49 protein-coding genes and 1 pseudogene (1 of these 50 running past the window's edge) are annotated in these 57,671 nt (G+C 38.8%); 13 read left to right on the top strand and 37 right to left on the bottom strand.

The annotated features are described in order from the left end of the window. Positions 1 to 1,311, bottom strand: partial view of a transporter substrate-binding protein gene (locus tag FB379_RS11210; protein ID WP_144598012.1) — the 5' portion only. 1,023 nt of this gene lie to the left of the window's left edge; the window shows 1,311 of its 2,334 coding nt (coding positions 1-1,311); it begins with the start codon at positions 1,309 to 1,311; the stop codon falls past the left edge of the window. A 272-nt stretch (positions 1,312 to 1,583) separates the two neighbouring features. Between FB379_RS11210 and FB379_RS11205 the strand changes: the two genes are divergently transcribed. The 5 genes and pseudogenes from FB379_RS11205 to FB379_RS11185 all read left to right on the top strand — a co-directional run bounded on the left by FB379_RS11205 (position 1,584) and on the right by FB379_RS11185 (position 6,601). Continuing rightward, positions 1,584 to 2,630, top strand: coding sequence for an aliphatic amidase (locus tag FB379_RS11205; RefSeq protein ID WP_117016960.1), 1,047 nt, complete (start codon positions 1,584 to 1,586; stop codon positions 2,628 to 2,630). A gap of 279 nt (positions 2,631 to 2,909) precedes the next feature. After that, entirely contained in the window at positions 2,910 to 3,815 is a 906-nt protein-coding gene (locus FB379_RS11200; protein ID WP_144598011.1) for an AAA family ATPase, read from the top strand. Between the two features lie 29 nt (positions 3,816 to 3,844). After that, positions 3,845 to 4,333, top strand: a pseudogene (locus FB379_RS11195) (AmiS/UreI family transporter). Between the two features lie 638 nt (positions 4,334 to 4,971). Beyond that, positions 4,972 to 5,412, top strand: coding sequence for a hypothetical protein (locus FB379_RS11190; protein ID WP_158640187.1), 441 nt, complete (start codon positions 4,972 to 4,974; stop codon positions 5,410 to 5,412). 379 nt (positions 5,413 to 5,791) lie between these two features. Next, positions 5,792 to 6,601, top strand: a complete 810-nt coding sequence (locus FB379_RS11185; protein WP_144598010.1) for a hypothetical protein — start codon at positions 5,792 to 5,794, stop codon at positions 6,599 to 6,601. Between the two features lie 312 nt (positions 6,602 to 6,913). On the opposite strand, the gene FB379_RS11180 is transcribed toward FB379_RS11185, so the two are convergent. The 12 genes from FB379_RS11180 to FB379_RS11125 form a co-directional block, all read right to left on the bottom strand. After that, the gene (locus FB379_RS11180) at positions 6,914 to 8,311 is read right to left on the bottom strand and encodes an acetaldehyde dehydrogenase (acetylating) (protein WP_082829333.1); all 1,398 of its coding nucleotides are present in this window, start codon (positions 8,309 to 8,311) and stop codon (positions 6,914 to 6,916) included. Between the two features lie 472 nt (positions 8,312 to 8,783). Then, positions 8,784 to 9,086, bottom strand: coding sequence for an ArsR/SmtB family transcription factor (locus FB379_RS11175; protein WP_063389511.1), 303 nt, complete (start codon positions 9,084 to 9,086; stop codon positions 8,784 to 8,786). A 795-nt stretch (positions 9,087 to 9,881) separates the two neighbouring features. After that, a complete protein-coding gene (locus FB379_RS11170) occupies positions 9,882 to 10,664 on the bottom strand; it encodes a sulfite exporter TauE/SafE family protein (protein ID WP_066246726.1) in 783 nt (260 codons plus the stop codon). 339 nt (positions 10,665 to 11,003) lie between these two features. Next, positions 11,004 to 11,564, bottom strand: a complete 561-nt coding sequence (locus tag FB379_RS11165) for a sulfurtransferase TusA family protein (protein ID WP_144598009.1) — start codon at positions 11,562 to 11,564, stop codon at positions 11,004 to 11,006. 305 nt (positions 11,565 to 11,869) lie between these two features. Next, positions 11,870 to 12,235: a rhodanese-like domain-containing protein gene (locus FB379_RS11160; RefSeq protein ID WP_144598008.1), complete on the bottom strand. Its 366-nt coding sequence runs from the start codon at positions 12,233 to 12,235 to the stop codon at positions 11,870 to 11,872. A gap of 10 nt (positions 12,236 to 12,245) precedes the next feature. After that, the gene (locus tag FB379_RS11155; RefSeq protein WP_066246720.1) at positions 12,246 to 12,728 is read right to left on the bottom strand and encodes a DsrE/DsrF/DrsH-like family protein; all 483 of its coding nucleotides are present in this window, start codon (positions 12,726 to 12,728) and stop codon (positions 12,246 to 12,248) included. A 53-nt stretch (positions 12,729 to 12,781) separates the two neighbouring features. Further along, positions 12,782 to 13,009 carry a sulfurtransferase TusA family protein gene (locus FB379_RS11150; protein ID WP_066246718.1) on the bottom strand — a complete coding sequence of 76 codons (228 nt, stop codon included), beginning with the start codon at positions 13,007 to 13,009 and terminating at the stop codon, positions 12,782 to 12,784. 96 nt (positions 13,010 to 13,105) lie between these two features. Beyond that, positions 13,106 to 13,366: a metal-sensitive transcriptional regulator gene (locus FB379_RS11145; protein WP_063389517.1), complete on the bottom strand. Its 261-nt coding sequence runs from the start codon at positions 13,364 to 13,366 to the stop codon at positions 13,106 to 13,108. Next, complete coding sequence (locus FB379_RS11140) at positions 13,333 to 13,728, bottom strand: rhodanese-like domain-containing protein (protein WP_240326745.1); 396 nt, start codon at positions 13,726 to 13,728, stop codon at positions 13,333 to 13,335. The genes FB379_RS11145 and FB379_RS11140 overlap by 34 nt, the downstream gene beginning before the upstream one ends. Before the next feature lie 225 nt (positions 13,729 to 13,953). Then, positions 13,954 to 15,084, bottom strand: coding sequence for an MBL fold metallo-hydrolase (locus FB379_RS11135; protein ID WP_144598007.1), 1,131 nt, complete (start codon positions 15,082 to 15,084; stop codon positions 13,954 to 13,956). A gap of 238 nt (positions 15,085 to 15,322) precedes the next feature. After that, entirely contained in the window at positions 15,323 to 15,712 is a 390-nt protein-coding gene (locus tag FB379_RS11130) for a DsrE/DsrF/DrsH-like family protein (RefSeq protein ID WP_144598006.1), read from the bottom strand. A gap of 519 nt (positions 15,713 to 16,231) precedes the next feature. Further along, positions 16,232 to 17,149: a LysR family transcriptional regulator gene (locus FB379_RS11125; RefSeq protein ID WP_144598005.1), complete on the bottom strand. Its 918-nt coding sequence runs from the start codon at positions 17,147 to 17,149 to the stop codon at positions 16,232 to 16,234. Positions 17,150 to 17,290: 141 nt separating this feature from the next. On the opposite strand from FB379_RS11125, the gene FB379_RS11120 reads away from it, so the two are divergent. Continuing rightward, on the top strand, positions 17,291 to 18,466 hold the full coding sequence (locus FB379_RS11120) for an MFS transporter (protein ID WP_144598004.1): 1,176 nt from the start codon (positions 17,291 to 17,293) through the stop codon (positions 18,464 to 18,466). Positions 18,467 to 18,821: 355 nt separating this feature from the next. Here FB379_RS11120 and FB379_RS11115 read toward each other — a convergent pair whose 3' ends face one another. From FB379_RS11115 to FB379_RS11080, 7 genes are all read right to left on the bottom strand, one after another. Then, complete coding sequence (locus FB379_RS11115) at positions 18,822 to 19,421, bottom strand: response regulator transcription factor (RefSeq protein WP_144598003.1); 600 nt, start codon at positions 19,419 to 19,421, stop codon at positions 18,822 to 18,824. Next, positions 19,418 to 20,560 carry a sensor histidine kinase gene (locus FB379_RS11110; RefSeq protein ID WP_144598002.1) on the bottom strand — a complete coding sequence of 381 codons (1,143 nt, stop codon included), beginning with the start codon at positions 20,558 to 20,560 and terminating at the stop codon, positions 19,418 to 19,420. Before FB379_RS11110 ends, FB379_RS11115 begins: the two co-directional genes overlap by 4 nt. 95 nt (positions 20,561 to 20,655) lie before the next feature. Continuing rightward, positions 20,656 to 21,687: a Delta(5) desaturase DesA gene (gene desA / locus FB379_RS11105; RefSeq protein WP_144598001.1), complete on the bottom strand. Its 1,032-nt coding sequence runs from the start codon at positions 21,685 to 21,687 to the stop codon at positions 20,656 to 20,658. A gap of 975 nt (positions 21,688 to 22,662) precedes the next feature. Further along, positions 22,663 to 22,827, bottom strand: a complete 165-nt coding sequence (locus FB379_RS11100) for an anti-repressor SinI family protein (RefSeq protein WP_242009324.1) — start codon at positions 22,825 to 22,827, stop codon at positions 22,663 to 22,665. A 124-nt stretch (positions 22,828 to 22,951) separates the two neighbouring features. Then, positions 22,952 to 27,592, bottom strand: coding sequence for a helix-turn-helix transcriptional regulator (locus FB379_RS11095; RefSeq protein ID WP_144598000.1), 4,641 nt, complete (start codon positions 27,590 to 27,592; stop codon positions 22,952 to 22,954). 1,316 nt (positions 27,593 to 28,908) lie between these two features. Further along, positions 28,909 to 30,075: a KamA family radical SAM protein gene (locus tag FB379_RS11085; protein WP_144597999.1), complete on the bottom strand. Its 1,167-nt coding sequence runs from the start codon at positions 30,073 to 30,075 to the stop codon at positions 28,909 to 28,911. Positions 30,076 to 30,498: 423 nt separating this feature from the next. Then, positions 30,499 to 31,305: a Cof-type HAD-IIB family hydrolase gene (locus FB379_RS11080; RefSeq protein ID WP_066246706.1), complete on the bottom strand. Its 807-nt coding sequence runs from the start codon at positions 31,303 to 31,305 to the stop codon at positions 30,499 to 30,501. Positions 31,306 to 31,744: 439 nt separating this feature from the next. On the opposite strand from FB379_RS11080, the gene FB379_RS11075 reads away from it, so the two are divergent. Together FB379_RS11075 and FB379_RS11070 are read left to right on the top strand one after the other, a co-directional pair. Further along, the gene (locus tag FB379_RS11075; protein WP_066246704.1) at positions 31,745 to 32,038 is read left to right on the top strand and encodes a hypothetical protein; all 294 of its coding nucleotides are present in this window, start codon (positions 31,745 to 31,747) and stop codon (positions 32,036 to 32,038) included. Between the two features lie 103 nt (positions 32,039 to 32,141). Continuing rightward, positions 32,142 to 32,708, top strand: a complete 567-nt coding sequence (locus FB379_RS11070) for a spore coat protein (RefSeq protein ID WP_063389527.1) — start codon at positions 32,142 to 32,144, stop codon at positions 32,706 to 32,708. A gap of 64 nt (positions 32,709 to 32,772) precedes the next feature. Here FB379_RS11070 and FB379_RS11065 read toward each other — a convergent pair whose 3' ends face one another. Both FB379_RS11065 and FB379_RS11060 read right to left on the bottom strand, forming a co-directional pair. Further along, positions 32,773 to 34,218 (bottom strand): DHA2 family efflux MFS transporter permease subunit, encoded by a 1,446-nt coding sequence (locus FB379_RS11065; protein WP_066246702.1) that lies wholly within the window; start codon positions 34,216 to 34,218, stop codon positions 32,773 to 32,775. Positions 34,219 to 34,652: 434 nt separating this feature from the next. Continuing rightward, on the bottom strand, positions 34,653 to 35,258 hold the full coding sequence (locus FB379_RS11060; protein WP_395994363.1) for a nitroreductase family protein: 606 nt from the start codon (positions 35,256 to 35,258) through the stop codon (positions 34,653 to 34,655). 161 nt (positions 35,259 to 35,419) lie between these two features. Here FB379_RS11060 and FB379_RS11055 point away from each other — a divergent pair, with 161 nt between their 5' ends. Continuing rightward, positions 35,420 to 36,307: a hypothetical protein gene (locus FB379_RS11055; RefSeq protein WP_144597998.1), complete on the top strand. Its 888-nt coding sequence runs from the start codon at positions 35,420 to 35,422 to the stop codon at positions 36,305 to 36,307. Between the two features lie 110 nt (positions 36,308 to 36,417). Here FB379_RS11055 and FB379_RS11050 read toward each other — a convergent pair whose 3' ends face one another. From FB379_RS11050 to FB379_RS11040, 3 genes are all read right to left on the bottom strand, one after another. Beyond that, complete coding sequence (locus FB379_RS11050; RefSeq protein WP_199757341.1) at positions 36,418 to 36,828, bottom strand: acyl-CoA thioesterase; 411 nt, start codon at positions 36,826 to 36,828, stop codon at positions 36,418 to 36,420. A 109-nt stretch (positions 36,829 to 36,937) separates the two neighbouring features. Further along, positions 36,938 to 37,846 (bottom strand): ketopantoate reductase family protein, encoded by a 909-nt coding sequence (locus FB379_RS11045; protein WP_144597997.1) that lies wholly within the window; start codon positions 37,844 to 37,846, stop codon positions 36,938 to 36,940. A gap of 676 nt (positions 37,847 to 38,522) precedes the next feature. Then, entirely contained in the window at positions 38,523 to 39,563 is a 1,041-nt protein-coding gene (locus FB379_RS11040; protein WP_144597996.1) for a zinc-dependent alcohol dehydrogenase family protein, read from the bottom strand. Positions 39,564 to 40,215: 652 nt separating this feature from the next. Here FB379_RS11040 and FB379_RS11035 point away from each other — a divergent pair. Next, positions 40,216 to 42,309, top strand: a complete 2,094-nt coding sequence (locus tag FB379_RS11035) for a DNA topoisomerase III (protein WP_144597995.1) — start codon at positions 40,216 to 40,218, stop codon at positions 42,307 to 42,309. 459 nt (positions 42,310 to 42,768) lie between these two features. On the opposite strand, the gene cspD is transcribed toward FB379_RS11035, so the two are convergent. Next, positions 42,769 to 42,969, bottom strand: coding sequence for a cold-shock protein CspD (gene cspD / locus FB379_RS11030; protein ID WP_063389535.1), 201 nt, complete (start codon positions 42,967 to 42,969; stop codon positions 42,769 to 42,771). A gap of 268 nt (positions 42,970 to 43,237) precedes the next feature. Continuing rightward, positions 43,238 to 43,678: a DMT family transporter gene (locus FB379_RS11025; protein ID WP_063389536.1), complete on the bottom strand. Its 441-nt coding sequence runs from the start codon at positions 43,676 to 43,678 to the stop codon at positions 43,238 to 43,240. A 497-nt stretch (positions 43,679 to 44,175) separates the two neighbouring features. Here FB379_RS11025 and FB379_RS11020 point away from each other — a divergent pair, with 497 nt between their 5' ends. Beyond that, entirely contained in the window at positions 44,176 to 45,597 is a 1,422-nt protein-coding gene (locus tag FB379_RS11020; protein ID WP_144597994.1) for a glycoside hydrolase family 18 protein, read from the top strand. 70 nt (positions 45,598 to 45,667) lie between these two features. Here the strand turns inward: FB379_RS11020 and FB379_RS11015 are convergent, their stop codons facing one another. The 5 genes from FB379_RS11015 to FB379_RS10995 form a co-directional block, all read right to left on the bottom strand. Next, complete coding sequence (locus FB379_RS11015) at positions 45,668 to 48,793, bottom strand: MMPL family transporter (RefSeq protein WP_144597993.1); 3,126 nt, start codon at positions 48,791 to 48,793, stop codon at positions 45,668 to 45,670. Further along, positions 48,790 to 49,242 carry a MarR family winged helix-turn-helix transcriptional regulator gene (locus FB379_RS11010; protein WP_144597992.1) on the bottom strand — a complete coding sequence of 151 codons (453 nt, stop codon included), beginning with the start codon at positions 49,240 to 49,242 and terminating at the stop codon, positions 48,790 to 48,792. The genes FB379_RS11015 and FB379_RS11010 overlap by 4 nt, the downstream gene beginning before the upstream one ends. A gap of 402 nt (positions 49,243 to 49,644) precedes the next feature. Continuing rightward, positions 49,645 to 49,866 (bottom strand): hypothetical protein, encoded by a 222-nt coding sequence (locus tag FB379_RS11005; RefSeq protein ID WP_094245728.1) that lies wholly within the window; start codon positions 49,864 to 49,866, stop codon positions 49,645 to 49,647. Further along, positions 49,850 to 50,386, bottom strand: a complete 537-nt coding sequence (locus FB379_RS11000; RefSeq protein ID WP_094245727.1) for an RNA polymerase sigma factor — start codon at positions 50,384 to 50,386, stop codon at positions 49,850 to 49,852. Before FB379_RS11000 ends, FB379_RS11005 begins: the two co-directional genes overlap by 17 nt. After that, positions 50,370 to 50,747 (bottom strand): hypothetical protein, encoded by a 378-nt coding sequence (locus tag FB379_RS10995; protein WP_063389541.1) that lies wholly within the window; start codon positions 50,745 to 50,747, stop codon positions 50,370 to 50,372. Before FB379_RS10995 ends, FB379_RS11000 begins: the two co-directional genes overlap by 17 nt. A gap of 387 nt (positions 50,748 to 51,134) precedes the next feature. Between FB379_RS10995 and FB379_RS10990 the strand changes: the two genes are divergently transcribed. Beyond that, positions 51,135 to 51,842, top strand: a complete 708-nt coding sequence (locus FB379_RS10990) for a DsbA family oxidoreductase (RefSeq protein ID WP_144597991.1) — start codon at positions 51,135 to 51,137, stop codon at positions 51,840 to 51,842. 545 nt (positions 51,843 to 52,387) lie between these two features. Here FB379_RS10990 and FB379_RS10985 read toward each other — a convergent pair. After that, positions 52,388 to 53,710, bottom strand: coding sequence for a hypothetical protein (locus tag FB379_RS10985; protein ID WP_144597990.1), 1,323 nt, complete (start codon positions 53,708 to 53,710; stop codon positions 52,388 to 52,390). 105 nt (positions 53,711 to 53,815) lie between these two features. Further along, positions 53,816 to 54,418, bottom strand: a complete 603-nt coding sequence (locus tag FB379_RS10980) for a TetR/AcrR family transcriptional regulator (protein ID WP_063389544.1) — start codon at positions 54,416 to 54,418, stop codon at positions 53,816 to 53,818. A gap of 84 nt (positions 54,419 to 54,502) precedes the next feature. Here FB379_RS10980 and FB379_RS10975 point away from each other — a divergent pair, with 84 nt between their 5' ends. Then, positions 54,503 to 55,054 carry a hypothetical protein gene (locus FB379_RS10975; protein ID WP_144597989.1) on the top strand — a complete coding sequence of 184 codons (552 nt, stop codon included), beginning with the start codon at positions 54,503 to 54,505 and terminating at the stop codon, positions 55,052 to 55,054. A gap of 133 nt (positions 55,055 to 55,187) precedes the next feature. Here the strand turns inward: FB379_RS10975 and FB379_RS10970 are convergent, their stop codons facing one another. From FB379_RS10970 to FB379_RS10960, 3 genes are read right to left on the bottom strand one after another with little or no spacing between them, the layout of a single operon-like run. Next, positions 55,188 to 55,436, bottom strand: a complete 249-nt coding sequence (locus FB379_RS10970) for a hypothetical protein (RefSeq protein ID WP_063389546.1) — start codon at positions 55,434 to 55,436, stop codon at positions 55,188 to 55,190. Next, positions 55,429 to 56,841, bottom strand: a complete 1,413-nt coding sequence (locus FB379_RS10965) for a radical SAM protein (RefSeq protein ID WP_144597988.1) — start codon at positions 56,839 to 56,841, stop codon at positions 55,429 to 55,431. The genes FB379_RS10970 and FB379_RS10965 overlap by 8 nt, the downstream gene beginning before the upstream one ends. After that, positions 56,831 to 57,562, bottom strand: a complete 732-nt coding sequence (locus FB379_RS10960) for a prolipoprotein diacylglyceryl transferase (RefSeq protein ID WP_242009323.1) — start codon at positions 57,560 to 57,562, stop codon at positions 56,831 to 56,833. Before FB379_RS10960 ends, FB379_RS10965 begins: the two co-directional genes overlap by 11 nt. Positions 57,563 to 57,671 lie beyond the last annotated feature (109 nt).

Below are 57,671 nucleotides of genomic sequence, written 5' to 3'. Positions count from 1 at the left end.
GTTGTACGGCATTCTCATTTTCCTTTTCATTACTTCATAACCAATATCCAATAGGTTCGCTTCATCGAAAAGATCACCGGATTTAGCTTTCGTTATTTCAAAAGCATGGGGATTCACGTATAGTATCTTATCACTTTGGTCAACGGCGATAATTCCATCAGATACCTCTTTCCCTATTTCTTCGACTAAACCTTTCCATATATCTTCTTCATCTACAGAATCAAAAAGCGTATTTGTTAAAAGCGGTCTAGCAAAAATTTGTTTTTCCGAGCTCCAAACAATCTCAAACTGTCCATTTTCCTTTGCTTTTCCAATCCTCATTTCTCTTGACACATGATGATTAGATTCTATTTTAATTTTTCCACTCGGTGATGAAAACTCTTTCTCATATAAATATTTTGTGATTTTTTTTCTTTCTGTAGATTGTAAATGACATATCGCGTCTAATACTATTTGAACCCCTATATAAGTACTGCACATAACCGAGGAAATAACAGTATCCAACCCATATTTTTCTTTCATGCCTTTTACAAGTAAATCGTTTTCAGGAATATCTAATGACTGGAAATAACTAAAACAACTGTAATGACCAGCTGCATATTTTGGCTCCATTGCTTGTATCTCCAGCTCTGTTGTAATTGGGCTGATAATAGGCATTTCCTCAGGATTGAATCCTAATTCATAATACATTTTATAAAAAGGTAATATACTTTCCCCGACAAGCGTAGACAATATTGCATTGGAAGAAGAATGTTTAATCTCTTCCAAATAAGTCGAGAACTCTTTATGCCCTAATGGAACATATTTTTCCCCAATCACTTTCCCGTCCAATTCATATAACATCTCTCTAATTTGTTGATTCGTATATCTAGGATAAACATAATCGTTTCCAATTAGGTAAACTTTTTTGCCAAATTGTTCAATCGTAAATTTAAGCAGTGAGGTGATTTGTTGATTGGGAATTTCTCCAACATAGAAAACATTTGGATGAATCTCCTGTCCTTCATAAAGCGCCGGATATATTAAAAGGCAATCGTATTGTTCAAGAACAGGTAAAATAGCTTTCCTGCATGCGGACGTATAGCATCCTACAAAAACTTTTATCCCTGAACGCGCCATATCTAATGCTTGTCTATAGCTTTCAATTGGATCGGAACGAATGTCTCTTGCTTCAAAGGTAAAGGTAATATTTGATTTACTGTTGTCTTTTTGGAATTTTTCAAGAGCATACACAGCTGCTCGATATTGGCCAATTTCTGTCAAGGAAGTGATGCCCGTTAATGAAAATAAAAAACCGATGCAAATATTCATATAAATCCCTCTTTTGTATCAATTTGCGACAATGTATAAAAATTAAACATGCCTATTTCACTTTAATCTTATTATAAAATTCATAACATTTCAAATATTTCATCAACAATAATGTCGCAAAAGTGAAATCCTCCCTTTCCCTCCTATTCTAAAAATAAAGCATTTATAAATTTGGCATATTACTTGCAGTAAATATAAGCGAGAAAGCTGGAAACAAAACAATAGGCTACGTTTCCAGCTTTACATTCAATTATAGAAAGGAGTAATGAAAAATGAGACATGGGGATATCTCAAGCAGCCATGACACAGTTGGTATAGCAGTGGTCAATTACAAAATGCCTCGTCTTCACACAAAGAATGAGGTATTAGATAACTGTCGCAAAATAGCAGACATGATTGTAGGAATCAAAAAGGGACTTCCTGGTATGGACTTAATCGTTTTTCCAGAGTACAGCACTCATGGAATTATGTATGATGAACAAGAAATGTACGATACTGCCTCTTCCATTCCTGGAGAAGAGACTGCAATATTTGCCCAAGCATGTCGTGCTGCTAACACTTGGGGGGTATTTTCTTTAACAGGTGAAAGACATGAAGATCATCCCAATAAAGCTCCTTATAACACCTTGATTTTAATGAACAATAAAGGAGAAATTGTACAAAAATATCGAAAAATTATTCCTTGGTGTCCAATTGAAGCGTGGTATCCAGGAGACACAACATATGTAGTAGAAGGACCAAAAGGAATAAAAATAAGCTTAATTGTCTGCGACGATGGGAACTATCCGGAAATTTGGCGTGATTGCGCCATGAAAGGCGCTGAACTTATTGTGAGATGCCAAGGCTATATGTATCCTTCAAAAGAACAGCAAATCATTATGGCAAAGGCTATGGCATGGGCAAATAATACGTATGTAGCTGTTGCGAATGCATCTGGATTCGACGGCGTCTATTCTTACTTTGGCCATTCAGCTATTGTTGGTTTTGATGGCCGTACATTAGGGGAATGCGGAACAGAAGAAAACGGAATCCAATACGCGGAACTGTCGATTTCGCAAATCCGTGATTTCCGCAAAAATTCGCAATCACAAAACCACTTATTTAAACTGCTTCACCGTGGGTATACCGGTTTAATTCAATCGGGAGATGACAGCCGCGGTTTAGCAGAGTGTCCATTTGATTTTTACCGCACCTGGGTGCTTGATGCAGAGAAGGCTCGTGAAAATGTAGAAAAGATTACACGCTCTACAGTGGGAACTGCGGAATGTCCGATAGAAGGAATCCCTCATGAAGAAATTGAGAAAACAACTGGAAAATGATCTTGATAAGAAGAAGAGGTCAGGTTCTAGGACTTGACCTCCTGATCGCTAATCAGGAGATGATGCTATGACATTTATAACATCTAAATTAAAGGATTTAAATGAGAATCGCCAGCAAAATTCTATATCATCTGATAACCATTCAGAAACTTTTAATTCTTCTTCTCCCTTAGTGACCCGATTTCGTTTTGAAGTCAACGAAGTAATTCAACACATACGTTCAAAAATTTGGGGACAAGATGAAGTGTTAGAAGGTATAGAAGAAATGTTAAATATAATTTGGACGGATATTACAGAAGAAAACCGCCCTTTGTATGTAGCCTTACTTCTTGGGCCTACAGGGTTGGAAAAACAGAAATCGTTCGCGTACTTAGTGAAGCTATTTACGGAAATGCGGAGGCTTTTTGCCGTATTGACATGAATACACTAACCCAGGAACACTATGCTGCGGCACTAACCGGTGCACCTCCAGGATATGTAGGAAGCAAAGAGGGGAACTCCTTATTTCAAAAGGAAAAAATTGAAGGATCCTACAGTAAACCTGGAATTGTTCTTTTTGACGAACTGGAGAAAGCAAATGACCAAGTGATTTATTCCCTGCTTAATGTAATGGATAACGGCATACTAGTCATGACATCTGGAGAGAAGGTTATTCATTTTCGTAATGCCATGATCTTTATGACAAGCAATATTGGGGCAAAAGAAATTATTAGTTATGCAAATAAAAGTTTAAAATATAGATTACGTAAACTGCTTTGGTTTTTAAGCCCTTCCAATTTTGGAAAAACAGAACAAGATTTTCTCCGCTCTATAGTTTTTTCCCAATTAGAAAAACGATTTAGTCCTGAGTTTATCAACAGATTCGATGATATTTTTGTCTTTCAGTGGCTAAAACAAGATGCGCTGGAACATATTCTTGATCTCAACATTCAAGCTATTAACCGAAGGATAAAAAAATACAACTGCACACTTCAGCTCGATGAATCTGCTCGTAAATTTTTGATTAAAAAAGGATTTGACCAGCGATATGGCGCGAGATTTTTAAAACGCGCTATTCGAAAAAATATAGAAGTTCCTTTAGCTGCAAAAATCAGCAAGAGATTACATCAAGATCACCCAACTAAATTTATTGCAAAAATTAAGGACGGCAATCTCATCCTCTTTGAAACAGCACAAGACAAGTGATAATTATTTCACTGTTTAGGGGGAAGAGCATGGATAAAGTCGGTCTAATGTTTGTTGGTGCAGTATTATTTATCAATGGTTTAATGCTATTGGGAAAAGTCGATGAAAAAAGTACGAGATAGTTTAACTTATTTATTGGATCGATGCAAGTTATTACACCATTTTATCTCATTTTTACATCTACAGGAGATTCATGGATGATCTTAAACGCATCCGGCATTTTTCTTTTTGGTTTAACTTATTTATATGTAGGAATTTCGAATCTAAAAAACTTTAACTCTTCAGGTTTAGGTTGGTACTCTCTATGGGTAGCAATTCTTGCTTTAGGATACAGCTATATAAACTTTATTAAACTGCAAGATATAAAATTCGGTATTATTTGGCTTATGTGGTCCTTTCTATGGACATTATTTTACTTGCTGCTTGCACAAAAAAAGAACATTGCTATCTTTACTGGGTGGGTCGCGTTTATTCAAGCATGGATTACAGCAACTTCCCCCCTTTCTTCTTCTCATTAACCAATGGGGGTTCGTAGGATAAAAAACTGCTTTCGCAGTAACTATTTTAACAATTCTAGCTTTTATCGCTATCTATATTCACAAAACCTACTTCTGTCAAAATAGACAGCATTTCAACAAAATCTTAATTATAGAGCTCGGATCACCTATTGATTTTTTCTATACTTTAGCATTTGATTATTTTCTTTTGTATTAAAATAAGACTTGTAAAACAGCATGAAGACGAATATTTAATTGGCTTGAACAATTTGAACAATAAAAATCAACCAACACAAAGGGTTTATTTCGATGATGATGAAAAATTTAGATTCCTGATTTTGAAAAGCAATTTTATGCCTATTTAATCCTTCTGTATTGTTCTACATAAAAATACCTTAATTCTCAATTATCTTATTCTTTAATATTTCGAACACACAATGAAATGATAAAGCGAAAACATAATCTTCAACATATTCCACCGACTTGTTTGAGTATGAATCCCTTTATCGTCACATAGTCTTTCAGATGTAAATGTTTTATTAATGCTCGGGCATTTTTGATACTGCATTTAATCAATTCAAGGCACCCAATCCGTACTTGTCAGAACCATTTCATTCGAATAAAATTGAGGAAAGGAGATTTTTAAAAGGAGTCAAAAAATGGAACAAAAACTCGACTTAATTTTAGAAAAAGTGATGTCTATTGACAATGATCTTAAAAATGTGCATGATCGACTAGATTATATCGGGACGCGATTGGACCAGGTGGATGATCGATTAAATCGGGTCGAAAATCGGTTGGATCGAGTAGAAGAGAGATTAGATCAAGTAGAAACACGCTTAAATCATGTTGAAGAGCGATTGAATCGGGTCGAAAATCGGTTGGATCGAGTAGGAGAGCGATTAGATCAAGTAGAAACACGCTTAAATTATGTTGAAGAGCGATTGAATCGGATTGAACAGGAACAAAAATCAATTAAACAAGCTGTAATGGAAACAAACAAAGAAATGAAAAACCTCCAAGAAAGCTTCAAATCTGTTTACGAAATTATTGGCGAACATGACGTTTCCATCCGTACGTTACGAAAAAAAATTATGTAACCTACAACCACCTCAAAAAGTGATAACCTCACTTCTTTTTTTAACCCTGTGCTATTTCCTGGAAATACCATACAAAAAGCAAAAATTTTTCCCCATTTTATTCAAAGAACCTGTATTTAAACTTTTATTCTGACCTTTGAAAATAAATAAAAAAACGTGCCCAATCATACAGTTCTCTATTTGGCATATTGTGCTAATGAATAACTTAGGATTGCTATGGCTGGTGAGCACGAGCACATTCAAAGCCGCCTCATCTTGATGTCTTCTCCATTTTTTTTACTAAAAGGATGTAAAAAATATTGAATACAATAAACTACTAATCTAAACTGATAGTTGATGAGGTAGAAAGACTTCCCTATGTTTCACTGGAGTTGATTTGATGATTGCTACTATGTATAAACGGAGAATGAAAGCAGCATTTGCTCTATCTTCTATAGTTATGCTCATTGGTATTTCTGTTTTTTTCATCGATCGACCAGATTCTTTACAAAATTGGTTAAATCTTTCTTCAATAGGTATTGTCGGTCTTTTTTTGTTTTTTACCGGAGTTTCAAACCAGATGAAATATAACAAGGTGAAAGATATTCAAATTCATGAGTCAAAAGCTTCCCTCCTTGAGTTGGATCATCTAGTTTTAAAAAAAGATCTTGGTTTTTTTCCTCGTCTCCTACTGTTTGAAAAAAGCGGCCATTTTGTTGGAACGATTAAGCCAATCCGTATTCCTTTTATTTTTTACCCAATGAGCCTGCTGCTTCGTGATTCATTGATCATGACGCTTCCGATTACATATGGTGTTTTTTCGAATAAAGGAAATGTGCTGTTTACCTTTAAGAGAAAAGGAATGAAAAAGTCGATTGTAACTGTGAAGGATGTACATGGCCGAAAACTGGGAGAGTATGTACAAGAGGATTGGAAAAGTCTAGTCAACATAAAAGGTGAGCTGAGAGATGCTGATGATAAGCTGATTCTCCATGTTAAGGTTAAAGCCTTTTCTGGCGATTTTACGTTAACTGATTCTGAAGGTCGGCAGTGGGCCCGTTTTTACAATGGATATTTTCCTCATGAATATACGAATATTTTTCGTGATGTGTACAATGATATCGTTGAGCTCTCTGACAACTTGTCGAAACATCATAAAATGCTTTTAATGGCAATGATTGGCTTTTTATTTTTGCAGCGCAAACAATAATCTAGTGTTGTTTTGGAAGTTTTCCCGCTACCACTTTACGATTTCTAAATTAACAATAAACTTTTTAAAATAGATCCAGTGAACTGCACGAGCTTACTAGTTGATGTGTGTAATAATAAATCCATGCAGGAAAAGATGCTCCTGCATGGATTTTTGTACTGAATATCGTCCTTACAACGAAATTTTTTTAGGGGGGTAAACGCATTATCACTTCCGGAGTGTCGAATTTATTATTTTAGCTGTATCAAAGAACATGGCAGATGTTTGATACAGTCTTTTAATCTATCAAAAGAGTTTTTATGGACAGTCAAGTTATTTCGTTAATGCAGGTTCATTTTGTGCACTTTCCTCTTTTTTTGGCATTTGGCGGACTCCAAATGCAACACGTTTAATGTTAAACAAGTGATTGACTGTAACATTGTCAGATGTAACGTTGTTGCCAATAGCACCGCAGCCAAGAGTCAAGGACGGTTTTACGTTCACTGTAGCGCCAATAGCGCCAAATGTTGTACCGGCATTTACAATGATACGTCCTGCTGGTTTATCGATTGTGTAAGCTTCGATTACTTTTTCGTCTTCAGCGTGAATTCCGACTGTGTGACCAAGTCCGCCTGCATCAAGAAGTTTTTGGGCAAGCTCGCTTGCTGCTTGCATATCTTTCACTGTATAAAATGCTAGAGTTGGAGATAGTTTTTCAATTGAGAATGGATATTCTTTCCCAACTCCTGTTTCTTCTGCAACGATCACTTTCGCCTCGGACGGAACTTCAATACCTGCCATTTCACCAATCACTTGAGGTGACTTTCCTACAATTTTTGCATTCAGTCCACCGTTTACGAGAATGATGGATTCTACTTTTCGTTTTTCTTCTTCATTCAAGAAATAAGCGCCTTGTTTTGTCATCTCTGCAACAACTTTCTCTTTAATCGACTCATCCACTAAAAGAGCTTGTTCAGAAGCACAAATTGTTCCGTAGTCAAAAGTTTTGCTTTCAATAATAAGTTCAACAGCTTTTTCGATATTGGCACTTTCATGAATGTATACAGGTACGTTTCCAGGACCTACTCCGTATGCTGGTTTTCCGGAGCTGTAAGCAGCTCTTACCAATCCAGGACCGCCTGTGGCAAGGATGACATCAGTTAATTTATGCTTCATCAGCTCGTTTGTTGCTGCCAATGTTGGTTGGGTAATGCACAAAATCAAACCTTTTGGTGCTCCGGCACGCTCTGCTGCTTCTTGCATAATTCTTGCCGCTTCCGTTGTACATTTTGCAGCAGCTGGGTGAGGGCTGAAAATAATCGCATTTCCTGCTTTAACTGCGATCAATGATTTAAAAATGACTGTTGAGGTAGGATTTGTAGATGGAACAATTCCTGCAACGATCCCTACAGGTTGAGCAACTTCCCATACGCGGTTTTCTTCATCGCGACGAATAATCCCGACTGTTTTCACATCCTTGATAGAATTGTAAACATCATTCGCTGCGAACAGATTTTTTACTGTTTTATCAGGAACATTCCCGAAGCCAGTCTCTTCTACTGCCATAGCAGCTAATCGCTCAGCTTCTTCCCTTGCCGCTTTAACCATGCTTTCAACAATATGATCAATCTCGCTCTGAGTCATCTTTGCCATTATTTTTTGAGCTGTTTTCGCTTCCTCAAGGTAATTTCTTACTTCTTGGATAGATTGTAAATCAATATCTCGCAACATCTTTGCTTCGCTCCCTTTCATAGTTTTCATTTAACTAGCAGATTCATATTGTCATGATCTCAAATGACACTATTTCAATTTTGTTCGCTTGAACAAGCATCATTTTTTGTGTTTCTGCCCTCACCTCCTCAAATGCTAGCAGTTTGACATCACTGATTCTTGTCATGACCACTTTATCGAACGACGATCTAATCTGATGTCGTCACCAATATGCAAAACTCCTTCTTCCAATACTTTCGCTTTTTGACAAAGAAGAAGCATTTCAACCGCCCAAAAATTGATAACGATTACAAAAAAAGCGGTTTCATAAAACCCGAAAATTTGTAGAAGTATATTTTTTATTTATTTAAATATCTAGAATCATCGATATAAATAATAATAAATCGATAATTCTCGATATCTGAATCTATAAATATAATAAAACAAAATAAAAAGGGATTCAAGCCAAAAGCAACAATTAAAAAAAATAGGCCTATAAATCCCTTGATAATAATTCATTCAATTTTTTGATGTTCTCTTCATCCCTTTTATAATAAGTCCATTGCCCAACACGTTTTGCCTTTATTAATCCGGCATTTTGCAGCATCGATAAATAATGGGATACAGTAGATTGTGACAGTCCAACTTTTTTATGGATATCGCTCACACATACTCCATCTTCGTGTATATCACCGTGCTGCGGTTTGGGAAAGTGAGCTTCCGGATTCTTGAGCCATTGTACGATTTGCAGCCTCGTTTCATTTGACAAGGCTTTAAACACTTCTAAAAGTTCCATTGCTACCTCCAATTGACAATACTTATATTTCAAAACAACAGCGGAATAAAATTTGCATTAACAGACAATAAAAACACAAACAACGACAATCCTATAACGGAGGTTGATCACTCTTGCATGGATAGATTAGCATATAACCAACAAATCTACAATACCTTGACGACTAGCTCTGATTGTTGACAGCGTGGCAGTGATCATTAGCCCCTAAAACGTAATAATTTTATTATTAATTCAATAATACACGAAGCCCAACCATAAAAGCAAAATCCAAGTCTTTTAACAATAAACTGTTTTATTTTCTGTAAAGCCCTGATAATAAAATTACATACAATTATAATCAACTTGATTCTTGAACAGTCAATCAGCCTCCTCAGCGCTTCATGTTCAAACACAACCTTATAAACATGTTTTCAGAGCAGCCAATCAAAGATGAACTGTTGAATCTTTGATCCGGATGATCGTAAAAACAAATTCATTGTTCCTTCTATAAGCGAAAGACAGCTATATTGAATGCGGACAAAATCCTTTTCAGACACACTTGCAGAGCGAAATGGTTTTTAGATTGTGGTGAAAGCTCGCTGAACACCATTGCATAATCAGGCGAATCATTGCATATAGTTCATGTTTGTTTTCATCATACACTTGATCACTATAGCATCCTTATCATCCAAGTAAGAGCTCCAAATATTCTCTCTTTGTTTTCCTAACTTTAAAACCAATAAATGATACGCCATAATTATTATACATCTTGATTCGTTTTTTCGAATCACACATGAAAGTTTTTTCACTGACGGCTTAAAAAATATCGATCCAAATTTTCGCTGCCGTCGCTAAAATTAAGACAGCTAAAATTACGCGGAGTACTTTTGTGCTCATTTTTTGTCCTGCTTTTGCACCTAAAGGAGATGCAATCAAACTTGCAATGACCATAATTATTGCAGGAATGAATTCAACTTGGCCCGTTGTGATTTTTGCAAATGTCGATCCGATTGAGGAAATAAACGTGATCGCTAATGAGGAGGCAATCGTCATTTTCGTTGGAATTTTTAGAACAGAAAGCATAATCGGCACTAATAGAAAAGCTCCTGCCGCTCCGACGATTCCTGATCCAATTCCGATCAAAAATGAAAGCGAAGCTGCCAGCCATTTATTGAAGCTCACCATGCCCAATGGAATATCATCAATCCCTTTATTTGGCACGAACATCATCAAAACAGCAAATGCTGCTAAAATGCCGTATACAAGATTAATGCTTCCTTCACTCATCATCCTAGAAACGTATCCGCCAATGAAACTTCCAATTAAAATACTGCTCCCCATATAAAAAATTAACGACTTATTTAAGTATCCACCTTTCCGATAGACTAAAACACCGCCAATCGTCGTAAAAAATACTTGGACGGCACTAATTCCCGATACTTCATGGGCGCTGAACTCGGCAAGCCCAAAAAGCGGGGGCAGGTAAAGAAGCATCGGATATTTAATAATGGAACCGCCAATCCCAACCATACCGGAAAGGAAGGAACCGATAAAGCCAATAAGAAACATTACGATAATAAAATTGAACGTTATTTCCATTGATATACTACTCCTTTGATGTTGTTAAAATCGGGGTGCGTATATGCACCCCGCTAGTAAGTGAATTATCCTTTTTAATTCGAAAATGACCGATCATGTTCTTCTTTTTCATCATCGTATGCCTATTGCTTGATGCCCAAGGCGATAAATGAATTTTCGTCCCAATGCAATGAACCATCGATTAATTCACAATAAGGAACAATTCAATATTGAGAAATTTCGCCTTTCATTTTCCAATTGCAAAATAGTTCGCATGTATACTATAAAAATGTTTTTTTGTTGTTTAAAGATTTTTTGTACCTTTATCATATATTTGTATATTGATAACCAACTGTTCAATCATTGTTCAAGCGATCCATTCCATTCTGACATACCGGGGACAATATTCCATACGTTTGAAAACCCTTTTTCTGCTAATTTCTGGGCTGCCAAACTACTGCGCGTTCCCGTGCGGCAGACGACATAAATGGTCTTATCTTGCGGGAGTTCCTTGATCCGTTCCTCCAATTCTCCAAGAGGAATTGACACGGCACCAGGAATATGCCCAAATGCAAACTCTGCCGGTTCACGGACATCTAAAATGATAATTGACGGATCATTTATTTTGTCTGCTAATTCTTCATTGCGAATAACATGGGGGAATTTCGCTTCATTCTTTGCCTCGCTCTCACTTGCTCTACGAATATAGTGCTTTAATATCCCTTCTTCTTCAATTGTACCGAGATAGTGATGTCCAGTTCTTTCTGCCCATGCTTTCATATCCGCTTTCGATCCTTTGTCTGTTGCTTGTACCTCCAGTACTTGTCCAGGCTGCAACTTATGAATCGCTTTTTTCGCTTTGACAATCGGCATCGGACAAGACAACCCTTTAGCGTCTATTGTCATATCTACTTGAATCATGACTTTCTCCTCCTTAAATGGGAACTATTCTACAGGATCTTCTTATTTATGCATTAATTTCCGCAACTTTCCGATAGTTTTCGGCTCGTCTGCTTTTTCCTTCAGACAGCAGGCGAGAGTATTTTCTTTTTCTGTATCTAGTTCATTCTTAGAAACTTAAACAGTCAGGGCGTAATATTTATGGAACTAGAAATTTTCCTAAATCGACTTCTTCTAGTTCATGAACATCAATAACATTGAATGTTTTCCTTTTATGGAACAACGCCTCAAATTTCTTTAGCAGAATAGTTGTTTCATAGCAACCTTTATGACCAAGAGTTCATGCCGCCTTTTACATTGGTTACACGCTGAAATCCTAATTTCTTTAATAATTTGCTTGCTTTGGCGCTTCTCATTCCACTTTGACAAATCACAATAACTTCTTTATCTTTTGATAGTTCATGAACTCGTTTTGGAAGCTCGTGAAGCGGAATATTTTTAAAACCAGGAATATGATTCGTATGAAACTCAATAGGTGTGCGTACGTCAATGTAATGAACATCTTTTTTTCGTAATTCCTTCTTTAATTGCACTACAGATATGATTCGCACTCCTTTTATGGGCAGAAACCGATTGACAACGAACCATATCACCAATAGAACTAGACCAATATTAATAATGGTTTGAACCATAGACCCCACCTTAAATAAACAAATTGACATTTCCTTCAGAAGCATCTGCTAAATACGCAGCAACCCCTGCAAATTCGATGCCGTCTATTAATTCATCCTGTTGGAGTCCTAAAAGATCGACTGTCATTTGGCAAGCAACCAGCTTTATTCCTTGTTCCTTTGCCATATCGATTAATTGCGGCAGCGGCACAGCATTATGTTTTTTTATCACCCGCTTAATTAACTTCGCTCCTATTCCGCCAAAGTTCATCCGCGACAGTCCCATGCGGTCAGCACCACGCGGCATCATTTTCGCAAACATTTTTTCTAATAATCCTTTTTTCACCGGAACTGTCGAATCTTTACGCAATGCGTTAAGCCCCCAGAACGTATGAAAAATTGTAACCTCATGGTCATAGGCAGCAGCGCCGTTCGCGATAATATACGCTGCCATCGCCTTATCATAGTCACCGCTAAACAAGATGATCGTTGTTTTTTTCTTTTGCTCCGACACTTTGTTTCCACCTTCTTTCTAAAATACTCATAGGGGTATAAAGATAGCAAAAATTATCCCTTTTTGATCCAAAACGTAAAAACGCCATTTTCTTCTTTCATATTAACAACCGTATGTCCACTTGCCTTTGCCCAAGCGGTCAAATCGTTTTTGGAACCTTTATCCGTTGTATGCACCTCTAAAACTTGACCAGCTTCTAACTCATCAATTGCTTTTTTTGCTCTTACGACTGGCATTGGGCATGCAAAACCCTTCGCATCTAATACTTTATCTGCATTCATTGTCAATGACCTCCTTTAATATTACCATTACCCCTATATGTATATTAATAGGGATAAAAAAATCTGTCAACTTTTCAAAGAAAAGTTGACAAATTTTTAACGACTTTTTACCAACAGCTCTACAGCTTCTTTTACTAGGTGTTCCGTTTTTTCTCCATTTTCTAAGCTTTCACGGATACATTGCTCTAAATTGGAACTTACAATAACGGCAATAGTGCGATCAATAGCGTTTCGTGCAGCAGAAAGTTGAGAAATCACGCTTTTGCAGTCCTTTTCTTGTTCCATCATACCAATAATCCCTTTTACTTGTCCTTCAATTCGTTTTAGGCGGTTTTTGATTTCTTTGCTGTATTCCATTTGGCATTTCTCCTTTCTTTGCAAGGACAATCGGCCATTGAATAGCTCTTCACTTTAAAACCGCGGCTGCGCAAAAAGCGAATGCCTAAATTTTTTCCTACTTCATCACTTGCAATCACATGGATTGGTTTATCAGGAATTTCATAAACATGCCGTTTTAAATAAGCAAACGGTATGTGAAAGGAATTCGCAATGGGATAATGATTTGTTTTTTCGTTGTAATCACGAAGATCTAGAATCGTTAAAGAATTTATACTTTCATCGCGGTAGTCAACACACGGAACTCCTCTTACTGGATAATACCGCCGATAGACAGATATTGATAACAAAATAAATAAAGCCAAAAGCAGTATTCCTTCCAATTCTTCTTTCCACCTCATTCATTGTTTTTATTTATGAACAATTATATACATGTATAAGTATATAATCAACCGATTTATTTTTCTAAACAAATTTTTGGAACAGAGGCATTGTCTTTACTTGTTAGTTATCAATATAGCCTTCCCCTTTACTTAATTTAAAAAATATTTGCGGAGGGAGAAAAAGGAGACTCGGCATGAATGACTCAAGTCTCCCTTTTTTAATCATTACCGGACTGCGCAACGGTTTGGACCGATTTCCATCTCGCGCTGCTGCTCTTCATTTGGATGAAGCTTTCCCATATTTGTTTGCCGAATTTCCTGATAAGCATTCGGTTGCGGAGGCAAGTTTTCCGTCACCGTTTTTCGAAACTCTTCTTCGCTCGCGATATTGAGACCATGATTTTTTGCGTACAACATACCTAATGTAGTACCAACACTACCATCGTCATTCATTTCACCCGGTACCATAAAATGTGCAGGCAAAACCAACAGGTCATCTGCTAATTGTTTATAGCGCTCATATAATGTCTTGCGCAAATCCCCCACCCAATCCTGCGCTTTTCCAGCCAAATCCGGACGACCGATCGAATCGATAAATAAAATATCTCCAGTTAATAAAAATTGGTCATCTACAATAAACGAAGTGCTGCCAATTGTATGTCCCGGTGAATACAGAGCTTCGATCACTGTATGGCCGACCTGAATACGACCCCCATCTTGAATGGGTGCATAGGGAAAGGTCACTTCTTTTGCATCTTTCGGCGGCAAATAGTATATCGCTCCAAGTTGTTCAGCCAGCTTGCGGCCGCCGGAAATATGGTCGGCATGCAAATGGGTGTCGATTACATGTTTAATGACAATCCCGCGTTCCTTCGCAAACTGAATGTATACATCGGTCATGCGATTTGTGTCAATGAGCGCGCCTTCTCCGTTTGATTCGATCAAATAGGAAAGGCAGCCTTTCCCAAGACGGACAAATTGGTAAATGGCACCGCCGTTTTTCAGCTCGGCGATTTTGACTGGTTCTAAATGCTCGCTCCACGCTTTCATGCCGCCTTCAATGGAATATACATGAGAAAACCCTGCTTGTTCAAGTTGCTCAGCAACAAATAGCGAAGATCCGCCTTTGGCGCAAACCACATAAATTTCGTTTTCTTTCTCTTTCGGCAATTGTTCGAGGAATGGATCCACACCATCAAGAACCTCAAAATAAGGAATGTTCATAACTTGTACGTTCTTTCCTTCGATTCTCCAATCGGCAAACTCTTCTGGATTGCGGACATCGACAATAAACAAGTCTTCCCCTTGGATGATTTTGTTTGCAATTTCTTTTACAGTCATAGTTTTTACAGACATATTCCCTTCTTCCTCCTATCTAATGTTGTAATACCGGGTCAAAACCTAACCCCCATCGGCCCTCATTTCTGTTTGCCGCACACCAATTGTCCAATTGTTTCAACTAGTTTTTAGGCTACGGCAGGATCGCGTTGCCATTTACCTCTTTAAGCGAAATGCCTTGTTCCAACAGAAAATGATTTAACAACATGGGCATGTTGTTGTATACACGGTTACTTTTTTATTGCTTTTTCACTGTTTAAAACGCTAATGTAATGTCCGCATCTTTGGCAAAGTTTAAAAATGTTGCTGCACCGGCAACATCAATGCCATCAATGAAATGTTCCTTATCCAGCCCCATAACATCCATTGTCATTTGACAGGCAATCAATTTCACACCAAATTCTTGAGCCATTTGGACAAGTTCTTCAATCGATGGTACGTTCGCTTTTTGAAAACCTTCTTGAAAGCGTTCTTTCCCTTCCGGTATCGGCAAATGCTTATGCTCTTCTTTGTGAATAAGGTTCAATCCTTCAAAAGTAAAGAAAATCCCTACCTCCGCTTCTGTTGCCGCTGCCGCAGTGGCAATATTAAATACCTTGTACGCATCAAATAAACTACCGTTTGCTGCAATGATCGCAACTTTCATCATTCATTCCTCCTGTATTTTTAGTTTCTTGTTTTACATATACCTGTATGGGTATTTATAGTTTTAATACTACTTAAAATCTCTCTAAAAGTCAACGCTTTTTAATTTTTGATTTCATCACTTCCTTCATTTTGCCGTATTGTTCTCATAATTGATAATGGTAGAATTCTCCCATCTCTTTTGCCTACAATGATCTTTATGTAAAAATAGAATTTACCAATTGTTCCAACCTTTTGGGCGCTAAAATCTCTTTTTCTTGAAACATTCCTGCCCCATTTTCTAAAAAGGAAAAAGATGTTGGAACCCCATCGAAAGAAACAACCACTTTCCGCTCAAATGGAAGGTAAGCCGAGTTGACATTGTAAATCCTCACTGCATGACTGAAACCTATTTTCGCCAATAGTCCCGTTTTGCGGACCTTTGTCTACTATAGGAGCAGGAAAGGAAACAATTTGCCGCTTTTTTATGTTCTCTTTGGACTTAAAAAAAGCATGCTTTCCCCAATTAGCCGCAAGGGATCTAAGAAATGTCATATCCATGAAAAAGTGGGATGACAGACTTTTTCATGAAATCGAGAAATGCATGGACAGTTGGAGATAAATTGCCGCTTTTCCACGCAAAGGCCGTTGTAGTGGTAATTGGATTATTCTGAATGTCACGATAGACTACATTATTATTTAATACCCGTTGGATAGAAGCCGGTACGATCGCCACACCCATTCCTGAGGAAACAAGAGATAAGACAGTAGGCAATTCTTGCGTTTCTTGTACTACCTTCGGATGGAATCCCGCATGATAACAACAATTCATTACTGCATCATAATGAGTTTGATTCGCCTTTCTTCCTGTTAAAATGAATGGATCGTTTGCTAAATCTTCCAGTTGAATCGGCGAGGTTTTGGCAGCTAACGGATGATCCTTTGGCAATGCTAGCACCATTCGTTCTTGTCGAATGACTTCGACCTGAATGCTGTCATTTTGTATGTTGAAAGGATGGCAAAGTATTCCTATATCAATAAGGCCTTTTTGCAAAGCTTTCAATTGCTCTCTTGTCGTCAACTGTTGCAAATCGATATGAATATTTGGGTATTGTTTTCGATAGTGCTCTAAAATAACAGGAAGAAGATCATAGGCAGCTGAGGCGATAAAACCGATCACTATTTGCCCGGCTTCTCCACGGTTTACCATTTTTACTGTTTCGACAGCTTCCTCTACATTCTTCAAAATTTGATAAGCTTTTTCCAAAAACACCTCTCCTTCTTTCGTCAGCTCTACCTTTCTTTTCGACCGCTGGAAAAGCGGCACACCTATTTCTTCCTCTAATTGGCGAATTTGCTGACTTAATGGCGGCTGCGCTATATTTAAGCGGGCAGCAGCTTTGCCAAAATGCAATTCTTCTGCGACTGTGATGAAATATTTCAAATGGCGAAGTTCCAACGTAATGCCTCTCCTTTTTAATATTTTTAACATATTAATAATGATTTAAATATATATTAGACATATTAAAGTTCGTTTTGTAAAGTGAAAATAAAGAACAATTTTTTCATATGAAAAGATTTAGTGAAACTGGAGGTTATGATGAGGAAAGTTCTTCTGCTCACGATAGGAATGTTCGCACTCGGGTTTGATGCCTATGTCATCTCCGGTTTGCTGCCGAAAATGGAAGAAACGTTTAAAATTAGCGCTTCACAAGCAGGTCAGGCAGTAAGTATCTTTACCTTTTGCTATGCACTGGCGGCTCCGGTTTTTGCGACAATATTGGCTGGTAAACCTATGCGCAACATTTTAGTGCTGGCACTTGCCGTATTCTCAATAGGCAATGGAGCCAGCGCATTAGCGCCGACTTTTTCCACGCTGTTGATGGCTCGTGCAATTGCGGGCATCGGAGCCGGTCTCTATTCTCCGTTGGCAGCAGCTGCTGCCGCATCCCTTGTTCCCGGACAGATGCGCGGCCGAGCTCTTGGCATAACGCTTGGCGGCATGAGCACGGGAACAGTTGCTGGTGTTCCCCTTGGATTGTTCATTGCTGAACATTTAGATTGGCAAACAACTCTTTGGTTCATCACTGCACTAGGTTTTGTCGCTATGATCGGGATTATCATCTCGTTTCCAGACTTTCCTGCTTCGGCACCGCCATCGCTGCAGCAACGTTTTGCCATGATGGCAAAAGGACGAGTTGCCGCAATCATCAGCGTAACTTTTATAACAAGCATTGCCAGCTTGGGACTCTATACGTATATTTCAACCATTTTGGATAACTTAAAAGACACCCCCAGCCTTGCACCTTATTTGTGGGCATGGGGCATTGGGGGCGTCATCGGGAGCTTTTCCGTTGGGTATTTCATTGACCGGACAGCAAGACCGAAAATGCTTATGGCCGGCATTTTAACCATCATGGCTTTCGCTATGTTCTGCATACCATTTGCACTCCCTTTTCCGATCCTATCCTTTTTGCCTTTTGTTCTATGGGGGGCGATGGGCTGGGCTTCGCAAGCCCCGCAACAACATGAACTGCTACGTTTGCAGCCTAATCACGGCGCTGCTGTTGTCGCTTTAAACAGTTCCGCTAATTATTTAGGAAGTGCGGTAGGTTCTGCTCTTGGAGGGATTGTGTTGCTTGCCGGATTAACTCCTTCCTCCCTTCCGTTCGCTGCAGGTTGTCTAGTATTGGCGGCTTTGCTGGTACAATGGTTGATAATATCAAGCAATAGAAAGCGGGGAAACGCGAAAAACATGTCAGATCTTATGCAATAAACCTATCTATGAAAAACAATAGGATGCTACAATCCATATACTAGGAAACTTGACGCTCACGAAGAGATGTTTTTGGATCGAGATACTTGAAAACACATAAACAAGCATCATATAAAAATCGTTTTCTCTAGAAAAGTATAAATTCTAATAGGGTACCCTAAATATGGTTAATAATGATGGGAATGGTTCATTGGCAAGCGGAACGTGAATCTCATGATTTCAGGAGGATATTTTCAGGAACTTATCGAGTTTAGGGGAAAAAGTGTTCAGTACTGTTCATTTTAAACACCCTGGAAGGTTTCTGTTCCGTCCCTTATGTGTTGGTTTTGTCGTTAAAAAACAAATTTTTCCACATCTACTTAAACCATCCCTTTTCTTTGGATTGTTTTATCGCTTCGATCCGGTTCGTTACTTCAAGCTTTTCCAAAATCGTTGAAATATAATTTCGGACCGTGCCTGTTTTTAGTTTCAGTTCGTCCGCGATTTTTTTTGTGTTTTTCCCATCGGCTACAAGTTCTAATATTTCTTTTTCCCGTTCCGTGAGAGGATTTTCTTCACTGTATACATCATCCATTAGTTCTGGTGCATAGATTCGCCTGCCTGCCATGATGCTTCGAATCGAGCTTGCCAGCTCCTCACTCGGGCTGTCTTTCAATAAATAGCCGCTTACACGAGCTTTTAAGGCCCGTTGAAAATAACCGGCACGGGCAAACGTTGTTAAAATGATCACTTTACATTCCAGATCTTTCAGCTCTTCAGCTGCCTCAAGTCCACTTTTTTTGGGCATTTCGATATCCATGATGCAAACATCAGGCTGATATTGCTTCACAAGAGAAACAGCTTCTTCTCCGTTAGTCGCCTGCCCCACCACTTCCATATCCTCTTCCAGATTGAGCAATGTTCCTAAGGCGCCGAGCATCATACGCTGGTCTTCAGCTATGACAATTCGAATCATGATTTCAGTCCCTCCTTAACGGTCTGCTTTACTACATTCGGTATTTTCATGATTAATGTAGTCCCTTTTTCCGAATAAATATCCAGACTGCCGTTTACAAACTCCAAACGTTCTTTTATTCCGATCAGTCCATTTCCTTTTGCAAGATCCCGTTCCTCCTTAATGCCAATTCCGTCGTCTTGCACCGTCATACATATTTCGTTCCAAGATTGCTGAATGGCAATCCGGCAAGTGAAAGCTTTGCTATGCTTGACGACATTTGTTACTGCTTCTTTCAAACACATACTTAAAATGTTCTCAATAAACGGGGATACGTTTGATAGTGTGAATTCTTCTTCATTACTGACTAACATGATTTCAGCTGCTTGGAGTAGTTGTTTTATATGTATGATTTCCTCTTTCAATCGAACCCCGCGCATTTGCGAAACTATTTTCCTTACTTCATTCAATGCAGTTCTGGCAGTTTGCTGAACGTCTTTCAATTCGCTCCGGGCTTGTTCAGGGTCTTTGTAAATTAATTTCCTTGCCAAATCACTTTTTAGACCGATGAGGGACAGCTTTTGGCCTAACGCATCATGAAGATCTCGGGCAATTCGCTGACGCTCCTCCTGTTTAACGAGCTCGGAAATTCTTTTGTTGGCGTCTTCGAGCTGTTCTTCAAGCTGCCCTTGCTTTTTTCGATTGTAAATATTGAATGGGAGAAGGATGACGCTAATCCAAATAATGATAACGAATGGCAATTGCTTTAAAAATAACTTTTCCTGCAGAACCACGTTATAGTTGATTGAGATGGTCGTTGCCGCTAAGTGAATGATGTACAATGTTAAAAAAGCAATGCGGTTTTTGATATGGCCGTTATAATAAGCGATATAAAAGGCAAAATAGATAAATTGAAAAAGAATCGTCATCGCGATGGAAATCCCAATCAAGATAGACGTCCACAAGTAGACGGGCCACTTTTTGGAAATAAAAGCTAAACGATATACAAAGAAAAAGATAATTGTCAGCACGATCCCAGCAATGATTTCCTTTGTGGAGGAAGATTGGAAAATAAAATAGAACGGCAAAATGCTAAAAACGCTCCATATATAAGGAGAAATTCCCGAGAATTTCTCTAAGATCATATACTTTTTTGTCATGGTCAAATCCTCTTAAATAAATTTGTTTTACATGTTATCTTATCATAAAAAGGTAGACTGCGTCTTCAAAACTTTGCCGCTATTCTCTAAAGATTTTACAATTCAGGTTCAATATGGACTTTCGGCTTTTTTTCCTTCTTTTTCGATAAGTCTTTAAACCCGACAAACTTTTTCGCTTGCTCATCCCATAAGCGGAATCGGAGAGATTTTAAGCTTGTCGCTAGAGTGATGGTTGGTACATTCTGTAAAAGATACGTTTGATTGTGTGCCTCTTCCAGCTTATAATTGGGTATCCTTGGGCTCAAATGATGCACATGGTGAAATCCGATGTTTCCGGTAAACCATTGCAGCGGTTTCGGAAGCTTATAGAATGAACTCCCTTCAACAGCTGCCTTCACATACTCCCAGTTTTCATCTTCTTCAAAATAAGAATCTTCAAATGTGTGCTGTACGTAAAAAAGCCAAATGCCTAAAGTGCCTGAAATGAAAAAGATTGTGCCTTGAACGATAAGAAACGGCCCCCATCCGACCGCCAAAGAAAGCAGCCCAACGATCACAGCGATTGAGATGTTTGTTATATATGTGTTGATGCGTTCCCTTGTCCTCGCATTTTTTCTGTTAAACCGATTTTTAATAAGGAAAACATAAATCGGTCCTAACCCAAACATCACGAACGGATTGCGATACATCCTGTAGGCGAATTTTGTTAAAGGCGGTGCTGACAAATATTCATCAACTGTCAAAACCCATATATCCCCTGTCCCGCGCTTATCTAAGTTAGAGCTGGTTGCGTGGTGAACTGAATGGTTGTGCTGCCATTTGCTGTACGGAAACAACGTTAAAATACCGGCTATTGTTCCCATAATTTTATTGGCAAGGCGGTTTTTAAAAAAGGAATAGTGGCAGCAATCATGGAAAATGATGAAAAGTCGTACTAAAAATCCAGCTGCGATCATGCAAATAGTAAGAGTAAGAACATAAGAAATGGATAAGCTTTGATAAGCTAAAAACCATAACAGAAAAAACGGCACAGTTGTATTGACTAACTGCCAAACACTATTCATAGTGTGAGGTTTTTCATAAGGAGCCATTTGCTTTCTCAAATTTTTTTGCATTTGTTTCGTCATTTTTTGATTCCCTTCTTTATTTGATATTTCTAATCATATAAGAGGGAAATCGATCTGTGAAGTCATATATGTCATATTCAGAATATGATAAATGTCATATATCGTTTTCTATCATATTCGTAATTGCTGACGGACATTCAAATTTTGGGAAAATGTTTTTTAACAAAACACATCTTGTAACAAGGTATTTTGCAAAGGATGGGCCAACAAGCAAGAGACGAAAAGCAAATTGTGATGATAACGGCATTTGCGGAACTTTGTGGATATTTTCTGAAGAGACTTTTGCAACGAGGAAAAGGCCGGACATTGAGTTTGAATGAAAACTTGAAGTATTCTCCATTTCATGTCTACTCGACATAATGCCGTTAGTTAACGGGTTCTTTTTAAAAGCTCCTTAAAAAATATGAAACCACAGAACTCTTCAATGAATTTCTGTGGTTTTTTACAGTAATAGGAGCATTTCCCTTCCATCTTTAGGAAGTTGTGAGCCTTGCCGTTTTAGATAAAACACAATATCGCTTTTTCCAGAATCTTAGCGAAAAACGGCTGAAGCACCGATGCCTTTAATATAACTGAACACTCCTTCTGCCTAGACTTTGAGTTTGTTCCCTTTGTCTCACATAAGGCCCTTTTTATTTCTTTATAAAAGGGATTATAGCGTAAATGGGGTTGTCCATTGCATTTGTAATAGCCAGCCCAAACAATTGAACAATTTTCAAATTCATGAAGTCACTCGTATTTACGTGTGAATAAGTGCATATTAGGCATTTTTCACGATCCATCTCCTGTCATTCGATCAAAACGTACATAACTATTTACTAAATGAACAGTACCACCATTTCTTGGCTTTTAGTCATATGCTTTATGTAATTTCATTTATTAGAATAATACGTTCTGTATTATCATCTTGTTGAAAGTAGTGATTTAAATTGACAGTTAAAAATATTCATGGATGCATACTCTAGTTTATTTTAATTATTTTGTAGATATATCTTTTTTCATCCAATATTTATAAAATTCACTGTTATGTAAAAAATGAAGAATTTCATCAGCTGTTAATCCGAGTTTTTTAGCTTCTAATATAAGCTCAACCCATTCTATATCCAATATTTGTTGTTCTTCCAATTCTTTATTGTTCATGTTTCCATCCTCCTTTCCATCTGTCACTGAAAACACAATACATTGATTTCTTGAAATTGTCATATATCAAAAGTTATAGATGGGCAAATTTCGCAAAAAAAAATGAGCCACTTTTGCTCATTTCTTACAACAAGTTTAACTCCTTTGCTTGGACCACTGCTTTTGTTCTGCGATTTACTTGCAATTTGCTGAAAATATTGTTTAAGTGGACTTTTACCGTTCCGACAGCCAAACCAAGTCTTTCTGCAATTTCTTTATTCGTTAAGCCGATTGAAACAAGGTTTAACACTTCCAATTCGCGTTCTGTCAACGGATCAACCAACTCATTCTTGATCGTCTCTGCTTTTTTCTCGACTGCGATTTTTGTTTCTTTTCCAAATGAATACAGCAGTTCAAGTACATAGACAGCCTGTGATGCGATGGTTGTCAACACTTCCATATTCTCGGATTCAAAGGCGTTTTTTAACTGATTATTTTCTAAATAAAAGATCCCCTTGACCGTTTTTTGTTGGACGACAGGAAAACATAACACTGACCTGACTTTGTTTTTTTGAATATAGTGATCTTTTGAAAAAGTAAAATCATTTACTGCATCCTGGAGCTTTATCGTTTCTTTTATACGGTGCACATACTGGATAACAGAAATCGGAATGTTTTCGCCAACGTTTTGATCCATTTCGTTTGTTTCGCCATGTGTGGAAATGACTTTTTCAATCGAAAAAACGGTTTCTTTTCCATTTGGCCTGATGAAGCATACCTTTTCAGCCCCTTTAAATCTGGCAATGAGCATTAATAATTTCCCGAGCAATTGCTCTAAGTTCATGTCCTCAGACAAAGAGGCTGCTGCTTGAATGATGGCGGACAAGCCCCGTTCCTCACCTTTTGTTCGTTTGGTCCCTTCCCACGTTATCATGCTTTTATGATCGTTTTTTGTTTGATTTGTTTCCTCAATCAAAGTAAATTCAGGATAATCGTGCTGCAGCTGTTCCGCTTTGTTGTGCGCCCCCCACAGCCGATAACATCGATGCGCTTCACGTAAGTATGTTTGCGCAATGCGATGCATGCCTTTTTTGGCATAGAAGTCCCCTGCCAATTCATTAGCGAGTGCTTCAATCTGAATGTCAGAAGAAGTTTTTGCGGAATGAATTGCCTCATCATACCATTTCATGGCTTCTGTCTCTTTTTTTTGCAATCTGTCCCATTCCGCCAAAAGTAATTGCTGTTTATGTCGAAAATTGTCAGGGCAATGCTCAGACCATTTTTTAAATTGATTCAAAGCCCGTTTCAGCTGTTTTTTAACTATTTTCATGTTTTTCCTGTCTTTCTGTTCGCAACGCCTGATTAACAATAAACTATGATAAAAGTAAAATTCAGGCGAAATGATGAGCAACAGTGATTTTTTGACAAGTTTTTCAAGACGGACCGCCAGTTGATATGCCAGCTCATCTTCTTTTAACAAAAATGCGATTTTCAATTGAATGGTATCATAAACGATAACCGATGATTCATCTAGATTTTCTCTTTCTTCATACATAGTAAATTTCGCATTAAGATGAACGAGACATTGCAGCCAAGATTTCACCGCTTTTAAAAACTTAATGGAATGTTCCAATTTAATTTGCAAGACAAACTCTAGCTGCTTCTCAATTTCTACTAACAACTGATTGAGCGGTTCCCCCTTAATCAACATTGTAATGATCAGAAATGAGCTCGATTCCCCGGCCAGATGAAGGTTGCCGGATTCAACGCAATGTTTTTGTGAACGTTTAATATAAAAAAGATTGTCCTCCATCGTTTTTTTCCAGTGGTTCACAAATGTGCCAAAAACGAAATCGACCCGCCCCATTAGGTGTTTTGATTGAAATCGGGTAGCTGTGTGTAAAGCAAGCTGTCCAAATTGAAAGCTTCCCTCATAATCTTGAAACCCGGCGCTTAAAAATAATGCATAATTGTTGTAAGCAAGAGCGGACACATCAGTCATTCCATGTCGTAATGTAAGCCGGAGCGCCCGAAGCATGAGAATGCTGACTAGATATTGATCATACTGGTAGCTGGCTCTGTTCAAATTAATTAAAATCTCCATTAGTAAACGTTTGTTCCTATCTGTCATCGTCGGCAAAGCGGTGAGATCAGCAGCCGAACGTCCTCTAAGCGCTGTTTTTGTTAAAATCATCTCGAGCAGCACTTTAAACTTGCCCGGATGCTGCGGGAGCTTCCATCCGAACAATCGAAGGCCTTTTAACCCTGCCTCAACCGCTTTTTCAAACTGCTGTTGATGAGAAAACAGCAAAGATTTCATATTGTAGACTTTTAATTGATCTTCCTTTGTTTTGGCATATGTTAACATTTCGTTAAATGTCCTTTCCGAATCCCGAAAAAGTCCATTTAAATATTCGCTTTCCCCTTTGCCTAAAAAAAGCTTGTAACTTAATTCATAACAGGATTCCCAATAATTTTCGGGTAGCAATTCAATCCCTGTTTGAAAATAATTCAATGCTTGATCAAATAACGCTGCGTTTTTCGCTTTTTCACCCGCCGACCAATTGAGCTCAGCCAAATCTGCTTTTCTTTCGGGATGTTGAATGAACCTTCTGCCCAAGTTAAGATGGTTGATCATTTCAAAAAACTTTTCATGTTCTTCTTTACTTGTTCTTTTGAAGAGGAATTGACCTGCTTTATAATGAATTTCTTGTTTTTTCCTTTGATCAAGCAATGAATAGGCAGCTTGCTGGACACGGTCATGAATGAACTGATACCTTCCTTGATCTGAAACCTGGATTATCATCCCTTCCTGGACTGCTTCGGACAATGCGTCGGTCATTTTCTCCGTATTGATTCCATCATGAAGAAAAGACAAAAACTGAAAATCGAAGCGATGTCCAAGACAGGAAGCTGTCAAGATAAGTTTTCGGGTTAACGGCGACAGTTTTTCAATTTTGCTGACAATGAATCCGATCATTTCATCGTATTCGGGCTGCTCCTTCACTTTGTTGAGATTCCATTCCCATTTTCCTCTTTTTAAGTTGCACCATAGAAACTTTTCATCGTATATTGTTTGGAAAAGCTGTTTAAAAAATAATGGGTTTCCCGCTGTTTTCTCATATAGTACAATGGCAAGCTCGCGAACATCGTCCGGGCTGCATCCCAACGTTTCCGCAATGATTTGGTTAATATGATCAACATTCAGCATGCCGAGTGGAAATTCCCTAATATTTTCTTTGCTTCTTTTCATTTCTTTTAATTTCGTTAAGAAAGGATGTCCTTCTTTCATTTCATCATCGCGATAAGCCCCAATGATGAGCAAACTTTCAAACTCTGGATCGTTCAGTATGGATTGCAGCAATTCTAGCGATGCTGTATCACACCATTGAAGATCATCTAAAAAGAATAACAATGGATGGCTTTTTTTCGCAAATGTTTGCATAAAACGCCTGAATGCCCAATGAAAACGAAGCTTCGATTGGGAAGAAGGCAATAAAGGTACAGCGTCTTGTTTGCCGATCAACAGTTCCAGTTCAGGAATGACCTCCGTGATAACCGCCGCTCCTGAACCTAAATGTTCAAGAAGCTCTCTTTTCCAACGTTGAAGTTCTTCTCTGCTTTCCGCCAATAATTGATTAATCAGCTGACGAAATCCGCGAATAAACGGTTCATATGGAATATCCCGCTGAAATTGATCAAATTTTGCGGAAACAAAATAACCATTTTCTTTTGCGCATAACTTTTCAATTTCATTCACAAGCGCTGTTTTTCCTGTTCCGGCGCTTCCTGAAATAAGCACCATTTTCGTCAAACCAAATCGAACCATTTTCAGTTCTTCCATTAAGCTTTGTATTTCTTTCTCCCTTCCGTATAACTTGCTTGTAATTTGAAATTGTGAAGAAAAGTCGTATCGGGCAATCTGAAATGATTGGACTGTTCCGTTTTGTTCCAGCATCTTTAAGCAATGGAAAATATCTTCTTTCAGTCCGAAAACCGACTGATAACGATCTTCAGGTGCTTTTGCAAGCATTTTCAAAACGATGTCGGAAACCACATTCGGCACATCTTGACGTCTTTCAGACGGATGAATGACCTTTTTTGTCATATGAGCATGCATCCATTCAAAATCAGAGTCAACGTCAAAAGGCAGACGGCCAGTTAATAGTTCATAGAAAATGACACCAAGCGAATAAATATCGCTGAGATGGCTGGAGGATGGATTGATTTGTGCGCTCTGTTCCGGCGAATGATAAATATCGTAAATTTCATCATCCTCTTCGGCTCCTCCAATATCAAAAAATTGCACATCTAGTTTTTCAGGATGAATGAAAATGTGAGCTGGACTTAGTATAGTGATGGAAATGTTTTGTTCGTGAAGGACGATTAATTTTTCTGCAAGTTGTAAAGAAATTTGAAGAAATTCGCTAATTCGTGGACGATGAATTTTGATATATTCTTTTAATAACATTCCCCCAGGATCTCGGTAAACAAGTGCATACGTGTTCCCCAATTGCTCAACTTCTATAGGCGTCACAATTTCCTTCATCTTCAGCTGCGAGTAGAAGTCATATTGGTGCAAAAAAGATGCATGATCAATTATCGATGGGGATTGTGATGTTAAAACTTTCAGCAAAACGCATTGATGATCACGATCGCGTATCCCCCGATAAACAGAAGCTTTTTTTCCTTTTCTCAGCAATGATATATAACTGTAGCCTGAAATATCTGACATTGACTTTTTCCCTCTTGGCAAATGCCGTAATATTTCGTTTTCCTTCTCCATACAGACAGGCACATCCTTTCATAAAAAAATTTCTCTTCCAGTATTCGCAAAATTTTCCAAAAACCCTTCTTTTTTCATTGAAAGAAGCGGTATTTCGTCTATAACTGCAACTTTTCCCTTCAATATTCTCGTATATAAGATGACATATGAAAAGAGGAATGATTCTGCTTGAATACAAATGGAGTTCGGTGTTTTTCAGGAAAACTGAAGAAAAATTATGAGGAAATAATCAGGATTTACTAAATAATGGGTGGCGGTTACAGACATTTGCACCGTTCTCTTCCGGCGCCTTTGTGCAGCCGCAATCCATTCAAATTATTTTTAAAAAAGTTCTGAAGAAATCATACACGTATGACAAAGAAGCAAAGCTTTTATCTTTTGGAATTTTCTTTGTAACGATGATGGGAGAAGCTGTTTCTTTTCCAAATACAACTCATCCCCCGCTTATTTGTGGAGCTGCTAAAAAAAGGGTCTTATTGTCTTTACAATATCGCTTCCGTTTAGTTTTACAAATGTTCGTTAATTCATATAAAACGCTTGGCGCCGTTTCGAAATCTCCATTACTTCTGAGATGACGGTGTTTAAAATGATGTAAAAAGTCTTGTAGAAAAAAATTACAGGACACTTACTCGGTCTAAAAGTACATTCGAGCCATTTTTCCGATTTTCAAATTCATTTCCTCAACTTTCTAATTCATTCCAAATGATAAATAATTTAATAGACTAAAACCATTTCTTACACATGCGGTTCAAAAACTTTTTGTGATAGGATAACCGGAACTTGCTCGATCATTGAATCGGTGCCGTAAAAAGGGCAAATGGCAGTCTTTTCATCATCGCACCATTTTAGAAGGATGAAATATTTATAAACAATAAAAACAACCGCAAATTTCATCGTTTTTCAATTCTTTTCGATTAAAACTGATGAATCGGTGTGCTGTTCTGCACAGACTTCCCTTCAATTTATCGCCTTCCTAATTTTTGCAAAAAAATTCTCTTGCTATAATATCTGAACGGCCATACCAAGGGGTAAAATCTTCTATTGTATACAAATGCATCATACATGCTATTATTGAACAAAATTCTCATCAGCTCCACTTCATTCACAAGAACAACCTGTACCTTCTTTTCGTTATTTTTTTCACGTCATAAATTGCCTTTCTTATAATGTATTTTTTTAAAAGTGGTTATCCAGAAAGTCAAATCCCTATCGAAAACAAAAAATCATAAACGTCGATATATCAACGTCTCTAAAACATTAAGGGGCGTCTATAAGCCGGAAAATCGACTTATTAGACAGCCCCTGTCCATCACTTTTTATTGTGCTATTTTTTTAGGATGATCTGGCAATTCATTGACTGAAACAACTTGGTCTGTTTTCTTTTTCGGTTTTTTCCAATACTTTTCGTTGCCAGGCAGATCATCAAACCATGTTGCATCATCAGGGCAATCAAGCACCATAAATTGTCCATAATTGCCATCTCTAGATTGGTGATATTTCAAATACGCTTTTCCGTTTTCGATAGCTAAAATCTCGATTTTCCCAGAGGTATGGCTCATTGACAGGCGGACGCGCTTGCCTAGACCTGACGTTCTTGCTTTTGCTTGTTCAACGATATCGTAAACTTCTTTCAATGTTAATACAAAGTCACTGTTGCCAGCAACAGGTCGATTCACAAAGAAATAATAAGGTGTTACTCCCGCCCATGATAACTTATCTAATAATTCGCCTAAAACAACAGGATCGTCATTAATTCCTTTTAATACTGGAGTTTGGTTGACCACTATTGCTCCGGCATCATGGAGCGCTTCAAAAGCTTTTTTTGCTTCTTTCGTAATTTCTCTCGGATGGTTGACGTGAGCCATAATGTAGATTCGTTTTTCAGGAGATGAAAACTCTCTAATGAGTTGGAGTAAAGATTCATCTTCATAAATTCTCATAGGGTTAAAGACAGGCATTTTGGAGCCGATGCGGATAATTTTTACATGCTCGATTTCTCGTAAGCTTTCAATGATCATGCGCAATTTTTTCGTAGCAAGGATTAAAGGATCCCCTCCAGTTAGAAGAACATTGTTGATTTCAGGAGTTTTGCGAATATAGTCAATACCAGGCTGTACGTCTGCCATCGCTTCTTTTACATCACTTCTAAATAATCTTTTTCGAAAGCAATAGCGGCAATATGCTCCGCAAACCTCAGAAACTAGCAGCAATGCTGTTGTTTTGTACTTATGCTGGCAGCCAGGAACGACATAGTTTGTATCTTCATCTGATGCGTCCCACCTCCCATACTCTCGCATTTCTCCTTCATTTGGAATAACTAATTTTCTGATAGGGTCGTTCGGATCATTCCAGTCGATCAGGCTTAAATAATAATCATTGACCCGAAACACATATTTTTCTGTGATCGGCTTCAGCTTTTCCCGTTCCTCTTTTGGGATTTGTTCAATTTTGTCGATGTTTGTTATATATTTTGGCATCGCCACATGTATCACTCCCCCATCATTTGTTAACAGTTCTATGATAACATATAGTAACAAATTATTTAGCAATATGTCCAAAACGTTCATTATTTTTTTGCAAATTTCGATAATATTTTTCAAAAAAATTTGCCTTCCAGCAAGGAAAACTATTAAGCTAGTTTTCCAATGCGGACTTTTCTCTAATACAAGTCAAAATAGAAGGCAGATTCCACTACATTTGCTAAAACAAGGAATAAATATCTGACATATCTTGATAAGCTTTCACTAAATTTAGAATCCTTTTTTGCGAGTCTTTATCCCCGCTCAAACAATATATTGACTTAAGCCAAAAATGGAAAAAAAATCGTTTTCTATATTTTATATAAATAAGTAAAATAAGCGGCTTCCTGCTTTACATGAATTCTTTCGGGCAGCATGAAGCATTGCTTAAACTGATACAGCCTTCAACAGTTCTTTTACCGCATAGGCAAAGCCGTTCTCATCGTTCGTTTTCGTGACAAAATCGGCTTTTTCTTTCACTTCCTTTGGAGCATTTCCCATTGCAACCGATGTGGTCGCGATCTCGAATTGGGAAATGTCGTTGCCTCCGTCGCCAAACGCATAAATTTCTTCAAATGTCAGCTGCTTCATTTTTTGATAGCGTAAAATCGCTTTTCCTTTATGTGCTTCGCTGGAGGTAATTTCAATATTATTCGGAAATGATGAGGCAATGGATAGGTCGCTTCTTTCGCTTAAAGCTTCCTTCACTCGATCGATTTTTTCCGTTTCATCATGATTCACTAATCCAATCAGCTTATAGATTTTTACATTTTCCAGCTTGAAAATAGAGTCATAATCAAATTGGCGAAACATCTCTTCGATCTCTTTCCAGCTCAGCTTATGCAAAGGCGGTAAAGTGGATGGAAAGCCACCCTGATTGGTGTAAACGAGAATTCCGACATCCAGAGCATTTACTGCTGCAAAAATTTCTTTAAACGTTTTTTCATCTATTGTTGCTTCATACATCAGCTCTCTTTTATCGGAATATAATACAGCCCCATTAACACAAAAAATCGGCACTTGGAGCTCTTCAACCGCTTTAATCTTGATGACGTCCGGAAATGCACGTCCCGTATTTAAAATGACTTCATGTCCTTGCTTTTTCAATTCATGTAAAACTGATAAATTTTCATGTGAAATTTCATGCTGCGAATTTAATAGTGTGCCATCTAAATCAATTGAAAAACATTTCATATCCTCATCCCAATTCCTTTCTTTTTTTAAAATAATAAAGAAACTTCTTATTTTTCTCTTACCTATTTTATCAAAATCGTCCTGATCGCTGTAAAGATTTCCTGTTTACAAGAAAATCACTGCATTATCGGTCAAAGAGCTTGATTTGCCAGAAAGTCACTTTCCGCTCGGTTGATGGCAGCCCAAAAGATTGAAGAGGTTTAGAAAATTAAAAAGAAAGCTTCAGTACAAAATGGACAGTGACATCTATGCAAAAATAGCTGGATTCGAAGCATCGGCTGGGCATACAACAAATGACAAGAAGATGGCAAATAGATAGATACACGTACAATAGGCTATAGATGCAAATTGTCTGGCTTTTTTACCTTCAACTGGAAAAATTTTTTCATAGTGATTCACTCTTCAATGTTATAAGTTTTTATTAGGGAGTGAATATCAAATGATCTATCGAAGTGTCAAACAACTGGAAAAAGAATATAAACTAAAAGAAGCCCTTCGTTCTGTCAGAGATTTATGGTATCAACTAACGGAAGGGTATGTAACGATCCCTGAATCGACTGAAAAGCTTCAATCTTTCATTGAATATTTTGAAGGAGAATTGCCTGCAGGATGGATCCTCACAATGGATGAACAAGGAACGATACAAGCACGTACAAATTATTCTAATAGATTTAGTCAGATGCTAGTATGTAAAAGCTTTTCTGGAAAAGAGCGTGTAAAAATAATTTCTTAAAAGTTTTCCCTCAGTATCGCAGACTGAGGGGTTTTTTGTATAAAATGAAAAATTTCAAACATAATACTAACTGTTAAAAAATTACTTAGGAGGGATTGAAGGTATGAATCAATTAGGTGCTCATGAATTAATGGAAGTACATGAAGTTTTAACAAACACAATTGATGGAATTAACCAATTTCAACTTTATCAGCCCCATTGCAAAGATCCAGAGCTGCAAAACATTTTGCAAAATCAAATCATTTTTATGACAAATGAATACAATTCAATCGTTCAAATAGTAAGAAACAAGAGCAGTCAGCAAAATTTCAGCACTTACCGCCCATTGAAAAATGCAAGCCCTTCCTTTGGCACCTCAGGCGGAACACCGGAAGCTCCCAACAGCTCAATAAACGAGATGAACGACCATGATGTTGCGTCAGGAATGTTAGGATGTTTAAAAGCGTCAGCAGCATTAAGGATGCATGCTGCATTGGAATGCTCAGATCCGGAATTAAGAAATGTCGTGCTCCAAGGGGCGAAAAATTGCGCAGAGCAAGCTTATGAAGTTTGGCAATATATGAACCAAAAAGGTTATTATCAAGTGCCGGTCTTTCAGCAAAATACTGCTCAAGCGATCATCAATCATTATCAACCGGCTGGCAATCAAATGAACAATCAGCAGACATAAAACGATAAAGCAGCAGGGCTTACCCTGCTTCTGCTTTATTTTTTAGCTATTGCCAAGAAAAAAATTAGCTTTCGCTCACAATTTGCTTGTTTTCTTTTTCCTTTAGACTTTCGTCTTTTGCCGCTTGCGAATTTTTCATAAAAAACGATAAGATGAGAGCGATCGCAGAGAATATACCTGCCACTACAAAAGATATATTTACTCCATGTATCATTCCTTCAATACCTTTTTCAGGCAACGCTGTATTTGTCATGACTGTCACAAGCAAAGCTGTTCCAACTGCACCAGCTACTTGCCGCATTGTGTTGTTCATCGCAGTTCCGTGTGAAATTAAATATGTAGGCAGTTGATTTAAACCAGCGGTTGTCACCGGCATCATGACCATCGCAACACCGACCATCCTGAAAGCATTTACTGCCGCTAAATATGTAAACGTTGTATGTAAGGTGAGGTGTGACAGCATAAACGTCGTGATCGTTAAGGTAAAAAATCCAATAATCGCCAGCCATTTGGCACCGAATTTATCAAATAATCTGCCTGTTATCGGGTTGGCCACCCCTTGGACAAGTGCGCCTGGCAAGAGCACCAGTCCGGACTCAAATGCTGAAAATCCCAGCATATTTTGCATAAACATCGGCAAAATAACTGCTCCGCCAATCATAGACAGAAACACAATCATGCCTAAAACAGTTGTGATCGAAAATGTCTTGCTTTTAAATACTTTGAATTCCAAGATCGGCTCATCCAATTGCAGCTGTCTAATTATAAACCAAGTAAGAGTGATCAAACCGATGAAGAGCGATAAAATAACTTGACCGCTCCCCCAGCCGCTGCTTCCAGCTGCGCTGAATCCATACAATAAACCTCCGAAGCCTAACGTTGAAAGGATGATGGATAAAATATCGATTTTTGGGTAAGTTTGCCGCGTAACGTTTTTTAGGATGAAAAAAGCTAAGATAAGATCAATGACTACAATAGGTAAGAGCACATAAAACAAGCTTCTCCATGCAAAATGCTCTACAAGGTAACCGGATAAAGTCGGACCAATTGCCGGCGCAAATGCAATAACGAGTCCAAACATCCCCATTGCCGTTCCTCTTTTTTCAACGGGAAAAATTAAAAACAAGATTGTCTGCATCAGCGGCATGATAATTCCGGCACCAGCAGCCTGCGCCACTCTCCCTGCCATTAAAACAGAAAAATTGGGAGCAATTGCACAAATTGCAGTTCCAACAGCAAAAATTCCGATGGCTGTAAGAAACAGTCCTCTTGTCGTAAAACGACCAATCAAAAACGCGGTGATCGGTATCATAATCCCATTAACAAGCATAAAAATCGATTGCAGCCATTGAACTGTATTGGCATCAACTTTGAAATCCATCATTAAATGCGGCAAAGCAGTTCCAAGCAACGTTTGGTTTAAAATGGCAACAAAAGCACCGGACATTAACACAATCATGAGCGGCACTTTATTAAAGGTTTCCTGTGCCAGGTCTCGTTCTTCTCCCATATAAATCCTTCTTTCTAACAATTTTTCTATATTATTTAGCGATACAAATAGACTGCTTAATACATGTTATTGTAATATTTTTTCTTTGTAAATAGGAAGAATATACACTTGATGGGGATGAAACTTGAAGAGCGTTTTCCATAAATGAAGCAATTGTTGTCTTTATATTTATATTAGCGTACATTACCATAGTGAAGGAAGATGAAGAAAAAAGCAATTGTTTCGCTCACCTTTATTTTCTTTTTTGATAATTAAGAAGGAAACGTTTGAAAAAATTTTTACATCATAAGTGTTAAAGAAAAAATATCACTCCTTCCAATATAAAAAAAGAACAGCCGTTTTTTCTCTTTCGGTTTGAATTGTTTCAAATGCAAAACCCCTTTTCAGCTTTACTTTTTGAAAAGGGGTGACAACAATTTGAAAACAAAAGCATCTTATTTAAATATTTTCAATCGCTCTTCTATTGGTTTTTTTTCTTTATCACCGGGCTCAGCTGTCGGTTTTCCGAAAGGCATTTGAGCAATTAGTTTCCATTCATTTGGTATATTCCATTCTTGCTTCACTTCATCATCGATGAGCGGATTATAGTGCTGCAGCGAGGCGCCCAATCCTTCAATTTCCAACGAAGTCCAAATCACAAATTGCAGCATTCCAGAAGACTGTTGTGACCAAATCGGGAAATTGTCCGCATATAATGGGAATTGTTCCTGCAACCCTTGAACAACGCGGTCATCCTCAAAGAACAATACAGTACCGTATCCATTTCGGAATGAATTTATTTTTTCATCTGTTGAAGCAAATTGATCCGCTGGAACAATTTTTCGCAACGTTTCTTTCGTTATATCCCACAATTTGTTATGATGCTCGCCAAGCAAAAGAACGACTCGGGCGCTTTGGGAATTAAAAGCGGATGGTGTATATAGAACTGCGTGGCTGATCACTTCTTGAATACGCTCATCAGAAACAGTTGATTCTTTACTGATTCCGTAATAAGTGCGTCGATGTTTGACTGCTGAATAAAAGTCATTTGACACGTTCATCTCTCCTTTCTGAATTTCAATCTTTTTATATCATTCCTTTTAAACGCTTTGCCTATTACACTTCTTAGTAACGTTTTGAATAAAATTTTTTCTTGTAAGAGCCGTATTTTGAGGGATATAATTTACATGAAATCAATAATATTAGAAAAGGCGGTAAAAACTTGAAACAGCGGAACTTATTTTTCTACATTTTGATTTTTGCCATGATGTTTCTGTTCGGATGTACATCAAAAGAATATAAATCCAACATGGAATCTGGTATTGAAGCGCTAAAAAAAGAACAATACAGCGACGCCATCTCGTTTTTTAACAAAGCTCTTCATGAAAAAAACACTGAAGAAGTTCAATTGGCGCTAGATTTGTCAAAACAAATTAAAGACAGCGTTGCTGCCCTTGAAAAAGGAGAATTTGAAACCGCCATATCATTGGCAGAAAAAATCAAAAATTCAAATGAAACCTCCAAGGTTCTTGATATTCTCAAACCGAAAGCTGAAAAAATAATCGAAGAGGCGGAAAAAACGAGCGCCGCTTTAAAAGAAATGGAATCTGAACTTGAGTCAGGGAAAGCATTGTTGGAAGAAAACAAGTTTGACGAAGCATTCGCCATATTTAAGAAAATTGCTGAAACAACATCAAATAATGAGAAGATCGTCAGCGTTACCAAAAATGCAGAACAATTCATGAATCAAGCAGCTGCGGCGAAAAATCAATACTTGCAGGAGCAGGAGAAAAAACTTCAAGAAGAGCGGCAAAAAGCTGAAGCAGAAGCAAAAAAGAGAAAGGAAGAGCAAAAAAAGGCTGAGGAATCAAAGAAAAGCCGTCCTATAAGCCATACTGAAGCTGAACAGCTAGTTCGGGAGTATTTAAAAATTGAAAATACTTCTAACGTTTACGTTGAATATGATCATGATAATGAAAAAGGCGAATATATTATTCACGTTTATGAAATCGTGATCAGTGATCCGGAGACAAAAGAGGGACATACATCTACATGGGGCTGGTATGCAGTCGACCCGGTCAAAAAAGTTGTGCGTGATGCGTTTGAATAACAAATTTTAAGGATTTTCCGGTGGATACATTCGGAAAATCCTTTTTCTTTAGCTATTTAATCAGAATGATATTAATTCAACTGATAAGGCTTACAAAATTGCCTTGCTCATTAAACAGCTACTAAGTATTGTTCAAGGATCGAACGCATTTCAGGAGTTAAAGGCTCAGAACGCTGCAACTTAAAATTGTAATGAACGATAACTCCTTCCCCTTTTGCGATCAATTTCCCCGTTTCTGCATTTTTTATTTCATGCTCCATCGAAAAGCTTTTCGTTCCAATCCGCGTAATTTTTGAAGTTACCGTTAATGTATCATGGGCATACGCTTGGGCAAGGTAATCGCATTTTGTGGATGCTAAAATAAATTTCCAGTCTTGGTTCCCTACTTGTTTTGACATGTGTTGTAAAAATTTAGTCCGAGCTTCCTCCATATACAAATAATAGCTTGTATTGTTAACATGGCCTGACGCATCCGTTTCGCAATACCTTACATAAATTTCTGTATCTGGAATGGTTTTCATGCTAAATCGTCCTTTCTTTTATGTCTTATTTTTCTGTTTTTATCAATCGATCGATATTTATGTATGAATGGAATTGAATCCTACATGTGTATAGGAATTGTCCATCGGATCATCGATGTGTTTCAAGAAAAAGCAAATTGCTGTACAACGTTTGAAGAACAGGCGTTTCAACACCAATCTGCCGCCCCTTTTTCACGATAAAACCGCACAATGATTCGATTTCCATCCTTTTTCCTTTCAATCGATCTTGCAGCATGGACGGCTTATGCTTCAGAGCTGCTCCTGAATTGGCAAAAGTGCGATGAAACATTTCTTCATCTAATGGAATCCCGATTTTATTGGCTACTCGCATCACTTCTCGGCAAGCATTTTCAGCTGTTTTCCTCAATTCTTTATGCTCCATAATTTCACCGACAGTCGCTTTGGATAAAGCAGCAAGCGGATTGAAGGTTGCATTCCACAACAGCTTTTTCCACTTATCCAGCATGATATCATCTGTTGTTTTTACAAAAATTTCAGCTTGACGAAAAAGATCTGCCACTTTATCGCGGAACGAAATGAGTGATTCATCCAGAGCACCGATTACTAGTTTTGCTCTTCCGCTATGCTTTATGACCCCAGGCTCTTCCACATGTGACGACAGATAGGTTGCAGCTGACAAGAGCCTTTTTCCACCTAAAATTTGAGCGAGCTTTTCTTCATTGTCGACTCCATTTTGCAGCGTCAAAACAACTGCGCGATCATTCCGCAAAGAGGCAATCTGTTCTGCTGTACTTTCCGTGTCGGTTGATTTCACACAAAACAGTATCAGCTCACAATCAGCAAAATCCTCTATTTTATCTGTAAAAACACCGTCTATTGTGAGGAGTTGATCATTCGTTTTAACCACTAAACCTGATTTTTTCATTGCCTCTAAATGCTTGCCCCTTGCAAGGAAAACAACATCATGTCCGGCATTCTTTAATAAAGCTCCAAAATAGCCGCCGACCGCGCCAGCTCCAGCAACAGCGATTTTCATAACATTCCCCCTTCAATTGAATCAAAAAGCTTATGAATGACAGAATAAACAGAAAATAATGAAATGCAAGTTTTGCACCTCAATTATTAACCTAATCTTTTCATTAATCAAGTGAAAGCATTCGGGACTGAAAAGTCTTGAGTGTTTAAAACCAATAGTAAAAACGAGCCTCCCAGACAGATGATAATCTTGAAATCAATATCAGACTCTAGACTATTATGATTTATTCTATGTTCCATGAAGATTCACAAAGCGCGCAGATCACAAACACTCATAACAAAATGACGGCAATGCTATAAAAAAAGAAGCAGAAGTTGAAAAAAGCCTTTTCAAAATGAACGAACTCCGTGAAATAGCTTCTCTTCCCCGCCGAATCGTTGACTTAGCTTTCGAATAAAAAACGCTGAATTTATTTTCAAGTCTTGTAAACATACAGCAGCTGGCACGTTTTTGCTTTCTTAAATTTTACAGTTTATATGAAAAACGAACAGATAGGTTAATCTTTTTCCGCTCCATAATGGTGTTTCTCGCAATCCAATAATGAAGCTTTCTTTTTTCTAATAAATTTAAGCATCCATCCAACACACATAACCCCGTTCTAAGTTTAGGACGGGGTTACAATAAAATGGTTTACTTTTTAAGAACAATGCTTCACTTACATCAAGTTTTTTAACGGTTAATCATTGGATAAAATGACTTTCATCGCTTTTTCTTTAGCCGCATTGCGAAATACTTCGTATGCCTGCAAAATCTGGTCCAGCGAAAAACGATGAGTGACTAACTGTTCCGGTTTAATTTTTCCTGACTGCACCGTCTTAAGCAGCATCGGTGTCGTACTTGTGCTTACAAGTCCAGTTGTGATTTTGACGTTGCGAATCCACAATTGTTCTAAGTGCAATTCGACAGGCTTACCATGAACACCAACGTTGGCCAACCGCCCGCCCGGCTTTAGGATTTGCTGGCAGATGTCGAAGGTCACCGGGAATCCGACCGCTTCAATCGCTACGTCAACACCTTTTCCGTCCGTTAGTTCAAGCACTTGCTCAACCGCATTTGTCTTTGAGCTGTTCACTGTCTTAGTGGCACCGAACTTTTTGGACAGCTCCAGACGATTATCGTCAAGGTCGATCATAATGATTTCCGCTGGTGAATAAAGCTGTGCTGTCAACAGTGCTGCCATCCCGACCGGTCCGGCCCCGACAATTGCTATTACATCCCCTGGTTGAACTTCGCCGTTGATTACCCCGATTTCGAGACTTGTCGGAAAAATGTCACTCAACATAACAAGCGCTTCTTCATCGACTCCCTCAGGGATATGATACATGCTTGTATCCGCATATGGAATCCGAACGTACTCTGCTTGGGTACCGTCGATCAAATGCCCTAAAATCCAACCTCCTTTTTCACAGTGTGCGTACATCGCTTTTTTACAATAATCGCAGCTTCCACAGGAAGTCACACAAGAAATCAGCACTCTGTCTCCAGGTTTGAAATTGTTGACACTTGAGCCGACTTCTTCTACTATACCAACACCTTCGTGTCCCAATGTCCGTCCGTCAGTTACAGCCGGTACATCTCCACCCAAAATATGTAAATCTGTTCCACAGATTGTCGTTTTGGTGATTCTTACGATGGCATCTGTTGGTTCCTGAATCGTAGGCTTGTCCTTCTCTCCCCACTCGATCTTGCCTGGTCCACGGAATATAAGTGCTTTCATCATCATACCTCCTAAATATATTTGTTCGTAAGCTGCCTTCGGTTTCAAATGAAGGCCATGGCGGGTCTAACTAGATTAGATGTTACTAGCGGTTTGTTATCCCAAAGGTATTTTTCCCCTTGCGATCAAGAAATTATTCTGCTCAATAGGTATGTATGATAATATATCCTCTCAAGTTAACATAAAGTATCTTGCCGGAAGTTCCCTATCACAGATTGCGTGGGCTACAGGGTCAGGAAAAAGCGTTAGTGAGCGGCGGAAACCATATATACCTTTTTTTATAAAAATCGCCAAGCTTCCACAAATCCACCCCTTTTTACCTATATTGTAACAGATTTTAAAATATTTCGTCTTTTATTTTTGTTAATTTTCAAAATTGCCAGCTTTCCCCTTGTCTCTGCTGATTTTAAGAAACGAACATGTTCCTAAATTGAGTGTGATTGATTTCTTGAGGTAATACGAAAGAACTAAATTTGAACATGCATCCTCTGTATGTGAACAGTCAATCATCCCATAGTACAACCTTTACAAGAATTCATTGCCTTAAGAGATATAAAACTGAAACATATTATGCTTTTTCATTCAACTAATGCAAACCTCCCTCCTTTCCGTTATACTTAAAACGTTGTTGATTGAAAGAAAGGAGCATTATATGAAATCTCTCGTTTTAGCTGAAAAGCCGAGCGTTGCACGTGAGATAGCCCGTGTGCTTGGCTGCAAAAAAGAGCATAAATTTCACTTTGAAGGAAGCAAGTATATCGTAACGTGGGCGCTCGGTCATTTAATTGAATTGAAGATGCCGGAACATTACGATCCAAAATATAAAACATGGCGGCTGGAAGATTTGCCAATAATCCCGGAAAAAATGGGGTTAAAAGTAATTAGACAAACGAGCCGACATTATAAAGGCATAGAACTGTTGGCGAAACGAACGGACATTAAAGATTGCATTATCGCAACAGATGCCGGACGTGAAGGCGAACTCGTTGCAAGATGGATTTTAAAAAAGCTGAACTGGAAAAAGCCGATTTTGCGCCTATGGATTTCATCTCAGACCGATAAAGCCATTCGTGACGGCTTCAAGCATCTAAAACCTGGGAAACAATTTGAAGCATTATATCAGTCTGCTGTTTGCCGGGCTGAGGCAGATTGGCTCATCGGCTTAAATGTGACAAGAGCTTTGACGACGAAATATAATGACCCGCTTTCGGCAGGGCGCGTGCAGACCCCAACCCTTGCCATGATCATGAAAAGGGAAACAGAAATTCAAAAATTTGTACCGAAGCCGTATTGGACGATTCATGCAAAAATCGGTTCCATTCATACCATCTGGGAGCGAAACGGCGAAAAAAGAATTTTTTCCAAAGAAACGGCTGAACATCTATTGGCAAACTTGAATGGTAAAAAAGGTACAGTCATCAAAGTGGAGCGCAAGCAAAAGAAAGAACATCAACCGCTGCCATACGACCTAACCGAGCTGCAGCGGGATGCCAACAAGCGTTTCGGATTTTCCGCAAAGAAAACGTTAACGATACTGCAAAAGCTTTATGAGCATTATAAGCTTGTCACATACCCGCGGACAGACTCCCGTTATTTAACTGCGGATATGGAATCGACAATGTTTGACAGGCTTCAGGCAATGGCTTCCGGCTATAAAGACGAAATCCGTCCTCTCCTTTCCAACAAAGGAAAAATTTTATCAAAACGGGTGTTCAATAATGAAAAAGTGACCGATCATCATGCCATTATCCCGACGGAGGAACCGCTAAATATGAGCGAGCTTTCCACTGATGAAAGGAAGCTGTATGATTTGATTGCCCGACGGTTTTTGGCGCTGTTTTATCCTGCTTACGAATATGAAACCGTCCATGCGGTTTTTGATGTGAACGGAGAAACACTCACTGCAAAAGAGACAATTGTATTGAATAATGGATTTAAAGCCGTTTTAGGGAAGCAGCAGGATGAGCCGGAAAACAGAAACATCCCTACTTTGGTTAAAGGACAATCTTTTGCTGTTCATCAAGTAGAAATAGAAGAAAAATTGGAAGAACCTCCTCTTCGCTATTCAGAGGCGGACATTCTTACGCAGATGGAAAAGTTCGGACTCGGCACTCCTGCAACTAGGGCGGATATTATTGAAAGACTTATCGAAACAGAAGCGGTTGAGCGAAAAAACGGAAGGTTCTACCCAACGAAAAAAGGTAAACAACTGATTGAACTTGTCAATGATGAACTAAAATCACCTGAACTGACAGCGCGCTGGGAAAAAGAGCTTGAAGCGATCGCACGGGGAAAAGGAAATCCTGAATTTTTCCTAAACAACATTCGCAAGCAAACGAAACGGCTCGTTAATGAAATAAAAAATAGCGATAGAAGCTACAAAGCACACAATTTAACCGGCTCCATGTGCCCGGAATGCGGCTCCTTTTTAAAAATACGTTCTACAAAAGAAGGACGTTTATTAGCATGTTCGAACATGGAATGCCGCTATAGCAAACGAAAAGATCCGAAGCTGTCCAACCGGCGCTGTCCACAATGCAAAAAACCAATGGAAATCCATAACGGCAAAGCCGGTGTTTACTTCCAATGCCGCCGCTGCAATGTGGTTGAAAAAGCGGAAGAAAAGAAAACGGCAGTCAATAACCGCAAAGATCGGGCTTTAATTCAAAAATACAGCCCGAAAAGCGATTCTTTTGGCACAAGTTTAGGTGATTTGTTAAAACAGGTGTTGGAAGAACAGCAATAAATAAAAAAGCTTCCGGATGCTGCGTTTACGACAAAAAGTTAGCTTGTTTCTATTTAAAAACAGTGTCACGACGAAGCTGGAATGGTATGCAGTTTGTTTCAAATTTTTAAAAGGGATTTGTCAAATAAGTCATTTTTTCGGCTTATAGACAAACCCCTTTAATATTTAGAAACGTTCATATCGATGTTTATGATTATAATGGACTCCACTTTCTGGACAGCTCCTTACCATTCATTAACTACACGCGAATTAAAACGTTATGTACTATTTGTTCCCCCTGCATTTCTAAAAAGCTCAAAACAGTCAACCACATACATTCGAAAATGGTCTCCCCTCTTTCGACCTCTCCAAAATATTTACACATGCTGCAGGGTCTTTATCGAACAGTAATCCTCAAGTCGAGATGTTTATAAATTTCTAAAAAAAGCGGCACCTAAATAAGGCGCCACTTTGAAAGGATTAGTTTTTTTGTACGTTTGCCGCTTGAGGTCCGCGTTGGCCTTCGACAATTTCAAATTTAACAGTTTGCCCTTCTTCTAACGTTTTAAAACCATCGCCTTGAATCGCCGAAAAATGAACAAACACATCATCTCCACCATCGACTTCAATAAATCCAAACCCTTTTTCACTGTTAAACCATTTTACCTTACCTGTGTTCATGCTTTTTCCTCCAAAAAAAAGATTTTACCATTCATTGTTTGTTTTTCATAAGAAAAAAAAGCCGCACACTCATGAGAAATGCAGACCATATAAGATCGCCTGCATTTCAATATGAGGTACGACTTATAATGGATCCATGATAAAACGAACTAAATGGCTAATTCATTATAACCAATCAAACATAAAGAGTCAAGAAAATGTAAGAATGTTCTTGACTCTTTAAGGGTGATACTTTATGTTATACGCTGCTTTCCCCTAAAAACAAATCTCATTCACTGCCGCGGTAAAGAAAGAACAGAGCTGTCAGCATTAGCCCGATCCCAATCAGGCGGTTTATGTCTATTCGATTTTTCGGCATTCCAAATAATCCAAAATGATCAATGATGACGCTGATGGCCATTTGACCGATGATTCCTGCAAGGAGCGTTACGGCCACCCCAACCTTCGGAACAGAAATAATGGTAAACGTGACGAACATCGCGCCTAAAAATCCCCCAAGCAAATTCCATTTTGGAACTTGAAACAAATCGGTAATGTGGCCCTTTCCAAAAAATAAAACAAGGAACGCTAAAACCATTGTTCCAACAAAAAAAGAGACAAATGCTCCTTCAACAGCACCGATTTTTTTGCCTAGACTTCCGTTAATCGGCGACTGTATTCCTATCATCATCCCACCCAGTATCGCTAAAAAAATGTAAATCCATTTCATCCTGAACCCTCCCCAGAAATATAATTTCTCTTCTACCCGCTTGAACTCCTTTACGTAAAAACGTTCTTAAGTAAAAAAGTTGATTTTCTAAAATTTTCATTTTGTAAAAAAAGAAGAGACTTAAAAAAACGGCGCTTTTGTAAAAGCTCTTAAAATGATGAAAGACAACAGAATTTATCAATAAATTTTTGTTGTCTGAAAGTGCAAACCTGCCGTTCAGATGAGAATCAAACCCGTTAAATAATTTTCTAGCACCCCCACAGAAAATGATGCTGTAAAGGAGGAGATGAAGACCGATCTATTTGTTTGATGAAGAGCACAACGTTTACAAGTATATTCGGCCTGATGATTAGTTCAATTATCCATTAACGACAATTTACTACACTTGTTATATGTAAAGACCTTAAAAAAATTATATTCAGCAAACTATTTTCTCTCATGTCATTTTCTAGATCAACCATTTTCAACATATATATAAACAAAAAAAGGAGGCACTTATGATCATTCATATTATACAAAGAGGAGAGACTTTATGGAACATAGCTGAACGCTACGGTATCAGTCTTTCTGAAATTATTGCTGCAAACAGTCTGCCCGATCCTAATCGATTACTGATTGGCCAATCACTTGTGATTCCCATTGCTTTTCGTCAACATATCGTCCGAGCAGGGGAAACATTATGGCAAATTGCCCAAAAATATGGAGTTGCCGTCGGGTCTATTGTTCAGGCTAACCATATTAGTGATCCTTCAAAAATTAATCCGGGAATAATTTTAAACATTCCGCCTCGCATCCATACTGTGAAGCCTGGAGAGAATTTATCGCAAATTTCTCAAATTTACCGTATATCCGTACAGGAAATTGCCAAAGCCAATCGAATTCAAAATCCCGACCTTCTTTATCCGGGGACAAGATTAACGATTCCTTTTGTAAAACCAGTCATTGACGTAAATGCATATACGATCCATGCAGGTGAAGAAGGAGGCAAAGAAGTTCGAGAAGCTGGCAGCTTTTTAACATACGTTTCTCCATTTGCCTACATCATCCGGGAAGACGGCGGACTCGATGCAATAAACGACACAGCGATTCTTCAAGCTGCTTTAACAGAACAAGTGATACCAATGATGAGCATAACAAATTTTACGTTCAGGGACCCCGGGTCACGGCTGGCTCATGCCATCCTTTCAAATACGGAACTGCAAGATCGTTTATTGACCACCATTATAAACACTATGAAAGAAAAAGGTTATCGTGGATTAAATATTGATTTTGAAAATGTATATCCTGACGATCGTGAGTTATATAATCAATTTTTACAGCGCGCCGTTGACCGATTGCATAAAGAAGGATATTTTGTTTCGACCGCGCTCGCCCCTAAAACGAGCGCAGAACAAAAAGGAATATTATATGAGGCACACGACTATGCCGCACACGGCAGAATTGCAGATTTCGTTATTTTAATGACATACGAATGGGGTTATAGGCTTGGACCTCCTCAGGCAATCTCTCCGCTTAATCAAATCAAACAAGTGCTAGATTATGCTGTAACCGTCATTCCAAGAAATAAAATCTTTATGGGCTTCCAAGTATATGCTCGTGACTGGCTCCTTCCCCATGTTCAAGGTCAGGAAGCAGAAACATTCGATATGCAAGAAGCGATTCGTCGAGCAGTTCAACATGGTGCTGTGATACAGTATGATCGAACATCTCAATCTCCGTTTTATCGGTATGTGGATGAACAAGGCCGTACGCATGAGGTCTGGTTTGAAGACGCGCGGAGCACCCGGGCAAAATTTGATGCGGTAAAGGATTACGGTTTACGGGGAATTAGTTATTGGGTACTTGGCTATCCGTTCCCACAAAATTGGGTATTACTTGAAGACAATTTTCAAGTGCGGAAATTCCGTTCAATTCATTGATAGCAGAAGTCTCTCATAGCACAAATGAAAATAAGGGAACCTACGCACAAAGCGTATGTTCCCTTCTCGCTTATTCCTCTTTCATAAATGGCCACCAGTTCGCTTTACCAAACATTTTGACCATCACCGGTACAAATAGCGGCAGTACAACAAGAGCATATAAAAATAATCCTGTTAAAACAATTGTGGCAATTTCGAGCAGCGACAGCACACCGGACGGAAGCATCGCCGCAAATGTTCCGCCTAAAATGACCGCGGCGGAAATAATGACCGTTCCCATATGACGCATAGCTGAAAGCATCGCTTCTGTGACAGGCAAATCTCTGTATTCGTTGAAGCGGTTCATAAGGAAGATGCTGTAATCTATGCCAAGCGCAATTAAAATGACAAATGAGAAAAATGGAACTGCCCAGTTCAAACCGTCGTATCCAAGAAGGCGAACGAAAATGACTTCTGACACCGCCATTGATGTGTAATACGTTAGAATAAGCGATAAAATTAAATAAATGGGCATGACAAACGAGCGCAGCAATGCAATTAATATAAGAGCAATCCCTATCAGCATCAATACAACTGTGCGGGAGTAGTCGTTTGCTGAAATCTCGTTCAAGTCGGAGTAAATGCTAGTAACCCCGTCATAGGCAATTTTCGCATTTTCAAGCTTCGTGTCTTTTACGGTAAACTCCACCGCTTGTTTGACCTCAGTAAGCTGATCCATCGCTGAAGTTGAATATGGATTTTTCTCGAAAACAACATCAATGGTTGTCACTTTGCCGTCATTCGATAAGTAAGCTTCTTTCGCATCCGCAAATTCTTTGCTTTCAAGCACTTCCTTCGGCATGTACCAGCCTGCCATTTCCTGATTTGAAGAAGAAAGACCAGATAAGTAATTTTCGGCAGAACCGAGACCATCGGCTACTTGATTTAGACCATCCACGCTTTTGTCAAGGCCTGAAATCAGCTGATTCATTTGTCCATCCAGCTGAGAAAAACCTTGCAGCAATTCCTCCTGTCCATTGTTGACTTGGCTTAAGCCGTTAGACAGCTCCGGCAATTTTGAAATGATGGTTTGCTGTCCAACCGCTGCTTTATTCAACCCTTTTTGCAGCTGATCAAGCCCGTTGATGAGCTCTCCCATTCCATTAACGAGCGCTTTTTGACCTGAAAGTAATTCAGAATATGAACGGTTCGCCTGCTCTATTCCATTTGTCACTCGCTGAAGCGCTCCGTTAATTTGCTGAAATCCGCTTCTCATTTGTTTTGCTTGTTCACTAAGCTGGGAAGCTGCCATTTTTACCTGTTGATACTCAGCATCCTGCTGAAGCTGCTGATGTCGTTGTTCGATGCGATTTAAAGATTCACTCATGCCGGATAAATGTGTTGACAATTGACCGAGATGTGATTCCATCTGTTGATATTGTTTCAGCAATGAATATAGACTGCTTCCGGCTGTTTCGTATCCTTTCAAAAGCTGTTCTGCGCCGGATTGCAGCTTTTTCGCATTGTTTTGAACGGTCTCAAGCCCTTTCTTTATGTCACCGGCCCCCATTGATCCGCTCTCGATCCCCTGTTTAACTTGCGAAAGCCCTTTTTCAAGTTCACCGACGCCTGCTTTTAATTCATTTGTTCCGGAAACGAGCGCTTCAATACCGTCTGTAGCTTGTTTTAATTTCGGAGATGATGCAGAAAGCTCTTTGCTCGCTTCATTCAAACCGGAGCTGATTTGTTCAAGCCCTTCATTTCCCTGACCAATTCCGTCTTTCAGCGTTTTCGCCTGTTCTGTCACAAATAATTGGTCGATCTGTTCGCCTGTCGGTCTCGTTACTGAGCGGACCGTCTCGACACCTTCAACTTTTTCGATGCTTCTGCTTATTTTTTCAATTAAAGCAAAATATTCCGTCCTATTCATGTTGTCATCATTTTTGATCACAATTTTTGTCGGCATCGCTTCGCCTGGGTTGAAGCTTTTCGAAATAATATTAAAAGCCTTGACAGAGTCGTAATCATCCCCGATTTCTTGAAGGGAATTAAACGACAGCTTGCCGTCATAGGAAAGCAGCACTGGGAGGGTAATAATTCCTACGATGATTAAAGAAACAAGCGGTCTGGTGAACGAAAAACGTCCTGCAAAGTCCCATAGCTTGCTCTGTTTATGTTCCAGATTTCCTTTAACTGGCCAAAACAACACCGGGCCAAGCACAGCCATGAAAAACGGAACAAGCGTCATAAGTGCTACCAGCAGGATGGCGACTCCGACAGCGACTGCCGTAGCCGATTGATAAAGCTTAAATGATGACAATCCGATCGCCGCAAAGCCGATCATAACGGCTAAACCGCTGAAAAACACAGTTTTTCCAGCCGTGCGATAGGTTGTTATAATCGCTTCAGTTCGGCTTTCTTGTTTGCCAAGCTCCTCTTTAAAGCGGCTTAGCAGTAAAATGCAATAGTCTGTACCGATCCCGAACAAAATGGCAACCAAAAATGTTTGCGTAAAAGTGGACAATGGAAAATTCACCATTTCAACTAAAAAGGCGACAATTGACTGTGATGCCAAATATGTAATGCCGACTGTCAAGAGCGGCACAAATGGCGCTATAAGCGAGCGGAAAACGATCAGCAAGACGATCAAAATAAACACGACTGTTATGCCTTCTGTTTTTTTCACTCCTTCCTGCGAGCTGACAATAACGTCTTCATCGATGATCCAGCTGCCGGTATAATAATGCTCCAATGAAATATTATCGATCACTTTATAAAGAGCGGATGTCATTTCTTTTGCCGTTCTTCCGTCTCTTTCCATTTGTATTGACGTCAAGATGGTGGTTTTATCTTTTGAAACAAGCTGATCCTTTAACTCCTCTTGATGAAAAGGCGAAACAATTTCTGTAATCCGTAAATTCTTGCTGTTTTGTTCAAGCTGTTTTACAGCTTGTTCCGCTTCTTTCCAATCTTCCTTTGTCAGCCCGTCCTCATTATGCAGCACAAGGGCGACTGATATTAGATCTCCTGAATGCTCTTTGCTCTGAATTTCTTTTAAAATGTCATTCGCAATCGAAGAGGAATAACCTTCCGGAACCGTAATTTGCCCTTTTTCGCGCACAAGCTCCTCCATGTTTGGCGATGTAAAGAGCAAACCAATAACAGCAACAAGCCATAAAATGAGTACAAACCATTTTCCTTTCAGGATTGCCCTCATGACTCAACCTCCAGTTCAAGCAATACGTTTGCCAATTTTTCATAGGTTTGAATAAACGATTCGATCTCGTCCTCCGAAAATTTTGTTATGAACGATCCTACAACTTTATGAACTCTCTCTTCTGTGCTTGCAAACAAATTGCTCCCTTTTTCAGTCAAAGCCAAATAAATGACCCTCCTGTCTTTTTCATCGCGAATTCGCCGAACAAATCCTTTCTCAACAAGCCGATTAATCATCGCTGTGATCGCGCTTTTGTTCACTCGAAAAACATTAGCTAGTTCTGTTGAAGTGCACCTTTCCTTTTGATGGATATAGCGCAAAAGATAGTGTTGTTCGTTTGTGATATCTGGATCAATTTCACATTTCACAAGTTCTTCTGCTCTTTTCGTTACAGTGAACGAAACCTTAATATACCGTTCGATCAATTCATCTATTTTTTTTCGATCCATTGTCTGCCCCCTATTTTAAATAGTTCAACTATTTAACTATTAAACTATTTAACTATCAACCTGTCAATCAATTTGTATGAAAATTGGCAAACTTCCTCTTCTTCAAGCGCGTGAAAGGTGCATTCCAATAATTTGAAGGCTTCTCTAACGTGCTGAACGCTAGTTTCCATTCTCTAAAATATGTTCTTAGCATAGAAAAAATGTTGTGTGAGCCAAGCTTTCATACTGTAAAAGATCCGCGTCACATAAGAGCAGATTCGCCGAGTTAGCAGGCAGGACTGTCCGTTGCACTCTCAATGCTTTCGTTATAGAACTGAGAAGCTCCTGTTTCAAGTGTCAGTTAAACGGCGAGCAATTCATGGAAAAAGGGATCAACCTGCAAAGATGATCCCATCCATCGGTTCACAAAATCATCCAAACCGAAACAGCTAGCGAAACAACAATTGGAATAACCTGAATACATACCATCCCTTTAAAGGTGATTCGTTCTTCAGGAATCGGAAATGAAGCCTTTTCACACAGCCAATTAGCAAGCTTCTCCATTTTTGACTTTTTCATTGGAAAATCCGGTACTTCCACTGTATATTTTTTTAATAATTTATCAATTTCACGATCCTTTTCCATCAGATTCGATCCCCCATTCTTTCCTCATTTTTTGAACCGCTTGATGCAGCCTTGATTTCACCGTGCCCAAAGGTATGTTTAAGATGCGCGCAATATCCTTTTGTGACAGATCATGATAATAAAACAATACGATAACGGCCCGCTGTTCGTTTGAAAGCGATTGAAGCATCCGCTCGACCTCCATTTTTTCATCGGAACGGGATATGTTGACAGGCTCTTTATATAAAAACGGAAGAAGACGGTGCCACCTTGCTCTCATATTTATTTTGCTGATCATCGTATGATAAGCAATTTGAAAAAGATATGTCTTCAGCCTCCCTTTTTCAGGGGAAAAGTAATGCTTTTTTTGCTGCAGCTTCAAAAATGCATCTTGAACGACATCCATGCTAAGCTGGTCGTCCCGTGTACAACGGTAAATAAAGCGGAAAAGCGGTGCTCGATATCGTTCATAAAGCTCGTTCAAAGCTTCCGTATCACCGTTTTGAAATTTTTCCATGAGCTTTTCATCTGTTAAATTCATCTGACCACCGCTCTTTAATTCCTTTGAACACATACAGGATTCTTCCGATGAACCAAAGAAACGTCATTAAAGTAAACATAAACGATTGATGAAGGAAAAATTGAATGACAGGACTGTTAATGTTATCTCCCCTTATTAGAAAGATAAAGAGTCCTGTGAGGCAGCAAAATGAATAAATTGCGGATATAACCGTAATCGTATCCCAACGGGTCCAATAGAAATAAAGATCGGTTTTTTTAAAATCAATGTTTCCCCATCGATCCCGAACGACCTTTTTATTTAAAGAAGCGATCGAAACACCGAAAATCGTTCCGATGATTCCGCCTACAATTGAACTGATTACCCAGCCGGTTACAGGCATAATTGTCATCTCCTTTCCCATCATTCATTTGTTTATACAAATCGTGAAAGGAAAAAGTTCATTTTTCTCCGTAATTTTTTAATAAAAAGGCTTCAGGTTGATTTCATCTGTAATATTAACAAAATCGCTGTTAGTTCTAATGTTTCGCTGGCCGTTTTACATGAAACGCTCCGATTCCATTCCGTTGATCAACATTTTACATCTTCTTGCAGATAAATCTCACGCTTTTTTCGCAAACGTCATAGGTCCGAAACAGATTCAATCATTTTAATGTTTTATGAAAAATGAAGTTTTCCTGTTTCTTTCTGTCAAGTCGAAAAAGTTGAAGTTGTTTCTTTTCATTCGATACAATGGATGTGCGATTGATTGATAAAAGAAGGTGAAAACATGAAAATTGAAATATGGTCTGATTATGTTTGCCCATTTTGCTATATCGGAAAGCGGCGTATGGAAAAAGCGCTCGAGCTGTTTCAGCACAAGGAGCAAGCGGAAATCGTGTTCCGCAGCTTTGAGCTTGATCCAACCGCCAAAAAGGAATACGATCTTTCCATCCATGAAATCATTGCTCAAAAATACGGCATTTCCGTTGAGGAAGCGAAGCGGGCAAATAACGATGTTGCCAAACAGGCAGAGTCCGTCGGATTGACATTTCGCTTCGAGGAAATGAAGCCAACAAATACGTTCGATGCCCATCGATTAGCGAAATATGCAGATAAAAAAGGGAAAGGAAGAGAAATGCACGAACGGCTCTTTTATGCTTATTTCACTGAATCGAAATTAATCAGTGACCATCAAGTTTTAGTTGAACTCGCAGAAGAAATCGGCTTGGATGGCGACGAAGTCAAGCAAGTGCTTTCAAGCAGTCAATTGGAAGAGGAAGTTAGAAAGGATGAACAGGAAGCCTCACGTCTCGGTGTCAGAGGTGTGCCGTTTTTCGTCATCAACCGCAAATATGCCATTTCTGGGGCGCAGCCAACAGAAGTATTTTTGAAAAGCTTTCAAAAAATATGGGATGAAGAAAACTCTTCTTCGCCGCTCAAACCACTGGCAGCTGATGGCGGAGGACTATGCAACGATCAGAGCTGTGAAATGTAATTCGTTTTGACCGCAAATGGGCAGGAGGAACAACGGTCATCAATAACGACGTGTCCTCCTTTTGCATTTCTTTCAGTTCATGACATCTGTCAATTGCTCACATTGCAAAGTTTGATTTAATTTATTTACTTAAATTCGTCTGTTACCACGTGTAAAAGAACCGAATCGTCAGGTTATCAATGTATACATCCTTTGTTACATTGACTAACCTTCCCAAGTTTTTTTAGAGGAACAATTCTTACTTTACTCCTCAAACTATGAAATTTAGGCGGTGCGGCCGCTCATTATGTCTTCATAACGGTGATGAATTTTTTTTGATCTGCTTTTCCTTTTTTTATGATGCAAAGACCTTTCCATTTTATTACTACTTGCACCCGAAATAAAAAAATCCACGTCAAAGTCCCAGAGGTAAAATACTGGGATTTTGACGTGAATCTCCATTTTCCCTTCAAATTTATGAATTTTACATCCATCGCAACATTGTAAATGATTTCAAAGAACGGACTTTCTTCCATTTAATGTTTGATTATCCATTTCTTCATAAATTAAATTCTCGCTTCAAAAATGACCGCCTCTTGATCAAATTTCATATCCAATAGACCCTCTGTTTTATTTATAAAAGAGTTCCAATTGTTGATAAGATTATTGTAAGTAAATGGATAATACGCATGATGCGCCGACCAATCATTTTGAAAAAACATGTCCCAGTCGTTTTTTGAGGAATGATAACGGACAAGATCATTCCAATTCGCATCATTTGTTTTTTGTTCATATGAAACGTAAGCAGACGGTATAATATGCAAAAAGACATGATCTATATTTTTTTCTTTTACGTGCCTTCTCATGCTTGAAATAATGTCATCGATGATTTTCGAATCAAGTATGGAATAAGCCCTTTTGCTCCGTCCATATGCTTCTTCCCTCTTTTCCTCCTGGAAGCGGTTGTATGATTCAATCGTTTTTTGGATAAATGATTGGTATACATGCTCAAGGTTGCCGCGCATTTTTTCAGACAATGGTGTATGAAGCAATGCTTCCAGCTTCATCCCTAATAATCCGAGTTCAATCCCGATTTGTTCTTCGCTTTTTGCAGCCGTATAGCCATGTTCTGTTCGGACCGCTTCTTGATAAAAGGATCCAGCCGCTTCAAAATCATATATCGTATATTGATCGCCTGTTTCTAAAGCGCTTTCCTTTTGTAAAAATTGTTGGCGGAGCGCCTCCAACTTAAAAGTATGGCTGCCCCTTAACAGCTGTTCAACATCCGTTCTGTCGATTTGGGCATAATTCTCATGCTTGCGTAAAAAAGATGTATATTGTCCAATGCGCTGTTCATAAGCTTTTAAAATGTCGTTATACATCTCCTCTTTCACGTCTGGGAGACCATGCTTCACAAAAAAGCCGCCAACTGATTTTGAAAAAGAATCAGCTAACTGTTGGATGCTTTGTTGAAAAAATTGATCGAGTTTGTCGAGCCGCTCTTTTCGTTGTTCACCAAAAAAATTTTCTTCAATCCAGTTTTTTAAATAAACATATTCTGAAGCTAGATCATCAATTTTTTCACCGAGGCGGTCAAAACGCCCAAATCCTGCCCGCCCCCTTGCTTTCGCGTAGAACTTAGTTGATTTCCAAGGAACGATCAGAGCGTTTGACTTTCCCCTTTTTAACGTGATTGTTTTCAGAACAGATCCGCGTGCCAGCGCTTCCTTCTTCAAATCTTTTATGTTGTCCTTTTCTGATTGGGCCCCAAGATTGGATTCATATATTTTTTCAACAATAGACTGTTTTTTCTCATGTTCTTTCAATGATTGCTGCAGAGCAACAATAGGTGAAAAACTGAATTGATCTGTGTAATAAAGCTGAACCATTTTCCCACCTCCTTTTATATCAGAAGCTAGAAAGGATTCCTAAACTTTCATTTTTTTAAGGATGCGAATTTGTTTGATTTATATTCTTAGTTTCGACGGAAACCATTATAAAACCTCTTGTTTGCACAAAGATTTTAAGTGACTGTCCAAAATGGATTCGATCATCTCATTAGATAAATATTCCGGATGCATTAATCCATGAATGGCCAAGCCATCGATCAGCGCATACAGACGGTCCACCTCCAGCTCTACATTGATATTCGGCCGCGCAAGATCAAGTTTGACTAAAGTCTTGATGACCTGTTCAAATCCATAACGCATTTTAAGATATACTTCTTTGCTTAAAGGCTGAAGTTCCGGCTCCGAAAGAGCTTTCTGGGTAAAAGCAAACCATACCTCCATTTCTTTCTTTGTATCATCTTCAAGCGGCAAAACCTCCCGGATCATCCTTTTCATTGCATCAAGCGGCGGCATAGAAAAATCAATTTCGTTAATTCGTTGACTCACCCTTTCCGACACCAATTTCATTGCAAACGACAGCAGTTCTGCTTGAGTTGAAAAATAATGTCTTAATGAACCAACGGAAACTCCTGCTTCTCTCGCAATATTGCGAACGGTTGCTTTTTCCATCCCGCCTTTCGCAATGACATTCCATGTCGCTACAGCAATTTTTTCTCTTTGTTTTACGTGATCCACTTTTTTCGGCATATTTTTATTATATCATGGTTGTTTTTTTAATACACTTGTGTTAAATTTTTATTTAATACGTGTGTTTTAAAAAGGAGTGGAATCATGATCGGTTGGCTCATTGTCATATGCGAAATTTTGTTTTGGATATTTGTCGGCGCCGGATTATTCGCCAGATATATTCTAGGCTGGAAAAAAATCGGGTCGCTCCTTCTATTGTGTACGCCTCTTATCGATCTTGTTTTAATCATCGCAACGGTTTTCGATTTGAAAGACGGCGCAACAGCTCATTTTGTACACGGATTGTCTGCTGTATATATTGGGGTTTCGGTTGCATTTGGCAAACGGATGATTCAATGGGCGGATGAACAGTTTGCTTACCGATTTGCTGGAGGAAAGCGGCCAAATAAACGGCCTCAATTCGGAAAACAGCATGCTGCTTATGAACGGCAAGGCTGGTACCGCCACCTTCTAGCATGGATTATTGGGAATGCACTTCTCCTGTTCATGGTTCTTTTCGTCAACGATTTCCAGAAAACAGAAGCACTTCTATCATTTTCGGCAAAATGGACGTTCATCCTGTTTATCGATTTTTTATGGAGCTTCAGCTATACAATATGGCCGAAAAAAGAGGCGAAAGGGCATTATGAAAGTTAAAAAAAGAAATTTGTAATCCTAGAATTTGACCATTTTCCCCTAGATTAGCGCTACAGAGCTTGTAGAGAAGGACAAATTTTTCTCTACAAGTTTTATTTACAGCTTTTTATACCATGTTTGTAAACTCTTTACGTTAGTACCATCCCATCATAAACACTCCGAAACATGCTGTATTCACTAAAAACGTAATCCCAGCTGCGATCAGTATTCCTTGAGCAATCGCTGTTTTTCTTTTCATTAAGGCGATCACGACTGCTGGAATGATATAAATCACCTGAACAAAACCGATAAAAAAGATCGTAATCGGAAAAATCAACAATAGCCCATGTAAAAGAAGCACAATACCGATGCCTTTCCAAATGTCTTTTGTATGCTCATTCATGCACAGTCATCGCCATTTCTGTTTGAATTTCTTTCAGCCGGTTTTCAAGGCTGTCCCTGTAAAACAAGTTATACGTGTCAAACGGAATGATGCGGCCGTCGTGATGTACAATATGAATACAGGATTTTTTAACTGAACGAACATCAAAGTTATAAGCATCTAAAAATTGCATAATAATTACACGAAACACATTGTTATAGCTGATATTTTCCGGTATCGCTACTTTCGGCAGACAGCATAATAAATCTTTTAGTGACATCGCGGAAGAGCCGGGAGAATGATTTAAACTGAATAGCTCAAAAACTTTATGTTTCAATTGTTCATCCTGTTCAAATACGATCGTATTTTGATCTCCTTCAAGGAGAATATGCGGATCGATCATACCCGTCAGAGGCTTCACTTCCCCGTTTAACTTCAGCGCATACCCCATAGCCAAACAGTCAGGATGGCAAGGGACAGGAATAATATCGTCTGCTTGAAAAACCTCCGATTGCTCGATAATCATGCTGCGGACTTCGCTCAACGTTAATCGGTCAGTTGCAGGGTTAAAATTTTTTGTTCTTCCGGCAATTTGCACCGGCTGAAAGGTGACTCCCCTGACTGCCTGCTGCGAAAGACCGTATTTAATGATTTTTCCGACCTCCTGATCGTTTACACCTTTTTTTAACGTGACAACTAATGTTGTGGAAATGTTGTATTCATTTAAATGTTCTATTGCCTTCTCTCGGACTGCACGCAAATCTACTCCGCGCAGATCGATTAACGCCTCTTTTTCAAAACTGTCAAACTGCAAATAAATTTCAAATCCGGGCATGTAGCGAGCCAGCTTTTCAGCAAATTTTTTGTCCTGGGCAATTTTAATTCCGTTTGTATTCACCATTATATGCTTAATTGGCTTCGATTTCGCCATTTCTAATATCTCGAAAAACTGTGGATGGATCGTTGGTTCACCGCCGCTGATTTGAACGATATCTGGTTCCCGCTCATTTTTCACAATCGCATCAAACATCTTCTCAATTTCCTCTAGTGGGCGCCATTTCTGTTTTTTCGGGGAAGACTCCGCATAACAGATCGGGCATTGCAAATTGCACTGATCCGTAACTTCCACCAATGCCAAGCAGCTGTGCTGCTCGTGATCCGGACATAAGCCGCAATCATACGGGCACCCGTATTGAATGGAGGTATTCCAGCGATACGGCATTTCTGCACGCTTCAAAAATTCACGGCATTTTTTGTAATATTCGATATCGGTTGAGATCAATACTTTTTCTCTTCCATGATGACGGCAATGTTTTACTAAAAAAACTTGATCATTCTCAAATATGACTTTTGCTTCCGTTTTCCGCAAACATTTCGAACAAATGCTGTTCGTTAATTCATAGAAAATGTATGGTCTATTTGGCATACTGAAATTTCTCCCTTCTTTTTTTCCTTATAAGGAACAAATAGTACATCAATCCGACGAAAGCTGCTAACTGAATGTTGTTTAACCCAAAATACGGGTGAGGTGTCGGCTTGATAAAATCAATAAAAAAGCGAAACAGCAAATAGGAAACCATAAAAAACTGGAACAGAAACCCTTCCCACGGAGCTGTTTTCTTTTTTCTTATGTATAGAACGAAAAAACCGATCAGCCATAAATAGACAATTTCATATATTTGAGTTGGATGTCTCGGCACGCCGTCTCCAAAATCAACACCCGTCACCCAAGTCGTTGGGGTGCCGTGCGTATGGTCTGAGAGGCCGGTTAAAAAACAGCCTATCCTGCCAATGCTCATGCCAATAATAAGCGGTAAGACAAAATCATCGCCTGTCGAGCGCTTCCAGCCGATTAGCTTTTTTGCGGTTTCAACTCCGATCAATCCTCCAAGCAATCCACCGACGATCGTTTTCCCGGCCATTAAATAGTTGAGATTCGTCACATTTTTCAGCGTTTCAACAGGATTTTCAAGCCAATACAGGAGCTTTGATCCTAACGCAGCCCCGGCTATCGCACCGATCACGACCCACATCGCCTTATCAAGCGGAATTCTTTCTTTATTTCTCGTATGCAAGTAAACTCTGAAACCGACAAAATAAGCCAAAGTCTCAAAAAATAAATGCGGATGAATCGAAACAGGACCCAAATGTATATAAACAGCTGTAGATGAGCAAAATCACTAACATAAATTTACATCGAAACAAAAAAGGAGACATGAACCCGATTCCTTGGTTAGAATAGATGTGCCAACAAAC

It is taken from the genome of Aeribacillus composti (assembly GCF_007827555.1).
Classification (GTDB): domain Bacteria; phylum Bacillota; class Bacilli; order Bacillales; family Aeribacillaceae; genus Aeribacillus; species Aeribacillus composti.
The sequence above is the reverse complement of the archived record's forward strand: the minus strand, read 5'-3'. Positions and strand labels throughout refer to the sequence as shown.

Bases quoted from the DNA above. Each gene is read 5' to 3' on its own strand.
- FB379_RS11130 (WP_144598006.1), bottom strand. From the start codon at position 15,712: ATGAAAGTTGCGATCATTGCAGCAAACGGTAGTTTATTTGATGCGTAC.
- FB379_RS11075 (WP_066246704.1), top strand. From the start codon at position 31,745: ATGATCTATCGAAGTGTCAAACAACTGGAAAAAGAATATAAACTAAAA.
- FB379_RS10990 (WP_144597991.1), top strand. From the start codon at position 51,135: ATGAAAATTGAAATATGGTCTGATTATGTTTGCCCATTTTGCTATATC.
- desA (WP_144598001.1), bottom strand. From the start codon at position 21,687: ATGACGAAACAAATGCAAAAAAATTTGAGAAAGCAAATGGCTCCTTAT.
- cspD (WP_063389535.1), bottom strand. From the start codon at position 42,969: ATGAACACAGGTAAGGTAAAATGGTTTAACAGTGAAAAAGGGTTTGGA.
- FB379_RS10965 (WP_144597988.1), bottom strand. From the start codon at position 56,841: ATGCCAAATAGACCATACATTTTCTATGAATTAACGAACAGCATTTGT.
- FB379_RS11080 (WP_066246706.1), bottom strand. From the start codon at position 31,305: ATGAAATGTTTTTCAATTGATTTAGATGGCACACTATTAAATTCGCAG.
- FB379_RS11005 (WP_094245728.1), bottom strand. From the start codon at position 49,866: ATGGAAAAGGATCGTGAAATTGATAAATTATTAAAAAAATATACAGTG.
- FB379_RS11180 (WP_082829333.1), bottom strand. From the start codon at position 8,311: ATGTTGCGAGATATTGATTTACAATCTATCCAAGAAGTAAGAAATTAC.
- FB379_RS11015 (WP_144597993.1), bottom strand. From the start codon at position 48,793: ATGAGGGCAATCCTGAAAGGAAAATGGTTTGTACTCATTTTATGGCTT.
- FB379_RS11070 (WP_063389527.1), top strand. From the start codon at position 32,142: ATGAATCAATTAGGTGCTCATGAATTAATGGAAGTACATGAAGTTTTA.
- FB379_RS11135 (WP_144598007.1), bottom strand. From the start codon at position 15,084: ATGTCTGTAAAAACTATGACTGTAAAAGAAATTGCAAACAAAATCATC.
- FB379_RS11190 (WP_158640187.1), top strand. From the start codon at position 4,972: ATGGAACAAAAACTCGACTTAATTTTAGAAAAAGTGATGTCTATTGAC.
- FB379_RS11020 (WP_144597994.1), top strand. From the start codon at position 44,176: ATGATCATTCATATTATACAAAGAGGAGAGACTTTATGGAACATAGCT.
- FB379_RS11045 (WP_144597997.1), bottom strand. From the start codon at position 37,846: ATGAAAATCGCTGTTGCTGGAGCTGGCGCGGTCGGCGGCTATTTTGGA.
- FB379_RS11000 (WP_094245727.1), bottom strand. From the start codon at position 50,386: ATGAATTTAACAGATGAAAAGCTCATGGAAAAATTTCAAAACGGTGAT.
- FB379_RS11175 (WP_063389511.1), bottom strand. From the start codon at position 9,086: ATGGAACTTTTAGAAGTGTTTAAAGCCTTGTCAAATGAAACGAGGCTG.
- FB379_RS10975 (WP_144597989.1), top strand. From the start codon at position 54,503: ATGATCGGTTGGCTCATTGTCATATGCGAAATTTTGTTTTGGATATTT.
- FB379_RS11095 (WP_144598000.1), bottom strand. From the start codon at position 27,592: ATGGAGAAGGAAAACGAAATATTACGGCATTTGCCAAGAGGGAAAAAG.
- FB379_RS10980 (WP_063389544.1), bottom strand. From the start codon at position 54,418: ATGCCGAAAAAAGTGGATCACGTAAAACAAAGAGAAAAAATTGCTGTA.
- FB379_RS11205 (WP_117016960.1), top strand. From the start codon at position 1,584: ATGAGACATGGGGATATCTCAAGCAGCCATGACACAGTTGGTATAGCA.
- FB379_RS10985 (WP_144597990.1), bottom strand. From the start codon at position 53,710: ATGGTTCAGCTTTATTACACAGATCAATTCAGTTTTTCACCTATTGTT.
- FB379_RS10995 (WP_063389541.1), bottom strand. From the start codon at position 50,747: ATGCCTGTAACCGGCTGGGTAATCAGTTCAATTGTAGGCGGAATCATC.
- FB379_RS11060 (WP_395994363.1), bottom strand. From the start codon at position 35,258: ATGAACGTGTCAAATGACTTTTATTCAGCAGTCAAACATCGACGCACT.
- FB379_RS11185 (WP_144598010.1), top strand. From the start codon at position 5,792: ATGATTGCTACTATGTATAAACGGAGAATGAAAGCAGCATTTGCTCTA.
- FB379_RS11120 (WP_144598004.1), top strand. From the start codon at position 17,291: ATGAGGAAAGTTCTTCTGCTCACGATAGGAATGTTCGCACTCGGGTTT.
- FB379_RS11035 (WP_144597995.1), top strand. From the start codon at position 40,216: ATGAAATCTCTCGTTTTAGCTGAAAAGCCGAGCGTTGCACGTGAGATA.
- FB379_RS11025 (WP_063389536.1), bottom strand. From the start codon at position 43,678: ATGAAATGGATTTACATTTTTTTAGCGATACTGGGTGGGATGATGATA.
- FB379_RS11170 (WP_066246726.1), bottom strand. From the start codon at position 10,664: ATGGAAATAACGTTCAATTTTATTATCGTAATGTTTCTTATTGGCTTT.
- FB379_RS11065 (WP_066246702.1), bottom strand. From the start codon at position 34,218: ATGGGAGAAGAACGAGACCTGGCACAGGAAACCTTTAATAAAGTGCCG.
- FB379_RS11145 (WP_063389517.1), bottom strand. From the start codon at position 13,366: ATGGAATACAGCAAAGAAATCAAAAACCGCCTAAAACGAATTGAAGGA.
- FB379_RS11050 (WP_199757341.1), bottom strand. From the start codon at position 36,828: ATGAAAACCATTCCAGATACAGAAATTTATGTAAGGTATTGCGAAACG.
- FB379_RS11115 (WP_144598003.1), bottom strand. From the start codon at position 19,421: ATGATTCGAATTGTCATAGCTGAAGACCAGCGTATGATGCTCGGCGCC.
- FB379_RS11150 (WP_066246718.1), bottom strand. From the start codon at position 13,009: ATGAATGCAGATAAAGTATTAGATGCGAAGGGTTTTGCATGCCCAATG.
- FB379_RS11100 (WP_242009324.1), bottom strand. From the start codon at position 22,827: ATGAACAATAAAGAATTGGAAGAACAACAAATATTGGATATAGAATGG.
- FB379_RS11040 (WP_144597996.1), bottom strand. From the start codon at position 39,563: ATGAAAGCACTTATATTCCGTGGACCAGGCAAGATCGAGTGGGGAGAG.
- FB379_RS11165 (WP_144598009.1), bottom strand. From the start codon at position 11,564: ATGATTCAAGTAGATATGACAATAGACGCTAAAGGGTTGTCTTGTCCG.
- FB379_RS11010 (WP_144597992.1), bottom strand. From the start codon at position 49,242: ATGGATCGAAAAAAAATAGATGAATTGATCGAACGGTATATTAAGGTT.
- FB379_RS11160 (WP_144598008.1), bottom strand. From the start codon at position 12,235: ATGGTTCAAACCATTATTAATATTGGTCTAGTTCTATTGGTGATATGG.
- FB379_RS10970 (WP_063389546.1), bottom strand. From the start codon at position 55,436: ATGAATGAGCATACAAAAGACATTTGGAAAGGCATCGGTATTGTGCTT.
- FB379_RS11110 (WP_144598002.1), bottom strand. From the start codon at position 20,560: ATGACAAAAAAGTATATGATCTTAGAGAAATTCTCGGGAATTTCTCCT.